The sequence below is a fragment of the Kitasatospora sp. GP82 genome, assembly GCF_029892105.1.
Taxonomy (GTDB): Bacteria; Actinomycetota; Actinomycetes; order Streptomycetales; family Streptomycetaceae; genus Kitasatospora.
This window is the reverse complement of sequence record NZ_JARZAJ010000037.1, coordinates 1-56,300: the sequence shown is the minus strand read 5'-3', so window position 1 is coordinate 56,300 and position 56,300 is coordinate 1. Positions and strand designations below refer to the sequence as shown.

54 protein-coding genes (1 of these 54 running past the window's edge) are annotated in these 56,300 nt (G+C 70.3%); 17 read left to right on the top strand and 37 right to left on the bottom strand.

From position 1 onward, the window contains the following. Positions 1-977: the 3' portion of a DegT/DnrJ/EryC1/StrS family aminotransferase gene (locus P3T39_RS28825; RefSeq protein ID WP_280702116.1), read on the top strand. The gene continues 277 nt to the left of window position 1, outside the view; only the last 977 of its 1,254 coding nucleotides appear in the window; its start codon lies off the left edge, out of view; the stop codon is at positions 975-977. Next, positions 974-1,420: an NUDIX domain-containing protein gene (locus tag P3T39_RS28820; protein WP_280702114.1), complete on the top strand. Its 447-nt coding sequence runs from the start codon at positions 974-976 to the stop codon at positions 1,418-1,420. The genes P3T39_RS28825 and P3T39_RS28820 overlap by 4 nt, the downstream gene beginning before the upstream one ends. A 170-nt stretch (positions 1,421-1,590) precedes the next feature. Here the strand turns inward: P3T39_RS28820 and P3T39_RS28815 are convergent, their stop codons facing one another. The 5 genes from P3T39_RS28815 to P3T39_RS28795 form a co-directional block, all read right to left on the bottom strand. Next, positions 1,591-2,478, bottom strand: a complete 888-nt coding sequence (locus P3T39_RS28815) for a hypothetical protein (RefSeq protein WP_280702112.1) — start codon at positions 2,476-2,478, stop codon at positions 1,591-1,593. Between the two features lie 139 nt (positions 2,479-2,617). After that, positions 2,618-3,064 (bottom strand): hypothetical protein, encoded by a 447-nt coding sequence (locus tag P3T39_RS28810; protein ID WP_280702110.1) that lies wholly within the window; start codon positions 3,062-3,064, stop codon positions 2,618-2,620. After that, positions 3,061-5,163 (bottom strand): integrase, encoded by a 2,103-nt coding sequence (locus P3T39_RS28805; RefSeq protein WP_280702108.1) that lies wholly within the window; start codon positions 5,161-5,163, stop codon positions 3,061-3,063. The genes P3T39_RS28810 and P3T39_RS28805 overlap by 4 nt, the downstream gene beginning before the upstream one ends. After that, the gene (locus tag P3T39_RS28800; RefSeq protein ID WP_280702107.1) at positions 5,160-6,026 is read right to left on the bottom strand and encodes a hypothetical protein; all 867 of its coding nucleotides are present in this window, start codon (positions 6,024-6,026) and stop codon (positions 5,160-5,162) included. Before P3T39_RS28800 ends, P3T39_RS28805 begins: the two co-directional genes overlap by 4 nt. After that, positions 6,023-6,310 (bottom strand): hypothetical protein, encoded by a 288-nt coding sequence (locus P3T39_RS28795; protein ID WP_280702105.1) that lies wholly within the window; start codon positions 6,308-6,310, stop codon positions 6,023-6,025. The genes P3T39_RS28800 and P3T39_RS28795 overlap by 4 nt, the downstream gene beginning before the upstream one ends. Positions 6,311-6,411: 101 nt before the next feature. On the opposite strand from P3T39_RS28795, the gene P3T39_RS28790 reads away from it, so the two are divergent. Continuing rightward, a complete protein-coding gene (locus P3T39_RS28790) occupies positions 6,412-6,714 on the top strand; it encodes a hypothetical protein (protein WP_280702103.1) in 303 nt (100 codons plus the stop codon). Between the two features lie 154 nt (positions 6,715-6,868). Here the strand turns inward: P3T39_RS28790 and P3T39_RS28785 are convergent, their stop codons facing one another. The 5 genes from P3T39_RS28785 to P3T39_RS28765 form a co-directional block, all read right to left on the bottom strand. Then, a complete protein-coding gene (locus tag P3T39_RS28785; protein ID WP_280702101.1) occupies positions 6,869-7,756 on the bottom strand; it encodes an aminoglycoside phosphotransferase family protein in 888 nt (295 codons plus the stop codon). 200 nt (positions 7,757-7,956) lie between these two features. Further along, entirely contained in the window at positions 7,957-8,352 is a 396-nt protein-coding gene (locus tag P3T39_RS28780) for a hypothetical protein (protein ID WP_280702100.1), read from the bottom strand. 34 nt (positions 8,353-8,386) lie between these two features. Continuing rightward, positions 8,387-8,626, bottom strand: a complete 240-nt coding sequence (locus P3T39_RS28775) for a hypothetical protein (protein ID WP_280702098.1) — start codon at positions 8,624-8,626, stop codon at positions 8,387-8,389. A 2-nt stretch (positions 8,627-8,628) separates the two neighbouring features. Then, positions 8,629-9,198: an NUDIX hydrolase gene (locus P3T39_RS28770; RefSeq protein ID WP_280702096.1), complete on the bottom strand. Its 570-nt coding sequence runs from the start codon at positions 9,196-9,198 to the stop codon at positions 8,629-8,631. Further along, positions 9,195-9,695, bottom strand: coding sequence for an NUDIX domain-containing protein (locus P3T39_RS28765; RefSeq protein WP_280702094.1), 501 nt, complete (start codon positions 9,693-9,695; stop codon positions 9,195-9,197). Before P3T39_RS28765 ends, P3T39_RS28770 begins: the two co-directional genes overlap by 4 nt. Positions 9,696-9,902: 207 nt before the next feature. On the opposite strand from P3T39_RS28765, the gene P3T39_RS28760 reads away from it, so the two are divergent. After that, positions 9,903-10,715, top strand: a complete 813-nt coding sequence (locus P3T39_RS28760; protein ID WP_280702092.1) for an alpha/beta fold hydrolase — start codon at positions 9,903-9,905, stop codon at positions 10,713-10,715. Between the two features lie 27 nt (positions 10,716-10,742). Here P3T39_RS28760 and P3T39_RS28755 read toward each other — a convergent pair whose 3' ends face one another. Continuing rightward, entirely contained in the window at positions 10,743-12,062 is a 1,320-nt protein-coding gene (locus P3T39_RS28755; RefSeq protein WP_280702091.1) for an XRE family transcriptional regulator, read from the bottom strand. Between the two features lie 262 nt (positions 12,063-12,324). On the opposite strand from P3T39_RS28755, the gene P3T39_RS28750 reads away from it, so the two are divergent. The 5 genes from P3T39_RS28750 (at position 12,325) to P3T39_RS28730 (ending at position 15,942) form a co-directional block, all read left to right on the top strand. Continuing rightward, complete coding sequence (locus P3T39_RS28750; RefSeq protein ID WP_280702089.1) at positions 12,325-12,834, top strand: ATP-binding protein; 510 nt, start codon at positions 12,325-12,327, stop codon at positions 12,832-12,834. 43 nt (positions 12,835-12,877) lie between these two features. Continuing rightward, complete coding sequence (locus tag P3T39_RS28745; RefSeq protein ID WP_280702088.1) at positions 12,878-13,984, top strand: radical SAM protein; 1,107 nt, start codon at positions 12,878-12,880, stop codon at positions 13,982-13,984. Between the two features lie 4 nt (positions 13,985-13,988). Next, on the top strand, positions 13,989-14,123 hold the full coding sequence (locus tag P3T39_RS28740) for a hypothetical protein (RefSeq protein ID WP_280702086.1): 135 nt from the start codon (positions 13,989-13,991) through the stop codon (positions 14,121-14,123). A 68-nt stretch (positions 14,124-14,191) separates the two neighbouring features. Then, a complete protein-coding gene (locus P3T39_RS28735) occupies positions 14,192-14,986 on the top strand; it encodes an aminoglycoside phosphotransferase (RefSeq protein WP_280702133.1) in 795 nt (264 codons plus the stop codon). Positions 14,987-15,021: 35 nt separating this feature from the next. Further along, complete coding sequence (locus P3T39_RS28730) at positions 15,022-15,942, top strand: aminoglycoside phosphotransferase family protein (RefSeq protein WP_280702084.1); 921 nt, start codon at positions 15,022-15,024, stop codon at positions 15,940-15,942. Here P3T39_RS28730 and P3T39_RS28725 read toward each other — a convergent pair. Beyond that, on the bottom strand, positions 15,932-16,606 hold the full coding sequence (locus tag P3T39_RS28725) for a hypothetical protein (RefSeq protein ID WP_280702082.1): 675 nt from the start codon (positions 16,604-16,606) through the stop codon (positions 15,932-15,934). The two genes, P3T39_RS28730 and P3T39_RS28725, sit on opposite strands and share 11 nt — an antisense overlap. A 146-nt stretch (positions 16,607-16,752) precedes the next feature. Here P3T39_RS28725 and P3T39_RS28720 point away from each other — a divergent pair, with 146 nt between their 5' ends. After that, positions 16,753-17,355, top strand: coding sequence for an NUDIX domain-containing protein (locus P3T39_RS28720; RefSeq protein WP_280702080.1), 603 nt, complete (start codon positions 16,753-16,755; stop codon positions 17,353-17,355). A gap of 71 nt (positions 17,356-17,426) precedes the next feature. On the opposite strand, the gene P3T39_RS28715 is transcribed toward P3T39_RS28720, so the two are convergent. The 8 genes from P3T39_RS28715 to P3T39_RS28680 form a co-directional block, all read right to left on the bottom strand. Further along, positions 17,427-17,840, bottom strand: coding sequence for a hypothetical protein (locus P3T39_RS28715; RefSeq protein WP_280702079.1), 414 nt, complete (start codon positions 17,838-17,840; stop codon positions 17,427-17,429). Further along, positions 17,840-20,158, bottom strand: coding sequence for a hypothetical protein (locus P3T39_RS28710; RefSeq protein WP_280702076.1), 2,319 nt, complete (start codon positions 20,156-20,158; stop codon positions 17,840-17,842). The genes P3T39_RS28715 and P3T39_RS28710 overlap by 1 nt, the downstream gene beginning before the upstream one ends. Continuing rightward, entirely contained in the window at positions 20,155-22,035 is a 1,881-nt protein-coding gene (locus P3T39_RS28705) for a hypothetical protein (protein WP_280702075.1), read from the bottom strand. The genes P3T39_RS28710 and P3T39_RS28705 overlap by 4 nt, the downstream gene beginning before the upstream one ends. A 62-nt stretch (positions 22,036-22,097) precedes the next feature. Beyond that, a complete protein-coding gene (locus P3T39_RS28700; RefSeq protein WP_280702074.1) occupies positions 22,098-23,555 on the bottom strand; it encodes a recombinase XerD in 1,458 nt (485 codons plus the stop codon). 99 nt (positions 23,556-23,654) lie between these two features. Beyond that, positions 23,655-23,918 (bottom strand): hypothetical protein, encoded by a 264-nt coding sequence (locus tag P3T39_RS28695; protein ID WP_280702073.1) that lies wholly within the window; start codon positions 23,916-23,918, stop codon positions 23,655-23,657. 111 nt (positions 23,919-24,029) lie between these two features. Continuing rightward, positions 24,030-24,257 carry a hypothetical protein gene (locus P3T39_RS28690; RefSeq protein WP_280702071.1) on the bottom strand — a complete coding sequence of 76 codons (228 nt, stop codon included), beginning with the start codon at positions 24,255-24,257 and terminating at the stop codon, positions 24,030-24,032. A gap of 1,148 nt (positions 24,258-25,405) precedes the next feature. Beyond that, positions 25,406-26,506, bottom strand: coding sequence for an aminoglycoside phosphotransferase family protein (locus P3T39_RS28685; protein ID WP_280702069.1), 1,101 nt, complete (start codon positions 26,504-26,506; stop codon positions 25,406-25,408). A gap of 67 nt (positions 26,507-26,573) precedes the next feature. Further along, on the bottom strand, positions 26,574-26,810 hold the full coding sequence (locus tag P3T39_RS28680; protein ID WP_280702068.1) for a hypothetical protein: 237 nt from the start codon (positions 26,808-26,810) through the stop codon (positions 26,574-26,576). A gap of 349 nt (positions 26,811-27,159) precedes the next feature. Here P3T39_RS28680 and P3T39_RS28675 point away from each other — a divergent pair, with 349 nt between their 5' ends. Next, a complete protein-coding gene (locus P3T39_RS28675; protein WP_280702066.1) occupies positions 27,160-27,549 on the top strand; it encodes a hypothetical protein in 390 nt (129 codons plus the stop codon). 74 nt (positions 27,550-27,623) lie between these two features. On the opposite strand, the gene P3T39_RS28670 is transcribed toward P3T39_RS28675, so the two are convergent. The 7 genes from P3T39_RS28670 to P3T39_RS28640 form a co-directional block, all read right to left on the bottom strand. After that, positions 27,624-28,625 (bottom strand): thioesterase domain-containing protein, encoded by a 1,002-nt coding sequence (locus P3T39_RS28670; protein WP_280702064.1) that lies wholly within the window; start codon positions 28,623-28,625, stop codon positions 27,624-27,626. Continuing rightward, positions 28,622-29,623: a beta-ketoacyl synthase N-terminal-like domain-containing protein gene (locus P3T39_RS28665; protein ID WP_280702062.1), complete on the bottom strand. Its 1,002-nt coding sequence runs from the start codon at positions 29,621-29,623 to the stop codon at positions 28,622-28,624. The genes P3T39_RS28670 and P3T39_RS28665 overlap by 4 nt, the downstream gene beginning before the upstream one ends. Next, positions 29,620-30,756, bottom strand: a complete 1,137-nt coding sequence (locus P3T39_RS28660) for a beta-ketoacyl synthase N-terminal-like domain-containing protein (protein WP_280702060.1) — start codon at positions 30,754-30,756, stop codon at positions 29,620-29,622. Before P3T39_RS28660 ends, P3T39_RS28665 begins: the two co-directional genes overlap by 4 nt. Next, positions 30,753-32,540 carry an AMP-binding protein gene (locus tag P3T39_RS28655; protein WP_280702058.1) on the bottom strand — a complete coding sequence of 596 codons (1,788 nt, stop codon included), beginning with the start codon at positions 32,538-32,540 and terminating at the stop codon, positions 30,753-30,755. Before P3T39_RS28655 ends, P3T39_RS28660 begins: the two co-directional genes overlap by 4 nt. A 171-nt stretch (positions 32,541-32,711) precedes the next feature. Further along, positions 32,712-33,416 (bottom strand): nucleoside 2-deoxyribosyltransferase, encoded by a 705-nt coding sequence (locus tag P3T39_RS28650; protein WP_280702056.1) that lies wholly within the window; start codon positions 33,414-33,416, stop codon positions 32,712-32,714. A 162-nt stretch (positions 33,417-33,578) separates the two neighbouring features. Continuing rightward, positions 33,579-34,295 carry a uracil-DNA glycosylase family protein gene (locus P3T39_RS28645; RefSeq protein ID WP_280702054.1) on the bottom strand — a complete coding sequence of 239 codons (717 nt, stop codon included), beginning with the start codon at positions 34,293-34,295 and terminating at the stop codon, positions 33,579-33,581. 128 nt (positions 34,296-34,423) lie between these two features. Then, positions 34,424-35,647, bottom strand: a complete 1,224-nt coding sequence (locus P3T39_RS28640) for a methyltransferase domain-containing protein (protein WP_280702053.1) — start codon at positions 35,645-35,647, stop codon at positions 34,424-34,426. A gap of 749 nt (positions 35,648-36,396) precedes the next feature. On the opposite strand from P3T39_RS28640, the gene P3T39_RS28635 reads away from it, so the two are divergent. The 4 genes from P3T39_RS28635 (at position 36,397) to P3T39_RS28620 (ending at position 40,705) form a co-directional block, all read left to right on the top strand. After that, the gene (locus tag P3T39_RS28635) at positions 36,397-36,999 is read left to right on the top strand and encodes an HD domain-containing protein (protein WP_280702051.1); all 603 of its coding nucleotides are present in this window, start codon (positions 36,397-36,399) and stop codon (positions 36,997-36,999) included. Between the two features lie 154 nt (positions 37,000-37,153). After that, positions 37,154-38,050 carry a glycosyltransferase family 2 protein gene (locus tag P3T39_RS28630; RefSeq protein WP_280702050.1) on the top strand — a complete coding sequence of 299 codons (897 nt, stop codon included), beginning with the start codon at positions 37,154-37,156 and terminating at the stop codon, positions 38,048-38,050. Between the two features lie 157 nt (positions 38,051-38,207). Continuing rightward, positions 38,208-39,575, top strand: coding sequence for a tetratricopeptide repeat protein (locus P3T39_RS28625; protein WP_280702049.1), 1,368 nt, complete (start codon positions 38,208-38,210; stop codon positions 39,573-39,575). Between the two features lie 236 nt (positions 39,576-39,811). Further along, positions 39,812-40,705, top strand: coding sequence for a CPBP family glutamic-type intramembrane protease (locus P3T39_RS28620; RefSeq protein ID WP_280702047.1), 894 nt, complete (start codon positions 39,812-39,814; stop codon positions 40,703-40,705). 160 nt (positions 40,706-40,865) lie between these two features. Here P3T39_RS28620 and P3T39_RS28615 read toward each other — a convergent pair whose 3' ends face one another. Continuing rightward, complete coding sequence (locus P3T39_RS28615) at positions 40,866-41,405, bottom strand: hypothetical protein (RefSeq protein WP_280702045.1); 540 nt, start codon at positions 41,403-41,405, stop codon at positions 40,866-40,868. A 32-nt stretch (positions 41,406-41,437) separates the two neighbouring features. Further along, complete coding sequence (locus P3T39_RS28610) at positions 41,438-42,037, bottom strand: hypothetical protein (RefSeq protein ID WP_280702043.1); 600 nt, start codon at positions 42,035-42,037, stop codon at positions 41,438-41,440. On the opposite strand from P3T39_RS28610, the gene P3T39_RS28605 reads away from it, so the two are divergent. Further along, a complete protein-coding gene (locus P3T39_RS28605; protein ID WP_280702042.1) occupies positions 42,036-42,752 on the top strand; it encodes a hypothetical protein in 717 nt (238 codons plus the stop codon). The genes P3T39_RS28610 and P3T39_RS28605 overlap by 2 nt on opposite strands. On the opposite strand, the gene P3T39_RS28600 is transcribed toward P3T39_RS28605, so the two are convergent. Further along, positions 42,733-43,803, bottom strand: coding sequence for a PIN domain-containing protein (locus P3T39_RS28600; protein WP_280702040.1), 1,071 nt, complete (start codon positions 43,801-43,803; stop codon positions 42,733-42,735). The two genes, P3T39_RS28605 and P3T39_RS28600, sit on opposite strands and share 20 nt — an antisense overlap. A gap of 259 nt (positions 43,804-44,062) precedes the next feature. Beyond that, positions 44,063-45,808 (bottom strand): hypothetical protein, encoded by a 1,746-nt coding sequence (locus P3T39_RS28595; protein WP_280702039.1) that lies wholly within the window; start codon positions 45,806-45,808, stop codon positions 44,063-44,065. Between the two features lie 521 nt (positions 45,809-46,329). Between P3T39_RS28595 and P3T39_RS28590 the strand changes: the two genes are divergently transcribed. After that, positions 46,330-47,217, top strand: coding sequence for a hypothetical protein (locus P3T39_RS28590; protein ID WP_280702038.1), 888 nt, complete (start codon positions 46,330-46,332; stop codon positions 47,215-47,217). Positions 47,218-47,613: 396 nt separating this feature from the next. Here P3T39_RS28590 and P3T39_RS28585 read toward each other — a convergent pair whose 3' ends face one another. The 6 genes from P3T39_RS28585 to P3T39_RS28560 form a co-directional block, all read right to left on the bottom strand. Then, positions 47,614-48,912 (bottom strand): hypothetical protein, encoded by a 1,299-nt coding sequence (locus P3T39_RS28585; protein WP_280702036.1) that lies wholly within the window; start codon positions 48,910-48,912, stop codon positions 47,614-47,616. A gap of 9 nt (positions 48,913-48,921) precedes the next feature. Further along, the gene (locus P3T39_RS28580; RefSeq protein WP_280702035.1) at positions 48,922-49,377 is read right to left on the bottom strand and encodes a hypothetical protein; all 456 of its coding nucleotides are present in this window, start codon (positions 49,375-49,377) and stop codon (positions 48,922-48,924) included. Next, entirely contained in the window at positions 49,374-51,134 is a 1,761-nt protein-coding gene (locus tag P3T39_RS28575; protein ID WP_280702034.1) for a hypothetical protein, read from the bottom strand. The genes P3T39_RS28580 and P3T39_RS28575 overlap by 4 nt, the downstream gene beginning before the upstream one ends. A 524-nt stretch (positions 51,135-51,658) precedes the next feature. After that, positions 51,659-52,033 carry a DUF6009 family protein gene (locus tag P3T39_RS28570; RefSeq protein WP_280702032.1) on the bottom strand — a complete coding sequence of 125 codons (375 nt, stop codon included), beginning with the start codon at positions 52,031-52,033 and terminating at the stop codon, positions 51,659-51,661. A gap of 156 nt (positions 52,034-52,189) precedes the next feature. After that, the gene (locus P3T39_RS28565; RefSeq protein WP_280702030.1) at positions 52,190-53,737 is read right to left on the bottom strand and encodes a phage/plasmid primase, P4 family; all 1,548 of its coding nucleotides are present in this window, start codon (positions 53,735-53,737) and stop codon (positions 52,190-52,192) included. 721 nt (positions 53,738-54,458) lie between these two features. Beyond that, entirely contained in the window at positions 54,459-54,722 is a 264-nt protein-coding gene (locus tag P3T39_RS28560; RefSeq protein WP_280702028.1) for a hypothetical protein, read from the bottom strand. Positions 54,723-56,300: the final 1,578 nt, after the last annotated feature.

Here is a 56,300-nt window from a genome sequence, read left to right as displayed (position 1 = left end):
TCGTCCCGGCCTGGACCTTCCACGCCACCGCCTCCCCGCTGTTCCACCTGCGCGCCGTGCCGGTGCTCTGCGAGACCGGCCCGGACGGCAACATCGACCCCACCCGGGTCGAGGAGCTGATCACGCCCCGCACGCGGGCCATTATGATCACCCACCTGTGGGGCCGCCCGGCCGCCATGCACGCGCTTCGGGCCATCGCCAAGACCCACAAGCTGGCCCTGCTGGAGGACGGCTCCCACGCCCACGGCGCCTCCCACGGGGGGCAGAAGGTCGGGACGTTCGGCCTCGCCGGGGCGTTCTCCCTCAACGGCCCCAAGCCGTTGTCCGGCGGCGAGGGCGGGTTCGTCCTCACCAACGACGATGACACGTACTACCGGGTGCTGACCTTCGCGCACTACAACAAGCGGGCCAAGTCGGAGATCCCGCAAGGCCATCCGCTGGCGCGGTACGCGGTCACCGGCTCCGGCCTCAAGCTCCGCATCCACCCGCTGGCCGCCGCCCTCGCCAACGACCAGCTCGGCCGCCTCGACGGCTACCTCGCCGGCCGGGCCGAGATCGCCCGCTACCTGAGCGAGCAGTTCGCCGACATGCCCGGCCTGGATGTCGTCGCGATGCCCGACGGGGTGATCCCGTCCTGGTACGCCTTGACGTTCACCTACCGCCCCGACGAACTGGGCGGGCTGAGCGTCGACCGGTTCCACCAGGCGCTCCTGGCCGAAGGTGCCACCGAGTTCGACCGGCCCGGCTCCACCCGCCCGATGAACCAGCTGCCGCTGTACCGCCAGCCCGGCCCGCTGTTCCCCGGCCACCCGCACTCCCACCGCCGGTACGTGGACGGGGACTTCCCCATCGCCGAGCACACCTACCAGCACACGATCAAGCTCCCGGTCTGGCATCGTGAGCAGGATCTTCCGCTGGCCGAGAGCTACGTCAGCGCGGCCCGCAAGGTGATCGACCACCATAAGGAGCTTCTGTGACCTCCCTCTTCGCCACCGAACCCGACTTCGTCCCCGGCCTGCTGGCCGAAGCCGAGCAGGCGGGTATCGGGCAGTTCGTCGTCGGTGCGCTGATCACCGACGAGTCCGGCCGCGTGCTGCTGCTGCGACGCAAGCCCGAGGACTTCCTCGGCGGCCTGTGGGAGCTGCCCGGCGGCGGCGTCGACCCGGGCGAGCACCTTCAGGAGGCCCTGAGCCGGGAGGTCATGGAGGAGACCGGCCTGACCGTCATCAGGGTCACCGGCTACGTCGGCACCTTCGACTACTCCTCGGACAACGGGCTGATGACCCGACAGTTCACCTTCGCCGTCACCGTCGAGAAGCACGATCCGATCGTCCTGACCGAGCACGACGACTCGACCTGGGCCGACCGGGGCGAGCTGCCGACCGTCAGCGACGAGACCCGGGCGCTCCTCGTCCCCTGACACCTGCGGTACCGGTAGGACAGCGGCGCGGGCCGTGGACAACTCTGCAACGAGTCGTCCACGGCCCGCGCTGTCGCTCAGTCGGCCGCCAGCTCGGCGCGCGGGTCCCGCAACGCCGCAGACGCGCGGTCGGCGGGCCCGAGACGGCCGCCGCCCACCTCCCTCACCGTCTACTGGGCGTTCAGCGGCCTGAAGCCCTCCAGCGCCACCAGGGCGTCGTCCATCTCGTCCCTGACGTGGGTCCAGTTGAGCTCCCGGGCGGCCTTCGCGCACCGGGTGCAGCCTGCCATCTCGAACGAGGCGCCGTGGGGCCCGGTGTGGAAGGGCCCCTGCTGGCGGCACAGTGCCTCGTCGGGGGCCGTGATGATGTGCACGGACAGGCCCTGGCGGGTGTAGCCGAACTTCAGCCCCATCCCGGTGTGCAGGATCCGCTTCCCGTCCGCTTCCGCTTCGGCGCGGGCCTGTGCGGGCACCGTCGGGGCCGTCGGCCCGTCCGGGCCGACGATCTGACCGATCAGGCCGGGATAGCGGGCGGTCCAGCGGTCGAACAGCTCGCGCAGCTGGACCTCGCGCTCCTCCCGCAGGGCGAACGCCTCGCCGTCCTCGGCCCCGTGCGCGGCGAAGGACTCGTTCTCGGCGAACCACTGCTTGCCGATGGCCGCCAGCTCGGCGTACAGCCGCAGGTGGTCCGGGTGCCGGCGCCAGTTGTCGCAGCCCTCCTCGGCGGACAGGTCCATGCCGTCGGGCATCAGGTACAGGCTGGTGAACCAGTCGGGTTCGTCCTCGACGCCGCACTGCCCGAACAGGCTCGGGCCGTCCTCCTCCTCGCCGAAGTCGATGCCGTACACCGTGTCGCCCGGCAGGTCTGAGACCTGGTCCGCGTCCTCCAGCATCCGCAACGCGGTCGGCTGCCCGGGCCCGGTGTGGCGCCACTCGACCACGTGGAAGGCGTCGCGCCTGGCCTGCTGGACGGCCTGGAACCTGGCGCAGTCGCGCGACTCGCGGGCCGACTCCTGCCGCTTGCGGCGCTTGGCGCGGGCCGACTTGCTCGGGCTCATACGGTGATACCTCCAGGTCAGGGCCGACAACGGGGCCGCCCTGCTCAACGACGCCGGCCCCGGCGGGGTGACTGGCGCTCAGGCCACCGCGCGAAGGCGGCGATGCTGATGGCACTGCGGGCACTCGACGGGGTTGGGTTCAGTGACGTTGCCGGGGGCCGCGGGGGCGGATGGGCGTGACCGTGGTTGTGATGTCTTTGTCCAGCTGCTGCCGGAGTGCTTCGTTGTCATGGAAGAGGGCGGCGATCGCGGTGTGGGCGGCCTTGAGTTTGTTCTCCAGGAGCGTGCATTCCTGAGTCTTCGCGGTCAGGCGCCTTTTGAGGTCGGCGATGGCCGCGTCTCGCTTCGCTTCGCCGGGGGTGGCCTTGCCGTGGGCGGCGAGGTGCGCGTCCCACTCGGCGAGGACTGCGTGGGCGCGGTTCATGGTCGCGCGGCTGACCTGGGCCTCTTTGTAGAGGTTCTCCTTGGTGAGGCGGCCGTCGCTCCGTTGTGGGCGGCCTTCGAAGAGCCGGGTCATCGCGGCTCGCAGGGCGGCAGCGGTCTTCGGGCTGACCTGGTCCTCACCGGCGTCGATGGGACCGGTCACCGGGGCTCACCGGCCATCTTGAGGACGTTGCGGGTGATGTCCAGTTCGCGTTCGGCGAGGTCTCGGCGGCAGGCCGGCGTGGAGACGTTGTTGATGAGTTGGAGCTGTTTGCGCTGGTGGGAGTCGTAGATCGGCAGGTGCTCGGGGCCGATCATGCTGTTGGCGCACCGGTCGGGCCGACAGCGTTCGTCGAGGGGGCCGGTGTGGCCTTTCGGAATGATCGCGTTCTCAAGGCAGACGGCGCCGACGGGGTTGGTGTGGTCCGCGGTGCAGTTGTTGAGCATGCCGAACCGGATATGGATCCTGGTCGTTCGCAGGAGAGTGTCGGCAGTGCGGGCGTCCCCGTTGCGAGCCTTGACGGTGGCGTCGATCTGGTCGAAGGCGTCCTTGACGCGATCGGCGCCAGGCCCGAATCCGATCTCCTCCCCTGCGGTGTGACGCTCGTAGAGGTCTTTGATCTTGCGGAACTTGACGCTGTCGAGGGCGTCTTCGAGGTACTTGGCCCAGTTGTCATCGGAGGCGGCGTAGCTGCGGGTGGTGGCGTTGGCCAGGGCACGTTTGGCGAGGTGCTTGAGCTGGATGCCGGTGGCGATCTCGGACCCGGGGAACTGGTCGGTGAGCATCGCCATCGTGCGGCGGAACATGTGCGGGCGGATGTAGGTCGTGGGGATCTCGTCGAGGCCGGTCCAGGCCCGGTTCTCGTTCACGAAGCGGACGAACGCCGCCAGCATCCTGGAGCCGACGATAGTGCCGTCCTGCCTGTCCGCGCCGACCGGGGAGAAGACGCGCTCAGGGTGCCGGGAGACGGCCTCGGCGACCGTGAGGGCTTCAACGAGCGGTTCGGCGATCCACCAGTGCTTTCCTGGGCGGTTGGGCGTGCCCTTGATCTTCGTGGACGAGATGGCCGGGGTGCTGTAATGCTCGACGACGGCTGCCCGCAAGATCTCGTGGATCTCCGAGTCGCGCATCATGGAAAGGCCCACGACCAGGACGAATGCCGCATTACGAAGTGCCGTCTTCAGGTCGTTCAGCGGTCGCGGGCCGATGCCGGGGTGCCAGGGCCCCGTACTGCCGTCCGGCCGAGCCGTCTGTGCGAGTTCTCCGGTCAGCGCCTGGGTCGTGGTCCGCCCCTTGACCACTTCCCCCAAGACCAGCGCACGTCGCTGCCTCCCGATCCGACTGCCCGACGCGGAAAAAGCCTCATGGTTGTCCCGTTCGTATCCCAGGAGAAGCGCCAGCAGGCTCCAATTCACCTGCGGATCCCGATCTTTCGAGGGCACGGTGTGGAGGGGGATCTTGTTCTGGGGGTCGGCGAGCCATTCCTCAAGCCGGTCGTCGATGTCGAGTGCCGACGGGTTCGCGGCAGCAAGGAGCTCATCGTGACGGCGATCGGCGCGCAGGACGTCAGGGGCGAAGTCGTGAATGTAGGCCCAGGCTGCGCGGATCAGTGGGAACCACGTCGCCGGGGGAACCGTGGGGGTAGCAAGAACTTGGCTGACACTCAGCTGGGCGACGCTGCGGGCGCTCTGACCAGGCCACGGGTCGCCGACAGGCCAGGGCAGGCTCAGGGCGGGGGCGGCTGCCGCCAGATTCTTGAGGGCGGTCACGTGCCCCCTGACCGTGTCCCCAGCGGCCCCGGTCGCGGCCATGTCGATGATGCGTTGCCGCAGGTCCTGCGCCGTCCACGCGTCCGGATGAGCCGGGAGTCCGTTCTTGTGGCCCCACTTCGCCGCCGTCCGCAGGCGCGAGGCCGTCTGGATCAAGGCGCCCGGGGCGCCGTAGCCTTCGAGGACGACACCGCTCTTGAGGACGGCGGGGTGCCGCGGGTTGAAGGTCAGCATCAGGAACTCGCGGGCCAGCAGATTCCAGTACGGATCCTCCAGCTCAAGGCTGAAGTGGACCATCCACGAAGCGGCTGTGCGGTTGGCTGGCCGCTTGAGAACTCCGTTGAAGTTCCAGAGGTTCCTGTCGCCGAACCGGGGGATCCGGGCGCCGGGCTCACGGGCCTCGGGCAGCAGTGAGCGTCCCTGGACAACGGGTTCGTCGTCGCGGAACAGAGATGGGCGTCGCTGCTCGGGCAGGGACAGGGGCAGGGTCATGCGTCGAACTCCGTGTTCGCGGCGAGCGGCAGGTCGAGGACGGCCTGGCCGGCTTCGATGTGCTTGCGGGCCTGGTCCAGTTCCTCGGGGGTGCGGCCCTCCAGGACGGCGCGGAGGTTCACCCAGCTCTGCCCCCAGAGCCGCTCGAATGCCTGCGGAGGCAGAACTGTGCGAAGTCGTTCCAAGTGCTGTTTGAATAGGATGAGTTGAGGCAGATTGGAAGGAAGGATCCAGGCGTTGCGGCATTCCAGGCAGCGCAGCGGTGCGACGGCGCAGAGCTCGCCGGGTCGGCTGTAGGGACCCTGGTAGGGGTTCTTGCAGTGGGAGACGCCCATGTCGAGCTGACCGGCCATGATGTCCGCGGCCTCCTGGGCGGACAGGCCCGAGTCCTCCAGCAGGTCTTGGTCGACTTCCCCCACGGCGCCGGAGATGACGGTGGGGCCGTCGACCCGGTCAAGAGCCTTGTCGAGCCAGTGCTGCTGGGCCGTGGCGATTGTCCGCCCGGACATGATTCGCAGCGTGGTGCCCTGTGCGTAGTGGGTGGCGAACGTTTCCTCGGTGTGGTCGTCCGCAGCAGCGCTGATGCGTCCTTCGGTCACGATGGCCTTCTCGACCTTGACCGACTTCCGCATGCGGCCGATGTGCCGGTCGCCCTTGATGTCGACGCCCATAGCGTCCAGCCAGTTCCCGAACGAGCTCGGGGGCACGGGCTTCCACTCGTCGAAGACCGCGGTGTAGTCGTTGCGGACGGTGGCGCTGACGAAGAGCGTGTGGGTGACGTGCGGGGCCTTGACCCGGACCCGGGCGGTCATGTCCAGGAACTGGCGGACCACCTCGCTGGCCTCGCGCCGTGGCCAGTTCACCGAGAGCTGCCCTTCAGCGTCTTCATCCGGGCCCTGCTCCACGGGTGCGGACTGGTCTCGAAAGGCCTGGTGGCGCCGGCGGTCTCGTCCAGCAACGCCGTCGACAGATATCTGCCGAACTCGCATAGGGGCGGGATCGGCGTCTGCGTCTCCTCGTCGAGGTACACCGGCGTTCCGTCGAGGATGCCCCGCCGCTTCAGCAAAGCGGCCACCTTCGCAGCAGAGATCACATCAGTGTCCAGGTACTTCTCCAGCAGCCCGGACTGCACAAAGGCAAGATCCACAGTCGTTCCTCCCCAGGAGCCGGAGAGGAACTCCCGTCAGCTCACCTGTCTCGCACCACCACAACGAGTCGAGACTGAACCACACATCTCATGAGACAGTTTTGAACAGCAGAAAGAAGACCTGGTGCATCACTGCCAAGCCAGCGGCCCCGGCAGTTAAGGACCAGGCCGCACAGGTCCGGGTCCTCGCGGACGCGTACGGTCTCGATGCCCGCGGGCGCGGCGCGCTTGTCGACTCCATCCTGGAAAGGCAGATCCGCAATGCCCGGTTCTGGGCAGAGCAGGGGATCGCCCCAGACGGAGGCACCGCCAGCGCGGAAGCCATCGCACAACGCATCGCATGGAGCCGCCGCGAGCACGCCTTCGCTTACGCTCACCGCCAGATCTTCGACGCTGCCCTGTGACCACCCCGCCCGGACAGATCCAGACGGGACGGGGCTGGGGTCCGCTGCTGCAGTCGGGATCGCTGGGCAGAACCGGGGGCGAGGGCCATCGGGCAACTCCTGGTCCGGATCGCAGCGGAGGGGTGATCGGGACCGGGCCCGCGCTCCGTTCGGGCTACGGCTGGTACGCAACCATCCGGTCGAGGACGAGGTGGCCGCGCGCCACGAGGTCGTCTCGATCCTTGATCAGGCCGTTGCACAGGTAGGAGACACCGAGGCGGACGGTCAGCAGGTGCAGCAGCCTGTCCTCCTCGGAGGTCAGCGGGCGGCCGTAGCCGGTGAAGCACGCCTCGCGCAGGTCGGGGCGCAGGGGCCAGACGGCGCCGAACAGCCAGACGAACTCGGACGCGGCAATGCCGTGTGCGGCTGTCGAGAAGTCGATCAGTCCGTGCTGGCCGGTGGCCTCGTCGAACAGCCAGTTGCGGGTCTCGTAGTCGCCGTGCCGGTAGACCAGCGGTAGCTGCTCGGCGAGGTCGGTGAGTTCCTTCGACGCAGCCTCGACCAGGGCGAGCCGGTCGGCGGCCAGGTGCGCCGCGACGTGCTCCAGGCAGTCGGCGGCCTCTCGGGCCTGCCCTTGCATGTCGGAGCGCACCGCGGCGCGGTCCGCGTCCGTGCCGGGCTCGGACGCGTCGTGCCAGCGACGCAGCAGCCGCCCGGCGTCTTCGTGCAGGCGCAGCTCGGTGCTGGTCTCCAGTGGCAGGTCCCGTACGACGCGGCCGGGCAGCGGCGAGCTGAGGATCGCGCGCAGGTGCGGGTCGCAGGCCAGTAGCCGCGGTGCCTCCCGGTCGGTCAGGTGCGCTCCGGCGTAGGCGTATCCGGCGACTTCGCGTTCGAAGTCGAGGTCGCTGGGGCTGATCTTCACGTAGGCGTCCCAGTCGCCCCTAACGTGCCACACGAGGGAGTTGCTGCGCGGCCAGGAGCGGTCCTCACTCGCGTCCAGGCCGGGCAGATGGCCGGCGACCCAGTCGTGCAGCTCGGGCGGGAAGTGCTTGGCAGGCGCCATGGCGGTAGGTCTCCGTATGGGCGTGGGAGCGGGTGGATTGGGTGGGCCAGGTGTGCGGGGTCGCGCGGGGCGGGCTGCGGTTCAACCGGCTTCTCCTTCCAGCGGATGGCGAGCGTGATCTTGTAGGCGTTGAGGTTCGCCAGACGTATCGTCATATCTTCCAATGTGCCTGTTCGTGCTGAGTGTTCGGACAGTTTGGGTCAGAGAGTCAGTTTGGGCGTTCCGCATTCCCCGATCGTCGGCAGCGGTGACCGGATGGTGCTGACCGGCGCTGGCCGGCCACTGGAACACGAGGCGGCAGTGATCCTTCTCCAGCGCGCGGTCCGCAGTCTGCAGATCGCCAGGGGTGTCAGCCGGGTATGGTCCAGAGCCTTGGCGGTGCGGCCGATCGCCTCCGCGAGCGCGGTGCGCAGGTCGGTGCCCGGGTCGCCGGCGAGTGTGAGGACCTCCTCACCGAGGATGCCGGCGTAGGTGCCGCCGAGCGTTTCGGCGCCGTCGACGACGACGATCAGGCCCGGCGCGGTACGCGCCCGGTCCTCCGACGCCACGTGGGGACTGCCGGCCCGGGTGGCTGCCGTGATCTTCAACCTGTGCATTCGCTCCTCCAGGAACGCTCGGTGGTGCGCGAGGTCAGGGGCGGTCGGGCGGAGGGAAGGGCAGACCGGCGGCGTCCAGACGGACCATGACCGTGCGGACCTGGCCGTCGGGCAGGAACTCGCCCCGGTAGAGGAATACGGCGTCGCCGCCGTCCGGGACGGCGACGCCCTCCTCCGTGACCGCCTGTCCGCCCGCCACGGCCCGCAGCTGCAGTTCGGCATCGGCCGGGCGCTGCGCTGACGGATCGGGCAGGCGGCTGTGGCGGCCGGCCATGCTCACACGGTGCCTGCGGTGGGCGAGCCCGGGCTGGCTGTGGTGCGCTGCGCGGTCAGCAGGACTGCCGCGAGGGTGCCGGCCTCGGTGATCCGGCCGTCGCCACACATCGCCACAGCCTGTTCCAGGGGTACCCAGTGCAGCTCCATGTCGGCCTCGCTCGGGTCCCGGTGGTGCTCGCCGACGCTCAGGGCCCTGGCGAGGTAGAGGTGTTCGCGGGTGCGCGCGCCAGCGGGCATCCGCCACATCGTCGTCAGCAGCTCGATCTCGGCGGCGCGGATGCCGGCCTCCTCGGCCAGCTCCCGGCGCGCGGCCGCCAGCGGGTCCTCGCCGGGCTCGCAGCCGCCGCCGGGGCACATCAGCAGCCGCTGGTCGCACACGTAGACGTTCTCGGCCACCAGGGCGATCCGGCCCTGGTCGTCGAGGGCCACGACGCGCACCCCGTCGACGGACTCGGTGTACTCGTACGTCCCCAGGCTCTGGTCGGCGCGCCGGACCGAGTCGCGGCGCACCACCACCCGGACACCCGTGTACTCGACGGTCGAGGAGACCGTGCTCCAGCCGTCGATCATGCCGGCCCCTCCTGCTGACTCTGCTGCGCCGGCAGGACGAGACCCAAGGCCGCCCGGTGGGCGAGGTGGGCGCTGAGCTGCTCCGGGTCGTCCTCGGCGCCGGCGGGGGCGCCGTCCAGCCAGGCCATCAGCTGCAGCGCGAGGAGTCGGCTGTCCTCGGAGATGGTCGGGTCGGTGGTGAGGCGGCTGTGGGTGAACCAGGTGAGCTGGTGGTCGGCCCGCTGCTCAGCGGCCGCGGACGCGGTGTCCACGAGGGCCAGGTAGATGTGGTCGACGTGGCTGTGCGGGGTGCTGGTGTGTCCGTCGGGACTCGCATCTCCCTCGCAGATCCACCACGGAGCGGGAACGGGACGGTGGGGGAAGCCGGCCGGGGTGGGCGCCGCGGGCCCGGGGACCAGGCGGGCCCTGTGGCCGGTCTCCTCCAGGACCTCGCGGACCGCGGCGGCGTGCACTCCCTCCCCGACCTCGCCGTGACCGCCGTTATGAACAGTTCGCATGTCTCACACCGCCTCCTGTCTCAGCGAGCGGCCTGGGACAGCAGCAGCTCGGTCCTCGCCGGTGACGCCTATCGATGTCTCAGCCGGAGGGGAAGATTTTGTCGTTCCGTGATCGGCTGCCTGAGCAACCGCGACCTCGGGTCGCGCTCCGTCAGCCGAACGAGCGATGGTGACTCCGTGATCAGCGGGGTGCCCTAGCCTTGTCACATGGCGGACATCGAGACGGCATTCAAGTCCCTTGACGGCACAGCGCTTTACGGAACCCTGGCGAGCAACGGAGACCCGGTGGCCGGGGTGGCGGTGCTGGCCCATGGCTCCGGGGTGACTCGGGAGGAGGGGGGCTTCTTCACCCGCCTCGCCTCCGGTCTTGCCGATGCTGGCGTGCCGAACCTGCGGTTCGACCTGCGGGCACACGGCGCGAGTGCGGGGACCGAGTCCGACCTGACGATCGCATCCGTCGTGAACGACGTCCGCGCGGCCTCCGATCACGTCCGGCGCGAGACCGGGTGGTCGGGGCCGGTGACCGTGGTCTCGGCCTCGTTCTCCGGCGGTGCGTGCGCCATGCTGGCCGGTCACCGGCCCCAGGACGTGGCGAAGTTGGTGCTGCTGAACCCTCGGTTGGACTACCGCGAGCGGTACACCGTCTCGCAGCCCGGCTGGTCCGGCGACTACCTGGACAAGGGGAAGGCCGAGGAGCTGGATGCCCGTGGCTATACCGAGAAGTCGCCGTTCGCGCTGGGCCGGGCTCTGTTGAACGAGGTGCTGCTGTGGGACCTGCCGGCGGTGCTGGGCGCGGTCCAGGTGCCGGTGCTGATGGTGCACGGCACCGCGGACACCTTCGTGCCGGTGGAGCTGTCGCGCCGGTTCCGGCCGCTGTTCGGCGCGGGGGCGGAGCTGGTCGAGATCGAGGGCTGCCAGCACGGCTTCGCGGTGCACGATGATCCGCGGTACCTGGATCCGCAGACGCAGGCGTGGCAGCGTGAGGTGATCGCGTTGGTCAGCGCCTTCGTGACGGGCTGACGACCCGGGTAACAGGGGGCGGTCCACTCAGGCCGCCACGGTGGCCAGGCGCTGGTGGAGTTCCTGGACGGCGGCCCGGTTGCGGTGCGGCTGGAGCTGCGCGGCGGTGCGGTGGAGCTCGGACAGGGCCTGACCGAAGCGGGCGGCAGACGCCAGGCCCAGCGCGAGCAGGGCCGCGGCGGCGGCTTCGTCCGGTTCGCCGGCGGCGGCCAGGGCTCCGGCCAGGTGGGCGGTGAAGAAGGCGCGGTCGCGGGGTGCGAAGGTGCCGGTGGCCAGGTGGTGTTGGAAGAGGTGGGCTGCGCGTTCGGGCTGGCCGGCTTCGCGGTAGCAGATGGCGGTCTGCACCATGAGCCGCTCGGTGGTGTAGCTGTCGCCCAGGGGCCCGGTGCAGGTCGGCGGCTCGGTGATGGGGGCGGCTTGGCCGAGGGCGGCCTGGGCCCGGTCCAGGACGCGGTCGATCTCGGCGAGGGTGGCGCCGGTCATCGCCAGGGCGCGGGCTTCCTGCTGGAGTGCTTCGGCGCGAGGGCGCGGTGGAAGCGTCCAGGGGCCGGTGGTGGCGGCGCGGGCGAGGTCGAGCATCAGGGCGGGGTCGCGGCGGTCGGTGGCCTGGGCCTGCCGCAGCAGGACGTAGGCGTGCATCGGGCCGTCGCCGGTCAGGGTGGCCCACTCCTTGGACTGCTGGTGCCAGTAGGCGGTGTCGCGGTCGGGGGCTCCGCCGTCCTTGTGGAGCCAGGCCGCCAGTTCCGCGCCGCGGGCGCCCAGGACCAGCAGGCTGCGGCGGATCTCGGGGCGGGCCTCGCGGGCGGTGCTGCTGATCGTTGCCAGGATGCCGAGGGTGGCGGGCAGGGCCTGGTGGGGTCCTATGCGCCCGTCCGATCGGGCGCTGTCGTCCAGGGCACCGCGCAGGTGGTCCAGGAGTTCGTGGTCGCTGTAGCGGCGGGCGTCCCGGGCGGCGGCGGTGAGGTGTTCGAGTGCGTCCAGGTCGAACAGCGGGACAGCGCTGGCCAGGGCGCCGCCCAGGAAGGTACGACGGCGCACGTCCTCCTCCAACTCCATCGGTTCGGTGGGTGCCGTCGCGCTCCGGCCGCTTGGGCGCGGCGGGCGGATGAACCCGAGGTCTTCCAGGGGTAGGTCGAACAGGGCAGTCAGGACGCGGCGGGCGTCGCGGTTGGGCCAGGTCGTGGCCCCGGACTCCCACCGCCGGATCTGCCGGACCGAGATCCGGGCCTGCTCGTTCATCTGCTGGGCCTTGACGTCGTACGCCTCGGCGAATTCTGACTGGGTGTGCCATCCGCGAGCGCTGCGGGCAGCGACGAACACCTCGTTGGCGACAGGGTGTTGAGCCACGAGAACCCCCGACTTCCGACATCCACGCTACCCATCAACGCGCACCGCAAGGAACAGGACACTACCCGTGAGCGGATGTGTCCGGTGGTGTGTCCGCTGATCTGGCCTCGACGCGCTGCGTGACCAGCGGTGAACTTGTTGTACTCGCCGCCGGGGCCGTGGCCGGATCCCATTCCTTCGGTCGCCGGCGGCGTCCAAGCTCGCCGCCTCGGGTCTGCCCGGGCCGCGCGAGGACCGACGAGGGCGACGGCAGGGACAGCTGATGACCACCACCACTTCCTCCACCCGCTGGTTCCTGGTGTGCGCGCCGGCCAGCGTCGGCACCGCCCGGCGCCACGCGGTCACGCAGCTGCGGTCGTGGGGGTACCGGTTCGACGAGGACGTAGCCATGACGTTCGCGCTGCTGGTCAGCGAGCTGGTCACCAACGCCTGCCTGCACGGCCGGGGTGACTTCCTGACGGTGGCCCTGGTCGCGCGCGGCGAGGAGGTCTTCGTCGAGGTCTTGGACGCCTCGAACGTCGCCCCGCGGCAGCTGCGCGCCGGCGCTGGGGACGAGGGCGGCCGCGGCATGTTCCTGGTCGACGCCCTGTCCCGCAGCTGGGGCACGCAATCAACGCCCCGGGGCAAGGCGGTGTGGTTCACCTACACCCTGCCCCCGCAGCCGGCCCCCTCCCGGCGGGCCCGACGAGCGGGCCTGCTCCACGCGCTCACCCGAAGGCCACGGCCGCGAATCCGCGTCGGGGCCCGCCCGGCGCTGTCCGCGCAGACCTGACCATGCTCTTTCCCCTGCTCGTCCTCTGCCCAAGGGAGTGCCCGTGCACGAGCTGATCGCCTCTCCGTTCCTCACCGAACACGTGGTCGTCCGCCCCGGCCGTCGTCAGGGCCTGAAGATCGGGGCGGCCCGGTACCGGGAACTGCTGACCGCTCCCGCCGACAGCACCCTGCCCGGCTGGCTGGCCCAGGCCGCGAGCAGTGCCTGGGGCCTGGACCTTGCCGACCGCCGAGTGGACGGCGCGCTCCTGGTGCGGGCGCCCTCCGACCTCGGGTACGGCCGCGCGTCGTGGGAGATCAACAAGGGGTGCGACTACGACTGCGAGCACTGCTACCTCGGACAGAAGAACTTCGAGGGCCTGGCCTGGGACGACAAGGTCAGAATGCTCCACGTCGTGAGGGACTCCGGGGCCCTGTGGTTCCAGATCACCGGCGGTGAGCCGCTGATCGACCGCTCCTTCCCGGCGGCGTACGCGTACGCCTGCGAGCTGGGGCTGATGGTGTCGATCGCCAGCAACGGCAGCCAGCTGTCCAAGCCGCGGATCCAGGAGCTGTTCGCCCGCCACCGCCCCTACCTGATCGCGGTCAGCGTGTACGGCGCGACGGCCGACTCCTACGACGGGATGACCCGCAACCGCGGGGCGTTCGACCGGTTCGTCAAGGGGTTGGAAGCCTCCCGGGACGCGGGCCTGCCCCTGAAGCTCAACATCGTGGTCTCCGAGCGCAACGCCGGCGAGATCCCGGCGATGCAGGCGCTGGCCGACCGGTACGGCTTCCCGCACCACGTCTTCACCACCATGAGCCCGACCATCGAGGGCGGCGCCGAGCGGATGGGCACCCAGGCCGCCGACTACGTCATGCCCCGCACCCCCTTCCGCGGCTGCAACGCCGGCCACACCTTCTTCCACGCCGACCCCTGGGGCAAGGCGTCGATCTGCAAGGTCGGCCGCGACCCCCAGTTTGACCTCATCACGCAGGGCCTGGACGGCCTGCGGCAGCTCGGCGACGTCGCCGACTCCCTCCAGCTTCGCACCGGCGGATGCTCCGGCTGCACGCTGTCCGGCACCTGCTTCACCTGCCGGCCACTGGCCAAGCTCTACCAGGAGGCGAAGGCCCCGCTCAACACCTACTGCCAGCACGGAGGGAGGTAGACCCATGCCCGGACCGGTAGCCCTTACGCTCACCGAGCGGCCCCTGGAAGACGAGGAGGTCGTGTACATCGGCGACCTCGACGAGATCCTCGAAGTCGCCATGTGCTCCTGCGCCGCGAGCGACTCGCAGCCGTACTAGCAAGCCCGGCGCCCCGGCCGCCACGGCCGGGGCGCCGCCGCACCATCGTCTGGAGTCCTCCCGTGCCGATGACCCGCCTGACCTGGCAGCAGCTGCCACCCGCCGCCCGGGCCGCTGTCCAAAAGCGCACCGGCGACTTCCTGACGGCCGCCGACGCCACCACCGGTGCCAACTCCGGGATCGCCGTGAAGGTCCTGACCGCCACCGGCGAGGTCTTCATCAAGGGCATCCCCGTCGACCACGGCCAGGTCAAGACGCAGCTGCGCGAAGCGGCCGTCAACCCCTACCTGCCCAAGTCCTCCCCCCGGCTGCTGTGGCACCTACAGGCAGGAGGCTGGGACCTGCTCGGCTTCGAGGTCATCAACGGGCCCGTCGCGGACTTCTCACCCGACAGCCCCGACCTGCCGCTGGTCGTCGACGCCCTCACCGAACTCGCCGACACCCCCTGCCCGGACATCGAACTGCTGAGCCTGGCCAAGCGCTTCACGGCCTATAGCGACACCCCGCACCTGTTCACCGGCGACCGTCTGCTGCACACCGACATGGCCCCGCACAACGTCCTGGTCGACCAGGCCGCCCACCTGATCGACTGGGCCTGGCCGACCCGCGGCCCCGGTTGGGCCGACCCTGCGGTCTGGTGCGTCCGGCTGATCGCCGCCGGCCATGCCCCGGCCCAGGCCGAGCAGTGGGCCCGCCGCCTGCCCGCCTTCGCCACCGCCGACCCCGGCGTCCTGGATGCCTTCGCCGAGGCGAACACCCGCTACTGGCACGAGGTCCACCACGGCGACCCGACCCGGAGCTGGACCCGGCAGATGGCCGCCGCCGCGAGCGCCTGGCGCGACCACCGGCACGGCGGGACATGACCGCCACCGCCTCCCATCCCGGGGAGGCCAGCCCGATGGATCCGGCAGCGGTCACCGCCCTCCTGAGGGACGTCAGCGCCTCCCTCCATCTCCAGGAGCCGGACCGGACGCCCATGCGCGTCTGGTCCATGTCCGGCGTCGAACGCCTGACCTATCCCGGGGGCGCCACCGCGGTGCTGAAGTACGCACGAGGGCCGTTCACCCACGAGGACCGAAACCTGCGCGCCGCGGACCTGGCCGGACTGCCGGTGCCCCGGCTCCTCGGATCCGCCCAGCGCGAGGGCCTGCTGGTGATGGTCATCGAGGACCTCGGCGACCCCCAAGGCGAGCCCACCGACAGCGACGCCGCGGCAGCCGCAGCCGAACTGCACGCAACCCCTCCGCCCTCGGCCCTTCCCGTGCTGGACCAGCAGGCACTGGCGGATCTGCCGAGCAGAGCGGTGTACCACCTGCGCCAGCTGCATGCGGCTGGCCGCTGGACGCTGGACACCGAGGACATTACCGACCGGCTCCGCGCACTGGAACGTGCCGCCGCCATCCGCTCGACAGGCGCCCTGATCGCCCCGTTCGGCTGGACCCACTCCGAGTTCCACCCCTCCAACGTCCATGTCGGCCCACGCGGCTGGCACCTGCTGGACCTCGCGCGCTGCTTCAACGGGCCGGGCCTGCTCGACCTCGCGTCCTGGCAGGGACTCAGCCTGCGTCACCCTCCGGACCGCGAACGCCTATGCGCACTCATCGAGCACTACATTGCCGCAGGCGGAGCAAGCAGCGCGCGGAAAGACCGCGGTGGCCTGCCTCCCGAGGCATGGGCGCTGGGATGGCACCGCGTCTGGGCCGTCGAGTGGTTCCTCGAGCAAGCCCACCGCTGGATCAACGACCCCGCCAGGGACGCCGGCTCCATCCAGGTCGTCCGTCACCACCTGGAGGCAGCGGTCGGCCTGCTCAACGTGTAACAGCAGACTCCTCGCCTGCCGACCGACGCTGCCGAGGCGAGGGGCTCCGAGGTGCCTTGGGCCGGTCGGCCAGTCCCGGGATCTCCTGGTACAGCGTCACCCGGGAGACGCCCAGCGCCTTCGCCACCCCGGAGATCGTCTGCTTCGGGTCGGCCAACATCTCGGTGGCCCGCTTCACGACCTCCTCGACCCGCTGACGCTGCTTCACGGTCCGGCCGCGGGGAGCGATGGGCCTGCCGCTGACGCCGGGAACCTCGGCGTACAGATCCGCCTTGGGGACGCCCAGGATCCTGGCCGCGCCCGTGATCGTCTGTGCGGGGTCTGCCAGCAGCTCGACCGCCTTCGCCGTCTGCTCCGCAGTCAGCCTGCGCGGCACGTCGAGCGAGACCGGATCGCCGTTGGCGTCCCGTACCACATAGGGGTGCAGCTTCCCTGAGATCTGCTCGTCCGCGACAATGTGGGCCAGCTCCAGGTCGACACGGCGCCCGGTGGACCGAAGTTCGGCGATGAAGTCGTCGCGCGCCTGCCACGCGGCCCCCAACTCCTCCACTCCGACCTCCTGCGTCCCGCAGGCGTCCAGACCGTAGCCGTCCTGCGCCAGGGCCATCCGCTTGTACACAGCGATCGCACGTTCAAGGGTCTCGTCCACGGACTGAACAACCATCAGCCCGGTGGTCCGGTTCCGGCCGATAGGCCGAACGGGAAGCCATCGCTGACGCTGCAGGCAATCGCCTAGGGCGGGCCAGCTGCAGGGCCGCCCCGACGGCCATCCGCGGCTCCGATGTCAGAGGGGGCTGCCACGATGTACTCGTGGACACCACTGTGGGCGCACTGACGCCCGACCGGGATCTTCGCGGCCTGCTGACCGATCTGCTCGACCGTCTGGAACCCTGGGATCCGCTGGAGCGCGAGCACATCGACTCCACTCGGCGCTGGATCGCCAGCGGGGCGCCCCTGGCCCGGGTGGTGAAGCCCAGCACGCCGCCACAGCACCTGGTCAGCTACTTCGTGATGCTCGACGCGGCACAGCAGAGGGTTCTCCTGGGTGAGCATCGCCTCGCCTCCCTGTGGCTCCCCACGGGAGGGCACTGCGAGGAGGGGGAGACACCCTGGTCGACGACGGTGCGCGAGTGCCGCGAAGAGTTGGACCTGGAGGCCGTGCCGAGCGAGGTGTGCGGTGAACGCCCCCTGTTCGTCACCGTCACGCCGACCCACGGCCCGCACTCGCACACCGATGTCTCGCTGTGGCACGTACTGGCCGCTGACTCCGGCCAACTGCCTGCCTTCGACCAGCGGGAGTTCCGTTCGATGAGGTGGCTGACTCTCGACGAGGTACTCGGGGAGCCGATCGAGGCCATGGACCCTCATATGCACCGCTTCACGCACAAGCTGCTGGCTGCCCTGGACGCGTAGGGGCTGGTCATCGCGCCGGACAGCATGTTCCGCCGCTCGCGAGGCATGCTGCCCGGTCCGGTGGCCGGGGCCTACTCCTTCCAGGGGCCGACGGGTAGAGCGGCGACCTTGCCCCGCTCTCTCTTGGTTGCCGCCTCCTTCAGCGTGCAGTTCTCGTGGTAGAGGTTCGCGGTCACCGTCGCGAGGGCGTCGAGTTTCCCCTGCAGTTCGCTGCAGCGCCGGGTGGCCTCGCCCAACCGCTTCTTCAGCGCGGCGATCGTCTCGTCGCGCTGCAGCTCGCCCGGTGTCCGCAGCACCGGTTTGGCGACCCGGGCGTCCCACTCGGCCAGGACAGCTTCGGCCCGGTGGACGGTGGCATGGCTGACCTGGGCCTCGCGGGCCAGGTTCTCCTTGCTGAGCGTGCCGTCGCTGTGGAGTGGCTGGCCGGCCAGAAGCCGGGCCATGGCTTCGCGCAGCTTCCTTTCGGTGGGGGCGGAGACCGGCATCAGACGCTCGCCTTCATCGTGTCGAACTGAGTGTTCGTGCTGCGGACCTCGGCGAGTCTGCCCTGGGCCTGCTCCCGCAGCGGCTTGGACAGTTTCATCTCCAGGAAGGCGAGCAGGTCGGCCTCCTCCATCCGCCAGACCCGCTCGTGAGCGAGCGTCAGCACGGAATTGCGGCAGCGGGACGGTTGGCAGGCACCCAGCAATGGGGCCTGGCCGCGCTGCTCGACGGGCAGCTGGTTCTGGCATTCAGCGGTCGGGGCGTTCCACAGGCAGTGGTTGATGGTGCCGAGGTGCAGGTTGGCGAACTCGCCCTGCAGCAGGGTGGCCTGCAGTCGCTCGTCTGCCAGTTGGGCGCGCAGTGCAGGTTCGTCGGCGAGACTGGTGTTGATCTTGTCGAGGCCGGCGTGGAAGCGGCCGGCGCCGGGGCCGACTGCCACGGTCTGACCTGAGCGCCGCGCCTGGAGCAGTGCGACCAGCTTCTTCGCGGCGGCGCGCTCCATCTGGGTGTCGAACTCCTTGGCCCATTTGGTGTCGGCCTTGCCGTAGGACAGGGTCAGGCGGTTGGACAGCGCTCGGCGGGCCGCGTGCTTGAGCTGGAGGCCGAGCGCGATCTCACCGTCAGGCTCCTGAGCGGCCAGCACGGACATCGTGCGGCGAAACATGTGCGGGCGTACCAGCCCTGCGGGGATCTCCTCCAGACCGGTGCGGTCCCGGTTCGCGTTGACCGTCGCGATGAAGTCGTCGATGTCCATGTCCGCCGCAAAGCCGCCGCCGTTCACCCCCAGCCCGGCCGTCACCGAGGTGAACACCCTGCTCTCGTGCCAGGTGACCTGTTCGGCGACGGCGATGGCCTGGGCGACGGGCGCGATGATCCACCAGTAGGTGCGCGGGCGCGAGGGGTCCCGCTTGATCTTGCGGGACTCGACGGCCGGGGCGCCGTAGTGCTGAGTGACCGACCCGCGCGTGATCTCCTGGATTTCAGAGTCTCTCATCGCGGTGAGCGCCGCTACGAACACGTAGCAGGCAGCTCTCAGCATCCGAATGCCCATCCCGTCGTCGTTCGGGCGCACCCGGGCCGGATCCTTGGCTGCCTCGACCACCCAGGCTCGGCGGTGCATGGCGGCCCTGTAGTGGCCAAGGGGGTTCGTGTTGTCGTCGGTCCCGTAGATCAGCCTGCTGGTCTCGCTCCAGTTCGGCTTGCCGGCGCGATCGGTCTGGTCGTCGTCGGGGTGCACAGGGATGAGGTTGGAGGGGTCGGCCAGCCACTTCTTCAGGATGTCGTCGGCGAACCCGGCAGGTGTCCGGCGCACGCGCTCCTGGTCCTGGGGCCAGTAGCGGGTGTGGATGGCGGGGTCGAAGTCGTAGGACCTACCTGTGGCCGCAATCCACGCTCTGATCTTCTCCTTGCGCGCGTCGCCGCTGGCGTTGGTCGGAAAGAGGAACGCGGGCTGCATGTCCAGAACCTGGCGGCCGATCTCGTTCCACATGGGCTCGCCGGCCTGAGCGCGTCCGTTGCTTCGGGCGGTCAGTGGCACTCGGCTGCTGGGGTTCGCCAGCCACAGGTCAAGTCGCCGGTCGGCATCGCCTGCGGGTCGCCGCACCTCCGCTCGCGGGGACTGTTTCTGCTTGTGGTCCCGTCGCCCCAAGATGGCCGGCGCGAAACGGCCGATGTAGGCCCAGGCCGCCCGCAGCAGCGGCCACCAGACCTCCGGCGGGATCGGGGCCGTCGACAGGTCTTCGCTCCAGGGGCAGTCGGCGACCTCGGAGTTCGAGCGGCCGGGCCACGGGTCCGCGATCGAGGACACGCCGGTCAGGCCAGGAGCGAACAGAACCAGATGCCGGATGACCGCGACGTAGCTGCGGACGGTGCCGGGCATGTTCTCGGCCGCCCTGGCGTCGATGAACGCCTGCCAGTCCTCCACCTCCCAATCGCCGAAGTCCTCCGGCAGTGCCTGCTCGCGCGCCCAGTCCAGGAGCGTGGACAGCTGATTGATCTTGCCGCTCGCGGTTCGCAGGCCCCATTGGTTGGGCTTGAGGAAGATCCCGGCTTGGCGCAGAGCGGAGTGAGTCGGATTGAGGAGGCAGAACGCGAGCTCCCGCGCCAGCAGGTTCTCCCTGGGATCGAGGGGGAAGGGGCCGACCATCCACGAGGCCGGGACCCGGTTGGCCGGCCTGCGCACGCAGGTTCCGGGCCAGATGTCGTGGCGGCCGAAGGTCGGCCCCGCCGCACCGGGGATCTGGCCGGGCAGGCTGGCGAACACCGGCTCGTGGTCCGGGAAGGTGGCCGAGGCTCGGTCGCAGTGGACGAGGGGGTTCAACGGTCGTACTCCGTTCGCATGCCCAGCGGCAGGTTGAGGGACAGGCTCTGCTCGGCGATCGCCGAGCGGGCTGCCGGGATCTCGTCGGCCAGTTCCTGGAAGACGGAGGCCAGGGCGGCGGCTTGGCGTCCCCATACGGCCGTCCAGGTGGTCGGGTTCAGGACGTCCCGCATGTGCTCGATGTGGTCCCACAGCAGCAGTTGCTGCGGGAGTTGGGAGACGAAGACCACGGCGTTGCTGCAGATCATGCACATCGCCGGGGCCACGTGGCAGAGCTTGCCGCGGGTGCTGTGGGGAGAGTCGCGCGGGTCCTTGCAGTTGCTGACGCCCATATCCAGCTCACCGTCACGCAGCTCGATGCCCTGCTCCGAGCTCACCCCGAGCGCCGAGGCGACCTCCGGTTCCCCCAGCCGGGCCTGCTCAGCGGGCAGGACCAGCGTCGCCCTCCCGCTGATCTTGTCGAACACCTTGGTCTGCGCCCGGTTCATCGCGGCGGCGGCCAGCACGTGGGCCGTGGTGCCGTGCGCGTAGTGCCGCTGGAACACCTGGACGGAGTGGTCGTCGCCGGCGAGGTCGGTCAAGGTGCCGCCGAGGGCGACCACTCGGGTCGTCTTGGACGTCTTGCGTACCCGCCGAACGTCGTGGGGCTGAGACAGCCCCTGCGGGAACGGCAGGTCCGCTCCCGTGTTCGCGGCTATCCAGTGGGTGAAGCCCCGGCCAGGGTCCTGGAACGTCGCAATCGCCGGCTCCATGCGCGTTCCGTGCCTCATCTCCACCGCTGTGAACAGCGGCTCCGCGTTCCCGAAGACCTCCCTGGTCAGTGAGGCCGCGTCGACGAGTCGTCGAAGCAGGCCCGGCACGTCCCACTCGCCGCGTCCTTCGTAGTACAGGTCCAGGCCCTCGGGCACGGGTCCGGCGGAATCTACTGGGTGAAAGTCAGCGCGCACCCGCTCCGCGCGGTTCTTGGCCTGCACCACCCGTACGCCCTCAGCGTTGAATTCCAGGTCGGATACCGAAAGCGCGTGCAGCTCCTCCGATGTGCAGTCCGTCATGCCCAGCAGCAGAAGCACCCGGAACGGGTGCAGGTCCCTCTCGCGTGGGAACAGCATCCAGTGCACCCCGCGCACCAGGCCGCCGAAGGCGCGGTACCCCTCACCGCGGTCGGCTAGGAACTCGCGCAGGTTGGCCGGCCAGTTCTTGGCGTGCCACGGCAAATGCTCGCGCAGCACTGCGACGCTCAGCACGTCGTTGCGGGCGGCCCACAGGAGGTTCGGCACCTCGCGCCACCCGTGCTCGCGAGGATCGCGCCCCACCGCGAGCATCTCGCGGCCCTCAGCCAGCCGCTTCTCCAGGGCCCGCAGGTCAGCTTGCGCAGCCCCCTTGAGCTGGAGCCGCTCGTTGTTCGTGAACTCGTCCAGAACCTGGGAGGTGACACGACTGAGACCGACAGGCGCTTCGGCCCGTCGGCGAAGCCGCTCCGGCACCGCAGGTGCCCGCTCGGCCCAGTGGTGAACCAGCGTGAGCAGACTGCGAGCCAGGCTCCAGGGGCGGCGTGAGTTCTCCGGGTACTTCGTCAGGAGGTCCTGCTCCCACCGGTAGATGATCTCCGGATAGTCGACTCCCTCGTCTTCCAGGCGCGCGGTCGCCGGATCGGCGCCCAGACTGCGCAGCTGCCCGGCGGCGAACGGCACGAAGGAGCGGATGGCGACGTCGTAGCCGTGGACCGTCTTCAGGTTGCTCTTGCGGTGGTAGTCCACCCAGGCGTCAGCCAACTGGGCGGCCAGTTCCGGGCAGTCGAAGGCGGACGGGTCGATCGTGGCCCGCGTCTCGCGGACGCCGGCGAAGTACACGACCTCGCGGATGCCGACGTGCCCCACGGAGGTAGGCGGCTGCGGTGCACGGACGCCGGTCGTCGTACGGCGTTCTCCACGACGGGGCATCAGATTCCCCAACCGGAGGAGCGCTGCAGGGCCAGGTCCGCAAACGTGCGGTCCTGGTCGTTCCATGCCTGGACTGCTTGCGCCACCAGCAGATTCGTTCGCTTCTTGTACGTCAGGTACCGCATGGTCGATTCGGGGCGCCGATGTCCGAGCAACCCCATCAGGGTCAGGAACGGGTTGCGGGCCTGGTGGTCGGCGGCGTAGGTGGGCACCCGCCCGCTGCGGGCGAACTCCTCCGCGTCCTGAGCGCGGAGGATCTCGGTCATCATCTCCAGCATGTAGACGGCGAAAGTATGGCGAAGATCATGTATTCGCACAGACCGGGGCATTTCCACTGTGGTCTCGCACTCCGCGCTCAGCCGCTGGGCCCGCGAGTGCGCACTGGCGAAGACCTGCTCCCACCGCTGGTTGCTCACCATCAGGCCGGGCCGCCCGACGAACAGCGCCATCGCTTCGAGCCCGTGGTCCGCCTCGAACACGGTGATCTTTCGCAGTGCGGCGTCCATGGCCGAGATCGCGAACGTCCTGCGGCGGCCGTGCAGCACCCCGCTGACCTTCATCTGGCGATGGTTGACGTCGCTGACGACGAACAGTTCCTCACGCCGCCGCCACAGATTCTTCGCGGCCTTGCGAACGACGCCGGCCCGCTCGGCCTTCCGGTACCAGTCAATCTCCCGCAGCACGCGGTCCTGGACCTCCACCGTGCGGGGCAGACCGAACTTGGCTATCGCCTGGAGATCCACCTCCGCGGCCGTGCCGTCGCGTCGGGGGGCGCCGACCTCGACGTCGAGCAGGGCACGGAACTCACGCAGACGCAGACCCGTCGTGATGGAGAGGTTGCCGCCGCAACTGTTGCGCAGTGGGTGCGCTGAGCGGAAGGTCGGATCGACGGAGCCGTCCGGACGCAGCCCCCGCAGCCCGACGCGGTCGAGCAGCCACCACTGGTCGTACGTCAAGCAGCGGACGGCAAGCTCTGCAACTGCGTCGCCGGACAGTACATCTCGGCCGTTCGCCTTGCGGAGGTAAGGTCGCCGCTCCAGCAACCCGGTCTCGACAGCCCAGTTGTAGAAGTTGTTGAGAGTGGTCCGGTGGCGTCGCCAGCTCGCCGGCCTCATCGGCTCGTCTCGGTACTTCGTGCAGTGCTCGCGGTAGGCCAGGAGGTCATCCTCCGTAGCCGACAGCACATCGCTTGGCGGGTCCAGCGATGAGAGGAAGTCGTCCAAGCCGAGGAAGTCGTACGCGTAGTCCTGTAGCGACTTGGCCTTGTTGGTCTTGGCCATCTCGCGGAAGAACGAGCAGTGCGGTTCCAGGGGACGCATATCCGTGCCGAGGAAGAACGGGGTTCCGTCCGTGACCGCCCGGTCGCGGGTGACGTAGCGGACGGCATCCAGCTCGACACCGTCCACCACATCCGGGTAGCGCCGGACCTTATCTCGGGACGTGAAGAAGTAGTCCATGCAGCTCCTTGAGACAGGTGAGGAGCCGTGAACCTAACCGATCTTCGGCGTTCTGACGACCGAGTCGATCAACCGCTGAGACATGTACAGATGCTTGTCCTAACCGCCGGCCGGCAGGCGCAGGCCGCTCTTGATGTGGTGGCCCAGCAGGAGCTCTTCACGGTCAGGGTCAGCGACGATGAAGTAGGCGACCAGGTGCGGGTCGGGCACATCGAACGCGATCCGGTCCAGCGGTGCCCCGCTGGAGATCCACGCCGCGGTCTCCCTCAGGTGCTGGGCCTCCATCGAGTCCCAGGCGCTGATGGCGGCGAGGTCCTGGAGCAGCCGTTGGCGGCGGTCGTGGTCGGGTTGAGCGGGGATCACTGCGGGCTGCTCCTCGGGATCGGCTGGTCGAACGGGCGGCGGTGTGGTGCTGCGATCGGTGCGCGCGGGGCCTGACGGTGCCAGGGCCTGCGTGCGGCGGGGCCGTCCTGGTCAGGCCGGGCGGTTGGTGATGCGGAGCAGCGCCGGGGGGTGGCGGCGGCCGTTGACCTGGAGCGCGAGGTGGTAGCTGCCCGGTGCGAGGGCGGCGGTGCCGGTGGACTTCAGGAGGTGGGTTTTGTTCAGGTGCAGTGGTGCGCCGGCCTTGACGGTGGCCCGGGTGAGGTGGGCGACCTTCTCCCGGGCCGCGGTGTCGGTGTCGGTGCGGGTCAGGACGTACATGACGTGCACCAGGGTGTCGGTGGGGGCGGTGAGGTCGGCCTCGAAGGCGAGGTTGTCGCCCAGCCGGTACTCGGTGTGGGGCAGGCGGAGGGGGCTGACGCTGACGGCCGCTTGCGGGTCGTATCCGGTCAGGGTGTAGGCGGGCGCCCAGCCGTCCTTGAGGCGGGCCTTGAGCGCCTCGCGGGTGATGAAGGCGAGTTCGGTGGGTGTGGCGCGCCCTTCGGTGCGCCACCTGGTCAGGGTGGCGAGGACGAGGTCGGGTTGGGTGCGGGCGATCGCGCAGATGGTTGGCGACCGACGTGGTTACGAAGCGGCTGCTGTCGGCGTACAGCGCGTCGAGCAGCGGCAGGGCGGTGTCGACGGGCAGGCCGGTGCCGGTTGACCAGGGCAGGTGGGGGCGCAGGGCCTCGCTGGCCAGGCGCCGCACCCGGTGGTCGGCGGCGGTGGCCCACGTGGCGGCAGCCGCCAGCGTCCGCTCGGGGTAGGTGGTGAGGAAGGTGCGGACGGCGTCCTCGGCGGAGAAGTACGGGGTGATCGTGGCGAGCGCGTCGAATGCCTGGTCGAGCCGCTCGGGGTGGAGGTGGTGGGCGGCGACGTAGGCGGAGTGGGGGGCGTAGATGTAGAGGCCGAATTCGGTTTCCGCGCCAGCGGCCTCCGGGGTGGCCGGCAGGGAGCGCAGCACGGTGTCGAGGGCGGTGGGCCCGGTGACGGGAAGGTGCTGGTGCAGGCCCTCGGCGGTGCGGGCGATGCGGGCCTTGAGCTCCAGGCTGGGCAGGTCGGCGGTGACCCGGGCGGTGAACGAGGCGGCGTCGAAGCCGGGGCAGGCGGCCTGCATCTCGCGCCCGATCCGGGCGATCCGATCCGGGTTCAAGGCCCGCTCTTTCATGGGCACTTGGGAGCTCATTCGGCCACCCTATTGCCGGTTCGGCGTGGTGGTGGGCGGCTCGGTGGGGATTCCTCCGTCGGGGGGACTCGGGCGGCGTGTCGGCTGGCGTACGGCGACCCGCACCAGCAACCGCCCGGCTCCACCCCGAGCTCGGCGCCCAGGCCTCCGCGCCCGCGGCCGGCTCTGCGTGCCCAGCTGCTCTAACAAGCCCGGACAGTCGAGTTCGCTCTCCGGGCCTGCGGGACCCATGAACGCCATGAACTCAGCGAAGAGCGTCACTCAGGGCCTCCTCCAAGACAGGTAGCCGGTTCAGCAGCATCAGAGCTACCTCGTGCCGTGCCCGCGCGTAGGACTCGAGGGCGGCGTCGACGAGGTGCGGTCGTTCCACTGGTGCCGACAGCGGAAAGGTCGAGCAGAGCTTGGCTGCACAGCCGACACGAAGCGAGGACACGAGGTCGTCCGCAGGCGCCTTGGGGTTGGCGTCTCGATAGGCGAGGGCGAGATCGGTGTATCCCTTGAGCCAGCTCTCCACACCGTTGGACAGGACGCTCTTGGGGTCGCAGCCGAGGCGCACGATTTCCCAGGCGAGGTACCCAGGTGTGGGTGGTCCGAAGTCCACGATCGCGGCGACATCGTCGTTCGTCACCAGGACGTTGGGGCCTGCCAGGTCGCCGTGCATGACCTGGACCGTCAGCTGTGGAAGTGAAGCGAGGATGCGCTCGACGTCGCCCAGGACGGCTTGTCGCTCGCGCGCCGCCTGCAGAGCCCATGTCTCGAACTCCCCAAGCGTGGGCCTGTGCTGGTACGCGAGAATCAGTCTCTCGAAGCGGTGGCGTGCGGTGGCCACGTCGCACAACGCGGCACCCGGTTCCAGGGTGGGTGCGGCGGCGGGGTGAGTGGCGAGTCGGCGGTGGAGGCAGCCCATCGCGGCGCCGGCTGCTGCCCACCGCGCACCCCTCAGGGTCCCCTCGGCAGTCTCGGTGTGCGGCACGTACGACCACAGCGACATGGGCAGGCGGCCGTGTGTCTCGATGAGTTCGTGCCCGCGCGTCCGGATTGCCCGCGCGGTGGCGACACCTCCGTCGGCGGCGTACTCGGACAGTTCGACCGACGCCCGCTCAAGGGCCAGGCGATCTTGACCGCGATAGACCTTGGCGAAGTACCAACGGCCTGTCCGGTCCACGACGGCGTAGTTGTCCGTCGCGGTGCCCTCCGGGATTCGCGTGATTTCTGCCGGGTGCAGTCCGTACGCGAGCACCAGCGTGTCGGCGACCGCCGTGATCTGCTCCTCCTCCGCGGTGCGGCCGGGTGTGGAGGGCGCGGCGGCCGGCGCGGTGGCGGGCTGGCGAGATGCGGTGGACATGGTCTCCTCGTCGAAGCGCACAGCGATAGTGGTCGGATGATGAGCGGGCGGCAGGTGGTCGGGGCGGTCAGGACGCGGGCACGGGGGTCCCGGTGAGGGGTTCGGCCCGGTGGGCGATGTGTCGGGCGATGTGCGGAGTGAGCGTGGGGTGGACACCTCTGCCGCAGGCCTGCAGCAGCTGGCCGAGCACGACCAGTTCCCCGGCCCGGCCGGCCGCCAGGCGCTCAGCGAGCTGCGTCGGGCCGCGCCAGGTGCGGCGGGTCCGCATGGTCACCGACGGACAGCGCTCCGTCAATGCGGTCATCTGATTGCGCCTCCCTCGTTCGGGTTGGGCCAGTACCCGGCACCGCCGCCAGCTGCCGGCAGGAAGCCGGCCGGCCAAGCCGACACCGCGGCGCCCTGCGGCGTGAACCCGGCTGATCGAGGCGGTGAACGCGGTGACCGACACCGGCTCTTCGTGACGAGGGCAACCGGTTCGGCATCGCACAGGCGGAACGTAGGGCGGACCGGCGGGCGCCGCGGCACCGGGAGGGATGCTCGTCGCATAAAGTGCGGGCGCGCGGGTGTCCACGTCGTTTACCAAAAGATGATCTTGGATGCCTTCGCTCTCGTCTACGCCGGCACCCCACGGGCCGCACCGCCAGGAGGAACCAGTGTTGTCCCCGCAAGTGATCACCCCCGAGGAGAAGCTCGCCGAGGCGAAGAAGCAGCTGAGTTTCCCGCGTATCGTCGCGATCTGCGGCTCCACTCGCTTCATGGCAGAGATGGCCGAGGCCGATCTGCTGGAGACCAAGGCCGGGAGGATTGTCGTCAAGCCGGGTTGCGACCTGAAGTCGCCGCACGCGCTGTGGTCCGACCCTGCCGAGGCTGAGGCGCTGAAGGTTCGACTCGACGAACTGCACCGGGCGAAGATCCTGCTCGCCGATGAGGTGCTCGTGGTCGGCGACTACATCGGAGACAGCACCCGGGCCGAGATCGCCTACGCCCGGTCGCTGGGCAGGCCCGTGCGGTTCACGCACCCCGAAGTCGATCCCGACGCCTGAGGGCCCGTCCCCGCGCCCGCTGCGGGCACCCTGGTGGGATTGATCAGCCAGCAGGTGGGGTGGTGGGAGCGAGCTCATGCAGCGGCGGAACGCATCGCGTCCGTGATGGCGGCAGCGAGGGGTCGCTGGTGGTCCATCACGTAGAAGTGGTCGCCCTCGTACATCTCGAGTCCGCGGAAGTTCGTGGTGAACGCTTGCCAGGAGAGCAGACCGGCCTCGTCGATCAGCATGTCGTGGCGGCCCCCGAACACCGAGAGTGGAACGGGCAGCGGCTCGGGGTCGCGGGGAGGCGCCCAGGTGTCCAGGAGTTTGAAGTCGCTGCGGAACACCGGGGCGAACGTGCGCCAGACGGCGTCGTCGTCGAGGAGCTGCGGGGTACTGCCGCCCACGTTCCGCAGCCAGCCGCGCAGTTCGTCGTCGGACATCAGGTGAGGGCGGGCGTCGGTGCCGGCCTCGCCTCGTGGGGCGCCGTAGGCGGACACACCCAGCCAGGTGGGGAGCGGGTCCCCCTCGTGCTGAAGCCGACGGGTGAGCTGGTAGGCGATGAGGGCGCCCAGGCTGTGGCCGAAGAACCCGAAGGGCCGGTCGAGCAGGGGAGCGACAGCGGTGTGGAAGTAGTCGACCAGCCGGTCGCAGTCGTCGATCAGCGGGAGTGTCTGCAGCTGGCCTCGGCCGGGGGCCTCCAGGAGGCAGAGTTCCCAGTCCTGGGGGAAGTGCTCCGCCCAGCCCCGGTAGAGCAGGTGCGAGCCGCCGGCGTGGTGGAACAGGAACAGGCGCACCGCCGGGTCGCTCAGCGGCCTGGGGCGGATGACCGGGCCGGCCGACGTCTCGCCGACGCGCTTCGAGACGACGAAGGCGTGCAGCTCGGCGAGGGTCCTGGCAGCGCTGATGGCCACGGTGTTCTCCGGGACGCCGAACGCGTTCTCCATGCGGGTGGAGATCTCGAGCATCAGCAGCGAGTCGATGTCGAGCTCGTCGGCGAAGTGCGCCTCGTCGGTGACCTCCCCGGGGTCGATCTCCAGTACGCCGGCTATCAGGGCGCGGAGATCCTCGATGTTGACGGTCGCACTGGTCATGGGTGTTCCCCCGGCTCCTGCGTAAATGGACTAGTGGTCAGCAGCACAGTGGCCGCCGCGTCGTAGCGAGGGCCTCCGGCCGTGGCGAGCACGTTCCCGGCGGCGCCGCTCTCCAGGTGGGCAGCCGCGGCGGCGCACTGCAGGACGCCGAGCGCCCCGGACAGCGGGCCCAGCCGGGCTTCCAGGTCGATCCGGCGAGTGGCTGCGAGCAGCCGGCCAGCCCCGGCACCCGTCTCGTCCCCGAGCCACAGTCCGAGGGATTCCCACTGCGTCACACCGGCGGCGGCCAGCGCCGCGGCGAGGTCCCGGGCCCGCGCGTACCCGGCGATCGTGGCGCGAGGCCGTGCGCCACGGGAAGCGGCTGCGTCCGCCGGTTCGAGGACGACGGCGACCGCCGCGTCGGTGGACTGCTCGCCGAGCAGCTTCGTCGCCACGTCGTTGGCTGGTTCGACGCCGACGACGACGGCTGCTTCGGCGCGCCCGGCCACGATGAGGTTCCGGGCCCAGGCGAGGGCGTCCAGACCGCTCGTGACGCCGTTGCAGACGGTGAGGTTGGGGCCGCGCAGCCCGTAGCGGATGGCCACCCAGCCGGCGATGACGTTGCTTGAGGTCTGGGGCAGGCCCAAGGGACTGAGGCCCCTGACGCCTGCTCTGGCGATCGTGTCGACGGCTTCGCAGACACTGTCCGCGTTGCCCAGGTTGGTGCTGACCACGACGGCGGTCGCATCAGCCGCGCCCGTGAACGTCGCGTCGGCGTCGGTCAGACCCGCGTCGAGGAGTGCGGACTCGACCGCGCGCAGGGCGAGCCGGGACGCGCGGTCCTTGTGGCGCAGCTCGCGTCCGCTGAGTCCGGTGGCCGGGTCGAAGCCGCCCACCCCCGGCAGAGGTCCGAGGAGGTCGCCGTACGTCGCGACACCGGGGAGCGCCAGTCCGACGCCCGTGACGACGACCTCCCGGACGTTCGGGCTCCGCGTGTCCGCGGTGCTCGTCGTGCTCATCGGGCTGCCTCCACGATCGCGACGGCGTTGATCCCTCCGAAGCCGAACGCGTCGATCTGAGCGATGGCCAAGGCGCCGGCTGCGGGGGAGCCCTGCACCAGGCCCAGTCCTGCGGCCTCCGGGATCGGATCGGCGAGTCCCAGGACCGGAGGCACCGTCCCCTCCTTCATGGCGAGCACCGCCATCACGAGGCTGAGCAGTCCCGAGCCGCCCAGGGTGTGGCCGGTCATCGCCTTGACGGCGGTCATCCGCGGACCGGTTCCGGCGCCGTCGAAGATGCGGCGCAGGACGCTCGCCTCCGTCGCGTCGTTGCGGGGGGTGCCGCTGCCGTGCAGCATCACCAGGTCGATGTCCTGCGCCCGCACCCCTGCTCTGCGGTAGGCGTCGAGCACCGCACGGGTGATGCCGTCGGGGTCGGGCGCGGTGGCGTGGTGGGCGTCGCAGTTCATGGACACACCACGCACCCGGGCGTGCACCCGCCCGCCCCCGGTGCCGGCGCGCTGGACGACGACGGCCACCGCGCCCTCACCCATCAGCATGCCCTTGTGCGTGGCGTCGAAAGGGCGCAGCGCGTCGGGGACATCGTTCTGCACCCGGTCGAGCGTGCCGAAGCCGCTCTCGGTCGCGGCGTCGGTGCCCGCGACAACGACCGTGTCGGCCATGCCGGCCTCGATCATGTCGGTGGCCAGGCCGAGCGCGTACAGCGTGGCTGAGCAGGCGTTGGCGAAGGTGTACGTGGTGGACGCCCCGAAGGCCGCCTTCAGGGCGGTGCCGAAGTGCAGCTCTTCGAGAGCGACGTCCGCGCCGTCACGCCACCACAGCTCGACGCTGCGCTGCTCGCGCATGGTCGTCCCGACCAGCACGGGTACCTGCGACAGGTCCTCGCCCAGGCCCGCGTCGGCAACCGCCTGGCGGACGACGGTGATGAGCCAGCGGGTGGCGCGCCGCGGGATGTCGCCGCCGCCCTCGGGCCGGTCGTCGATCTCGTAGGCGTAGGCCGCCCGGTACTTGTCCGGGTCGAACGCGCGCAGGGGTGTGCGGCTCTCCTGGCCCGCGCACAACGCGGCGAAGATCTCGCGGGGGCTGGCGCCGATGTTGGCGACGGCGGCCATGCCCGTGATGTCCCAGGTCACGGTTGCGCCGCCGCCTTCCTCAGCTCGAAGGCGGCCAGCTTGCCGGTCGACGTGGTCGGGAGCTCGTCGAGGAACTTCAGGCGGGCGGGCCGCTTGTGGGCGGCAAGACCGCCACGGATCGCGGCGGTCACCGCGCGCCGCACCGCGGCCTCCTCGGATCCCGGCCGGGCCACCAGGTACGCCACGGCCTGCTCCAGCCCGTCGGCGTCGCGGCCGCCGACCACCACGCAGTCCTGGACCCCTTCCGCGCCGCGGATGACGTTCTCGATCTCACCGGGCACGACCTTGTAGCCGCCCAGGTTGAGCAGGTCGTCGGCGCGGCACAGATGGGTGAACGTGCCGTCCGGGTCACGGCGCACCACGTCGCCGGTGTAGGCACCTCCGTCAGCGAAGGTGACCGCGGCGGCCTCCGGCCGGCCGATGTAGCCGAGGGCGACGGTCGGCCCGGCGATGTGCAGCCGGCCCTCCTGACCGTCGGCGACGGGCCTGCCGTCCGCGTCCCGGACGGTCGCGGTGATCCCGGGCACCGGGACCCCGAAGGTGCCCGGACGCCCGTTCCCCGGCGGCGTGCCGACGACGATGTGGAGCACCTCGGTGGCGCCGAGCCCGTTGAGCAGACCGGCCTGGAACGCGGTGCGGATCCGCTCGCTGAGCGGACCCGGCAGATTCTCGCCCGCCGCCACGCACAGCCGCACGGAGCCGGAGACGAGCTCGGTCGCCTGGGAGGCGTTCAGCAGCGCCGCGTACAGCCGTGGGACGGAGAACAGCACGGTGGGCCGGTGGCGCTGCATCGCGGCGGCGAGCGCGTGGACGTCGACCGGGCCGCGGATGAGCGCGACGCGGGAGCCGGCCGCCAGAGGGCACAGGACGGAACCGCCGAGCCCGTAGCCGAAACTCATCCGGGCGCTGGACAGCACCGTGTCCTCAGGAGTCAGCGCAAGCACCGTGCCGACACCGTCGGCCATGGCCGCGATCGCTCCCGCCGAGTGCCGCACCCCCTTGGGCATGCCGGTACTTCCGGAGGTGTACTGCACGAGCGCCTCACCCCCCGCACTCCACGCGGCCGGCGCCCCGGCATCCTCCGGGCGCCGTGCGGGGCCGGGCTCGGCCGTCGCCAGAGCGGCGCGAACGTCGGCGCCGGCGAACCGGATTGCAGTGGCGAACAGCTCCTCCAAGGCGCGTTGCCGCGCGGGGGCTGCGTCCAGGTGCACCATCGCGGCGGCGCAGTCCGCGGCGATGTAGCGGACCTCGTCGTCCGTAAGCACCGGGCTGATCACCACCGGCACGCAGCCGTGCCACCACAAGCCGAGGACGGCGACGACAGTCGCCACGGAGTCGTCGGCGACCAGGAGGCCGCGGGCGCCCTTCGGCACGCCAGCTGCCCTGAGGGCGCCCGCGTACCCGCGTGCTGCCTCCAGGAGGCCCGCGTAGGTGATCTCCCCGGCCTGGGGGTCGAGGTAGCTGGCCCGCCCGCCCCGGCCGGAGAAGACATGCCCCGCCACCAGGCGGTCGATCAGGTCGATGCCCTGGGGGCTTGCCGCCCGCTCGCCGAGCACGGACACCGCGGCGTCCAGGCTGGTGAGGGCCGCGGCTTCCTCGGCGGACAGGGTGCCGAACTCGCGCTCGACCGCGACCGCGACCGCGACCTTTTCCAGGGAGCTCATGCCGAGGTCCTCGTAGAACAGGGCGCCGGGCTCGACGTCTTCCTTTTCCACTTCCAGGACGGACGCAACGATCTCTCGCAACTTGTCGCGCGTTGTGTCGGTGGGTTCTGCGTCGCGCATCGGCGGGGTCCTTTCCGTATCTTCGTGGCCGAGAGGTGGGATCTGGTGGGACGGAGAGCGCGGAGGAGGCGGAGACCTGCTCCCGGGGCTGCGCCGTTCGTCGAAATACAGCTTGGTTCCGGTCGGGGTTGAAAGAACGGGGCGGGATGCCGCAGCGCTCAGCGGGAGCGCTCAGGCTCCCAGGCCGACCTCGCAGGGGAACAGGACAGAGACGCCCTGGGGCTCCTCCGTGAAGATGACCCTCTTGGAAAGCGCGGCCATGAAACCGAGCTCGAAGATCGTGCCTTTCCCGACGAGCCCGCCGGGGTTGCAGACGACAACGGCGTCGGCTTGCCGGAACGCGTCCATGTGCACGCACTTGTGCCGCCACGTGTCGCGTTCGTTCTTCAGGAGGTCCTGGTAGTCGAAGAGGATGAAGTCGGTACCCGCGGTCTCCGGCTTGATCCTGGTGCTCCGCGGGCTGAGCACTTCGGTGCCGCGCTCGCGCAGACGGGCGACGGTGTCCTCGATGTACCCGAGGGATTGCTGGAAGCTGCCGCAGACAACAGCCTTCCGGAACTCCCGCCGGATCAGGCCTTCCATCATGTCGTTCGAACCGCACGCGGACATGCCCGTTTCCAGGTAGAACCGCTGTAGCTCAGGCCCGACTATGTTGAAGTAGAGGCCGGTGTCGACGAAGACGCTGTTGACCAGCGCGGCCGCGTTCGGCTGCGGGAGCTGCTGGAACGCCCCGGTGGCGTACAGCCGTGTTCCCGTGTGGTCAACGACCTCGTGGAACTCCTTGAGGCTGGCGCAGAACTCGCCGACTCGTTCTGCCAGCGCCTCGTGGGCGAGGCTGCCGTCGAACGCGAGCTGCTCCCTTTTGAGCAGTTCCAACTCACCGCTCCGGGAGCGGAAAACGCTCACGCGTTCCGAGTCGAAGTGGACCAGGACCCTGCCTTCTGCCGCCAATGTACTGCTCTCCTTCTTCTCGTTCCAACGCGTTGGGGTACTACGACCTCAGCTGAAAGGTGGACGAGAGTTTCGGGGGCGCGCCGACTATTCGTCTTGTCCACGGAAGGCGCTGAGGTACTTTTGGGCGTACTCCTCCTCTCTGCCCCGGTTGTACTGGGTGATGAAACGTGGGTGCTCCAAGGGCACGATGCTCTGGAAGAAGCGCTGGCCCTCGTTCACCTTCGTGAGGAACCTGAAGTTCTCGCCGCTGCCGATGCAGTAGCACACCGAGGTGTCGGTTCCGAATGCCAGCTGCCGCTCCAGGGTGTCCACGAGGAAGGAGTGCAGGAGCTCCAGCAGCTTCTTGTTCTCGTAGTAGTTGCAGTTGACCTCTTTCCCCTCGGGCTTCGTTCTCACCAGGCCGAGGGGGCACACAAAACTCATGACGAAGTCGGCGTAGAACTTGTCGCGGCCCCCGTAGCGCCTGATGACGTCGTGCAGAAACCCGGCGGAGGGCCGGCTGACCGCGTAGCCGTCGACGTCGACTCCCGTTTCGCTTTCGAGGAGCTTGGCGTCTTCGAACGGGACCCCGGTCACGGCCGTGCCGCGTCGGGCGGGCGAGCTCCCCAGCACCAGACGACGCGGCCTGTCGTCGCCGTAGTACTTGCCGTAGAACGCCGTCGTCACCTCCCGGACCCGCTCCTTCTGGGGGCCGCCGAACGGATTGATGACCGCGAACCCGGGAGGCACTTCAAGCGTCGTCCCCGCAAGATCCTCATTAAACTCCAGAATCCGATGGGCAACAGTCGTTCGCGCGGCCATTGCAGAACCCCTTCCTTCACGCCGGCCACTCGGACCGGTCCGGTCGCACCCGGCTGTCCGCGATTCAGCCTTCCCCCGAAACCAGTGGGCCATCGCGGACGCGGCCTACTAGAGGAGCGGCGGAAACGTCAGGCGGCGACAGCCGTCAGGTAGATCTCGGTAATTTTCGGGGACATTCGAACATCTTTGAACCCGGCGCGGTCGAGCTCCGCGCCGATCAGATTGGCCGTGTCCATCCCGCGGTAGAGATCGACGAATTCAGTACCAGGGATAATCAGCCCTGGTATGACGCAGCCGCGCTGAGTATACAGAAACCCGTTGGCCACGGAGACGATAATCGCCGCACCGGACTTCAGCACCCTGTGCGCCTCCGAGGCAGCCGCGGACGTGTCGAAGAACGACGAGTTGTACGTCCTCAATGAGACATAGAGATCGAAACTGTCCTCCGGCAGGGCGGACAGGTTTTCGGCACTCGAGACGACGGTCCTCGACGAGGGAATGCGTCCGCCGATATTCGCAAGGCCACGCTCCGCGATGTCGACGAAGGTGATCTGCGGACAGTCCGAAAACAAGGCTGCCGCCTCGACGCCGGCGCCGACACCGACGTTGAGGATGTTGACGGCAGACAGGGACCTTGCGGATGAACTCCTGTAAATGGACATGAAGTCGTCGGCCCACCCCGGGTTGGCGGCACGGGCGTCGAACGCGTAGTCGTAGGAGCCGTACTTCGCGTCGAACGCTTCGGACAGCGCGCCGTTTACGGCGCGATCAGCCTCTTCGCTCTCGATCCCGTACCTCTGGCAGAGGAGAGACGCGAGTGCACCTCTCCCCCTGTTCGCGTTGACGTCACTCCGGGAAAGCGCGAAGCCCCTCGATCCCAGCTGGGTGGAGACGGCTTCGCTGATGCGATGCGCGGAGTAGTGGGGGTTGCACTCGATGTTCTGCTCGCTCGCCGCGTAGAAGTCTCGGTTCTGCTCGAGGATTTCCCGCTGCAGATCGTCGGGGAAGCGGTGTACATGACCCCGTGCAGTGACGGGGTCATCGTCGAGGTAGCTCGTCAGCGCGGGGTCGGGCAGACCGATGTAGACCCTGTCGACGTGCACTTCCTTCAAGAGCTCGGCAAGCTCGAACGACCGGTCCGCCGACAGGGTGTTGACCGTCAGATAGACGCTCTGGGCGCTGGATGTACCCAGCTCTTGCATCCTGCCCCGCAGGGTGCGGTACCAGGATGCGCCGGGTGCTTCGCCCTCGAAGGCGGAGCAGATCAGCTCGTTGCTTTCGGAAACGAGCGCAACGCCGACCCGCAGACCTGACTGCGGCGCCCGTTGTGCGACCCCGATGACGTGTTTCATCCAACGGGTACTGTTCGGGCTCATCTGGACCTCCGTTTCTCACCTTGCGCGGTACGCACGGGGGCGTCATTGCTCCTCGGGGACGTGGGCAGGCCGGCTCGGTCCGGGGATACATGGCACGGACGCCCTAGGCCCCGCGCCGGTCGGCCAGCACCCGGGGCGCTCAGGGGAACAAGCACACAGCAGATCGGCCTCTGGTGGGAGGCACGTTCGGGGGGCACTTTTCGGTGAGGGCGATCTCCGGCCGGGCCGGCCCGGCCGTGCGTGGGCGCCCACCCTTGTTCCCTCCTTCTTCGGGCAGCAGCGATAGCCGGTTCGAGCGGCCGGAACCATCGGACGCCCCCCGAGCGGGGTGACGAGGCGGGCCGTCCGGACCTGCGAACTTGTACACAACTGCGTTACGCAGCAGCGGGCATGACGCGAACCGGCCCGCGGTTCGGGTCTGTGCCGCTTTGCGCTGCGGTCGCCCCAGTGAACCCGGCACGCTGCCCGTCCGGGCAGGGGGCGGAGGGCACGGACACGTTCATCGTGTTCATGATCGAAAAAGTGGCGCGATGGTGGCCGGCGGACGTACGTACGGAGAGCGGCGTAACCTCCAGCCTCGGCCGGCCTTCGCCCCCGCCTCCCGACAACTGCCCTCCTGGACCACTGGCCTTCTCGCACCGCGCGCCCGGTATCGGCACGCGCGCTGGAGCCGGTCCACTACCGTCTGCAGCAGACGATCTGACGCACCGGCAGGAGCATGTGACGTGACCGAACAAACCAGCGAGCCCCGGATCATGGGAACCGCCGCTCTCCTGTTCGAGGCCCGGGAAGCGGGGGAGATGCCGCGCACCGGCTGGCGCTACGACGGCGTCCCGATGGCCGCGACCGAGACCGTCGCCGACCACAGCCACAGCACCGCCGTCATCGGCCTCGTCCTGGCCGCGATGGAAGGCGCGAACCCCGAGCGCACCACCATGCTGTGCGTCCTGCACGACCTGCCCGAGACCCGCACGGGCGACCAGACCCCCGTCACCCGTCGCTACGTCACCGCCACCGACCCCCGCACCGTGGCCGCCGACCAGGTCGCCGCCGCGCACCCGGACGTCCGGGACGTCGTGCTCGGCGCGATCGCCGAGTTCGAGGACGCCGACACCCCCGAGGCCAGGTGCGCCCACGACGCGGACAAACTCGACTGCTACCTGCAGGGCCTGCGCCTGCTGCGCCAAGGGCACCGGGTGGAAGGCAAGGTCCGGCGCTGCCGCGAGGCGCTGAGGACCGCTTCCGCGCAGCGCCTGGCGGCCGCCGCCGAGACCATGGACCCGGCGCAGTGGCAGCACGACCTACTCCGCGTCCCGGCCTCCCGCTGAGCCCCTCTCCGGCACCGCCTGCGGCGATCATGAACGCGATGAACACGCGCGCGGCCCGGACCCCCTACCCCCGGCCCGGCATGCGGCGCTTGACTGGTGCACACCGGACCGCCCCGCCTCTTTCGCCACTTGGCACCCAGCCCCCGGAGCGCGCATGAGCCCCACCGAGACCGAGACCGCCGCGGTCGATGCCGTCGTCCTGACCATGAACGACCGCCCCGAGCAGTCGGCGGCGCTGCAGTCCCTCCTCGCCCAGGAGGGCGTCGACCTGCGCGTGATCGTGGTCGGCAACGGCGTCCGACCCGAGCACGTCCCCGCCGGCGTGACGACCCTGGCGCTGCCCCAGAACGTGGGCATTCCCGAGGGCCGCAACATCGGCGCCCGGGAACTGGCGGACGCCGGCGGCGGTGGCGAGTTCGTGTTCTTCTTCGACAACGACGCCCACCTGCCCGCCCCCGACACCCTGGCCCGCCTCGTGGCAGAGGCCCGCCGACGCCCCGAGGCCGCCTGGGTCCAGCCCCGGATCGCCGACCCCGACACCGGGGAGACCGTCCGCCGCTGGGTGCCCCGGCTGCGCACCGCCGACCCCGACCGGCCCGGCACCGTCGCGGCGATGGCCGAAGGCGTCGTCCTCGTCCGCCGTCAGGCGTTCGATCAGGTCGGAGGGTGGCCCGGGCACTTCTTCCTCTACCACGAGGGGTTCGACCTGGCACTGCGGTGCTGGAACGCGGGCCTGACGGGCTACTACGCGCCGCAGGTGATCGTCCACCACCCCGCCATCGACGCCGCCCGCCACGCCCTCTACCAGCGCCTGGTCGCCCGCAACCGGGTCTGGGTCGCCTACCGGCGGCTGCCCGCGCCCCTGGTCCCCGTCTACATCGCCACCTGGGTCGCCATCACCGTCCTGCGGGCCCGGCGCGCCCCGCGTACGCTGCTCCCGTGGTTCTCCGGCCTGTGGGAGGGACTGCGCGGCGGCCACGGCGAGCGGAGCCCGATCTCCTGGGCCACCGCCTGGCGCCTCACCAAGGCCGGACGCCCCCCGGTGATCTGACCCCGCCCACCCTCCGCCGGGCCCGACGCCCCGTCAACCCGTCTGTTCAGTAAGTGATGTGCTGCTTTCGCAGAGTCGCGGACCGCGAGTGCGCCACAGCGCTAGCGTGGTCACCACCGGCCGGGTCCGTCGGTGGCGCGACCACCGGGGGCGGACAGTGGCAACACCCAGAACACCTAACCAGCAGCTGGCCGACGCGATGGAAGCGGCCAGCCTCACCCTCGAAGGACTGGCCCGCGCCACCAAGGCGGTCGCGGCCGAGTCCGGAGTCCGGCTGGGCACGTCCCGCTCGGCCGTCCACGCCTGGGTGAGCTCCGGTGCCATCCCCGCAGGCAACACTCCCGCCTACGTCGCCGAGGCGCTGTCCAGAAGACTCCGGCGGCCCGTCACGGTCGCCGAGATCGGCCTGGGCGAGGACACGAGCACCGACTTCATGCTCCTGGGCCTCGCGGCCGCCGCAACCGAAACCGGAAGGCTCCTCGTGCACGACCGCCGCGACTTCCTCGCCCTCGGCTTCTCCGCCGCGGCCCTCTTGGCCCCGCTGGCCCCGGGCCCCCGCACCGCCGCGGCACTGCCCGCCGCCGGCCCCGGCCGCCGGATCGGCAGCGGCGAGACCACGGCGGTGCGCCAGTTCACCGCCACCTTCCGGGCCTCCGACGAGCTCCTGGGGGGCGGGCACGGCCTCAGCGTCGCCGGGACCTTCCTGAGCGACGTCGTCGCCCCCATGCTGCACGGCACCTACGCCGACGACTGCGCCCGCGCCGACGCCTTCGCCACCGCCGCCGACCTCGCCACCCTCATCGGCTTCAAGTGCCACGACGCCGGACGCGAAGGCGCCGCCCAACACCACTACCGGCTCGCCGTCCGCCTCGCCCGCGAAGCCGACCCCGACGACCGCACCGGCCAGGCCGCCTGGGGCATGCGGGCCCTCGTCCACCAGGCCCTCGACCTCGGCCACCCCACAGGCACCGTCGGCCTCGCCGAAGCCGCCCTCGCCCGCACCCGCGGCCGCGTCGACAAGCGCACCGAGGCCCTGCTGCTCATCACCGCCGCCCGCGCCCACGGCGCCAGCGGCAACCCGAGTGCCGCCTCGGCCCTGATCGACACCGCCCGGGAGGCCGCCCTCACCGGAACCGACGCACTGTCCTCCTACGCGGCGGCCGCCGGCCCCACCGACGCCGTCGTCGCCTCCCACACCGGCCGCACGCTGACCGAGATGGGCCACTACGCCGCCGCCGAGCGCCACTACCGCGCCGCCCTTACTGACCGCACCGACCACGCATACCGCCGCACCCGCGCGCTGACCCTCGCCAACATCGCCCGCGCGGTCGCCGCCCAGGACCGCCACGAAGAGGCCGTCGATCTCCTCACCCGCAGCCTCGACCTGGTGGACGGCGTGGCCTCCCACCGCGCCCGCCGCGAACTCGCTGGCATGCAACCGCAGCTGGCGATGTACGCGCGTCGCGGTATCCGCGGCGCCGCCGACGCCGCACACCGCGTCACCCGCCTGGCGGCAGCCTCGTAGAGCGGGCCGACCGCTGCGAGAACGGTCTCCTTGCAGGAGTGAACGGCCGGCCGGTGCGCGCAGGCCGCGGAGGCAGGTGGGACGCGAGCTGATTCGGGGTCGAGGCGCCGCACGAGAGCCGCTGGTACGCTGCGCGGCATCGCCGCCCGCTGTCTGATCTCGTGACCGCGCAACCGCCGTCGGCAGCAGCGGCCCGGGGCGGTCCGGCCTCGGTGTGGGGTGTCGGAGGGGTGGGCGTGACGTTCGTTCAGAAGCTGCTGAGGGTACTGCCCGACCGGGTGCCGCTGCCCCGACCTCGCGCGGGGGAGAAGGGGCGTGCGATCGCCTGGTCCACCGCCGCGACCCTCGCCATCGTCTACATGGCGTACACGGTCGGGTCTGCCTGGCCGGGAGCGCGAGCGGCCGCTTCCGGCGCTGCCCCCAGCGAGGGCCACGCGGCCGCAGACAACGTGCTGTGGGCGTCCGCGGTGTGGCTTGGGCTGGCCGTACCGGCGTGGCTGCTCGTGTGGGTCGCGGAGCGGGCGCCGGCGGTTGGCCTTCGCCGCATGTCGGCCAGAGAAGTGCTGGCGGCCTCCTGCGCGGTGTTCTGCCTGGCGGAGGCGCCGATGTTCTTCGTGGGTGCGCTGTTCGAGCTCGCCCGCGCTCACTCCCGTGCCTTGGCCTCGTACTCCGGCAGCAGCGGGGGCAGTACGGTCCTGGGCGACGTGGTCTCCTCCGTGGCGGCCGGCGTCAGCGAGGAGATCGTCGTGCTGGTCCTGCCCGTCCTAGTCGCGTGGCGGATCGGCGAGGTGGTCGCCAGCGCCCGGCTGCGCCGCGTCGGCTTGGTCGTGCTCGTGGTCCTCCTGACCGCAGCGCGGCTGTCGTATCACCTGGAGTACGGGCTGGCCGCTGTGCCGCTCGTTCCGTGGGCGGTCATCTGCGTGCTCCTGTACCTGCGCTCGCGCGCGGTGCTGCCCCTCATGCTCGCGCACGCGGCCTTCGACGTGGTGCTGGCTGTGGTCAACCGGGTCGGTGTCCGGCACGGTCTCGCTGCGGCGGTGACGGTGTTCGCCGTCGTGACTGCGGTGGCTTTCGTCGCCGCGCTGGGGCTGGCCGGACGAGTCGGCCGGCGGTTCGTCCCGGCCGCATGACCCCCGGCCCCGGGCGGTACCCAGCGGCTGGGGTACTCCTACGGCGTGTGCTGCTCGTCTGCGAGATCCAGCAGCATCTGGTCGAAGACCTGACCCGGTGGCTGGGGGCCTGACCGGTCAGGCCCCCACCCTTGGGAACTACGATCCCCGCCTGCCCAGCTCAGCGGAACGGGTTGCCGTGCCCGCCGGACAGGATGTCGCGAACGATCCCGGCGATCTCCACTGCACCGTTCTCGGTGACCGGCGCCCGCACCGAGACGACCGAGCTACCAGCACTGTTGATCGTCAGCTCCCATCCCCGGTGCAGAGCGATCGTCAGCTCCGACGAGGACACCGACGTGGGCCTGCCGGGCGGGACGGCCACGGTGACACCACTGCGTGTACCCGGCACAGCATCCAGGCCGGCATCCCTCAGCGCTGCGCGCAGCCGGTCCAGCAGGGGAGCGGTCTCACTCGCCGGCCGGATCGGCTGCTCCCGGCTGCGCAGGCGCTGGAGGGTGGCCTCGGCAGCGGCGTTGACCAGCCAGTTCATGCCCGGGGAGTTGACGGTGTGGCCGTGTACGAGGGCCGCGCCGCTGAGGTCGTCGAGCAGCAAGGCGGCCGTCGTGAGGGCGGTCGGCCCGATCAGGTCGGGGCAGTCCGTGAAGAACCGGGAGAGCGCAGCCAGGGACTCGGTGGACGGGGCGCCGGTGGACGGCATGGAGTGCTCCTCGTGGCGAGGTAGTGAGCGGTTCAGCGGCCCTGCGGGCGGGCGTCGGCCTCCCGCTGGTGGTACCAGCCCTCGAAGAAGTCCTCGAGGTGTTGGACATCGGCGGGCAGCTCCCGCACGATCGCTGCGATGTCCTCTCCGGGGTGCGGCGTTCGAGGGTCGTGGCGGAGCAGGTCGGCGATGTCGGCGGCCTGAAGCGCCGCCAGTGCGGCGCGGTGACGATCGCGGAGCGGGACCAGGCCGGGGAGGGCGTCGGCGGCGGCGAGGTAGACCTCGGCCAGAGGGTCGATGGCGATCGCGTGGCCGGCGAGGTGGCGGCGGTACGCGGGGGAGTCAACCGACGCGGTGTTGGCATCCTCGCCGGGCCGGGTGGCGGCCAAGACGTGGTCCTCGCCGAGCATCGCGCTCACCGTGCCGGGTTCGGGGTACTCCTCGCCCTGGCGCCAGTGCCCGCCCGCAGGAGGGTTGTAGAGGTACGGCTCGCTCTGCCGGTCGAGGTCGGCCAGCGCCCGCAGCCCGGCGACGACCTCGTACAGGTCCAGGACCATCTCACCGGGTGCGGCGGACGCGATGAGCTCGGCCGGCTGCGGGTCGCAGTCCGCGGGGACGGGGACCCCCGCCATGCCACCACTGCTGCGCTTCCTGCGCGCACGCCGCGCCAACCTCAACCCCACGCTGCGCCTGCCCGCCACCACGCCCAAACTCGCCCTCACCCTGCTGGTGCTCGCCGGGCACGCACTGGTGCAGGCCGTGGACGGGGCGCCGGGCGATCCGCGGGCGAAGCCGGTCTTGACCGAGTGCCTGACCCGGCTGGCGACGAGCCCGATCGGGGACCGCGTCCAGCCCGGGGACCTGGCCTTCGCCCTGACCGACGAGCAGCGGCAGTCCGCCGACGCCACCGTGTTCGCGCGCGACGAGATCCGCAGGTTCCTCACCGAGGCCGTGCCCCTGCGCAGGGCCGTCGCGGCTCCGGACCAGCCCGCGCTCCTCGTCCTGGACCTCACCGCGCGACCCGAGGCCGAGGACCTCATGCGCGTCATGGCCACCGACAATCCCGCCGACGGCGCAGACACGGTCACCCGCTGGCGGGCGCTGGGCGGCCTGATCCGGCTCGAAGTCACCTGGCTGGAGCCGGTACACACCGAACTCGCCGTGGTCCTGGAACTCGACAAGCACCACGAGGAGCCGACCGCTATCGCCGCTGGCGGGTGCGTCGCGCTGACCTCGACCGACCCGGCCGACAGCCTCGACACCCTGTTCTCGCTCGTCCGGGTCGCCACCGACGGCACAAGCCTGTCCGACGTCATGGCGGCTGCTGCTACGGCTCGCAGGCGTTGATCGCGGGCCGGCCGATGGTCCACTGGTCGCGTGGGAGCCGCATGAAAGCGCGGTGCGCACGCATCTCCCGCCGCAGCCGAGCCGCCGAGACCGAGACGTTGTCGCGGTCGGCCAGCGCGTCCCGCAGTTCCACCGCGGTGAGCGGCCGACTGTGCCGGGCCAGGCAGCGCGCGGCCGACTGCTCCACGGACGGGAACGCGGTCGCCTCCACCACCGTCAGCGTCCCGCTCAGGTCGGCGTGCTCCTGCTTCGCATCGGCCACCACCTGTAGCACCGATTCCGTGATGTCCCAGAGCCCGGACAGCAACGGCCGCCATCCCGCGGTCAGTCGGCCGGTCCGCCACAGATACCAGAGTGCTCCGGCCACCGCAGCCGCCGTCAGCTCGGGCCGACGGGCCGCGACGTCCACGAGCTTGCCGATGCCTGCGGCGCTCGCCTCGAGGACGTACCCGGCGAGAAGCACCGCGTTGGCCCCGTTCGCCTCCAGGCCCGCCGTCCGCAGCAGCGTCTGCGCCACCGTCAGCGAATCCATGACCGCGAGGCCGAAGCGCTCGAACACCTTGTCGCGGGTGAACAGCACACTCGGGCCCAGGAGCTCCGCCAGCGCCATGGTCGGAGCGTCGTCGGGGTCCCCCTGCTGCGCCTTGGGCAGGCCCGGGATCCGGCGCAGGATGTGCCGGGTTCCCGGTGCGAGGTGGTCGCGGATCTCCAGGTCGACCACCCGCACCAGCGGCAGGGTGTGCTCCCGCAGCGCGGCGTCCGCCGCCCCGGTCGGCACCCCGAAGGTCCGGGCCATCTTGGGCAGGTGCTCGTCGATCTCCTCCAGGACGTGCGGCGCCACGTAGAGAGTCGCGCGCCGAGTGCCGGCGAGCGCGGCCAGCGGGTGGTGGGGCCTATTGTGCTTGGCCTGGCTGCACGCCTCGATCAGAAGGGCGTTCGTGTCCAGCACCGCCAGAAGCATCCGCCCGTGCAGCACCATCGGGTTGATGGCTATCGGGTTCTGCGGCAGCGTCCTGGACGGCGCGGCCGGGCGGGGAAGTTCGAGGACCATGGTCCCCAGTGTGGCGTCAACCCGCAGTACAAGACAGGACTTTTCGATCAACTCGGAGGCAGGCTCCGGTCATCGACGAGGAGGGCTCCGGTGAACGGCCCGGTGCAGCCCAGCCTCACCCCCATAGACGGCAGCAGATTGACCGGCTCGTCGAGCCAGCCAGGTGTTCGGCCCCGGCCACTGTCAGCCCGAACCGCTCGAACCCCGGCCGGCCAGCCTTCACCCATCGCCTGATCGTAGGCGGCCGGGCGCCTCGGGATCACGCGATCGGCAGCGCCTGCGGGGCAAGGACCTGACGGTCGTATTCGGCGCGGAGCGCCTCGAGTTCCGCCCACCGCGCGGTCCACCCTGCCGGGGGCTCGGGCTCCGTGACTGCGGTGCCGTCCCACACCGGGCCGGGGACGTACAGGGCGAGCAGCTCGCGCCGCAGAGCGCGCTCGTCGTCCTGGACGATCCTGACACCGCCGGTCCACAGATCGCCGTCCGCCACGGTGGCGACCAGGCCGTGCTGCAGCAAGTGTCCGATGCGGACCGCCCACCACTTGCTGTCCTGGTGATTGCGGAAGTCGTTGCGGCGGGCGAGGTCGACGGCCGAGAGCGCCCCGGCGCCGCGGATGTCGTCCAGGAGCTGGCGATGGACCTCGGTGAGCCGGGGCAGCTTCCGAGGCTTGGCCTGGCTCTCGTTGCGGGGGAGAGGAACACGGGCGGCGTCCCGGAGGCGGGCGTAGAACCCCGTGAGGCAGGCGGCCTCGTGGCGACTACGCCACCAAGCCTCCCGGTCTGGCCGGTCCACCAGCTCCAGCAGGCCCGGGCAGACGTCGCACAGCCGCAGCGTCACCGGTGCCTGCTCCTCCCGCCCACGCTTCGGCCACCATTCCCGCTGCGCCGCCCCGCGGTCGTAGCCGCACAGCGCGCAGCCAGCGGGGTGGTAGGGCTCGGCGGTCAGGGCGTCGAGGCTCTGGCGTACCGCCCCGTACAGGGAGAGGTAGCCGACGAACCCGGACGTTTCGCTGCGGCCCAGGGACAGGCAGGTATCACACAGGGCGATCGGGGAGCGTTCGAACGACTCACCCCGCGCGGCTACCCGGGTGCTGGGGAGCTGGCGTCGACACCAGGAGCAGCCGGTGGCCGGCGCGGGATCGGCGGGCGCCTCGTAGGCCGGGGTGGGTGCGACTTTGACGGTCAGGTCGCGGGTCTCCAGGAACAACACCCGGCCCTCGACGCCGTCGGGGTGTGTGAAGAGGCGGACGGCCTTGCTGCGGCCGGCCAGGGCGAGGCGGGTTCGCCAGTGCCCGTAGCCGTGCATGTCCAGGACGCGGTCGGTGAAGCCGCGGTCGAGTGCATCGTCGTGCAACCGCTTCTCCGCCTTCGCCTGCTCGCGCGGGTCGGCCAGCCGGGGCTGGAGAAGCACGGCCAGGTCGACATGCAGGAGCTGCTCGCGGGAGGGGTCGACGTAGTGACCTACGGCGCGGATCGACTTCACCCACCACAGGTGCTCGTCCGGGTTCTCGTTGATCGCGGCGGCGGCCTTGAGCACCTTGGCCACCAGTGCGTCGGCGGCCCGGCGGGTGGACGGCCTGCGCCCAGAGGCGTAGGCAAGTACGCGGCCGCGAGGGGTGAGCTTCCAGGTCCGGTAGTCGTGTTCGTACTCGGACTGCGGCTCGTCCTCGGAGTCCGGTCCGCTCAGCAGTCCGGCCTGGCCCAGTGCCGCGAGGAAGCCCAGCGCGGCCGGCTTGTCCGTGTTGAGGGCGCGCACCGTGTCGTCAGGTTGAATGCCCCAGGGATCAGCGCGGCGCAGCAGGTCGCGGGACGTGCGGAGCGGACGGCCGAGGAAGGGAGAGCCGAGGTCGACGGCGAGGGCGCCCTCGTAGGTGGAGAGCCCGCCGAGCGGCATCAGCCCCGGACGGTCCTCGTGGGCGGTCCGGCCACGCAGTTCGTCGAGGAGCTCGCGCTCGCCGGGGCTCCGTCCGAGCCCGCCGGACTTGGTGGGGCGCTCTGCTCGCACGGTCAACCTCTCGGTGGCGCGGGTGTGCTGTGGATCAGGCTAGCGAGTCGTAACCGTGCTCGTCGCACGCTTGGAGCTACGCCCCACGTCTCGGTTGGAGCGGGCTGTGGAACCGGCGGTGCTCCTGGAAGTCCTGCCGGTAGCGCGCCCCGGTGGTCAAGCCCCCCGGTCCTCTGTCCCATGTCGCAAGGTCTTGACACCAATGTCAAAGCCTCCCGACATTTCGCGAACCGAACGTCCCTTACGCGGGACACGACACCGGAGCATTGGTCGCCCGTTCCCGTTGCTGACGAGTGGTGGCGGGACGCGCCGAGCCCGCCCGGACTCGGTAGTTCCTGGTCTTCGGGTGCACGACCTGCTTGAATCCTGTCGGGCTATCCCGGCGGCCCTGCTGGCGAGCACCGGCCCTTGCGCTCGCATCCCCCAGCCAGTGGTGATCGACATCCCGGTAAAGACGCAGTCACACCCACACAGGCACACCCTCATCGCGCCAAGGCCGGGGCACCGCGAAGGGACATGCCATGGCTTCTAACCTCGCCAAACTCCTGCGCCAGCGCAGCGCCTACACCGGCGAACGCCTGAACGCGGCCCAGCGAGACCTGGCTCCTCAGCATCGCCGGGCTCAGCCCATCCCGGCTGCGGACAACCCCGACCAGGCCCGCTTCGAGCACTGGATCCTCGACGCCTGCGCCTGCCCGCACGTCATCACCATGAACCCGTGCGGCTTCTCGGCCGTCCGGCCGGCACCGGATCACCTGACGCTCACAGTGGAGAGCGACCCGCGGTTCGTCCAAGATCTCGCCGGACGGATCCTTCCCGCAGGCGACACCGAGCTGTGCGGGATCCCCGGGCTCAGGTACCGCCGGACCGCCGTCGGCGCCGTGGCGCTCTACCTCGCCGGGACCGCAGCGAGTGTGACTCTCCGCGGAGTCTCCTGGGCCGACTGGGTAGAAGCCGCCGACGCCCGGCTCGCTCGACTCACCCAAGACGGCGACCCCACACTGTGGACAGGTCCGCAGGGGGCCCTCACCAGCCAGGAGCGCGAGTATCTCCGCGGGTTCCGCTTCCTACAGGATGCTGAGCACCCCACCTGGCTGCCCAGCGGCATCCTGCGCCGTATCGCGGTGTTCCAGGCCGGTGGCGGACCCAGGTCGTGCCTCGGCTGGAAGGGCGGGCGCTACGACGAGCAGCACTGGGTCTTCCAACTGCTGTACCGACCGGGGCAGTCACTCCCGCACGATCGGATCACCGCGCTGCTCACCGACCCCGTGTTCGGCCTGCCGTTGGCCGCCGCCCGAACGGAGTGCCGCTGCCCGCACGGCGACGAGCGAAAGCAGTGTTGGGTGGATCTGCGGTCAACGCGGGACACAATCAGCAGTGTCCAGCTGCGGTTCAGTTATCGGCCCTGAGCCTCCCCATGCGAGAGGCCCGGCAGCGAATCTGCTCCTGCCTCGGACCAGCACAACGGCGCCGAGCCACCATCCGAGCCGGGGCGATTCGGGCGACAGCGTGCGGCCTGGGCGCCCGCAGACCGGAGCGGGCCCGCCTTGGAGTGGGCCGACCTGCCAGCCGTGCGCGAGCCCCGCCTTGGCCACGAAAGCAACCTTGGGCAGCCCGGCCACCCCTGCTCTCAGCGGAGTAGCTAATGACGGTGTTGGCCAGCGCCAGTACCGGGGCCGCTGGCACAAACCATCGGTAGACCGGCGATACTCAGTCTGGTGTGACGCTTCCATTCGAGACATATCAATGGGCATATGTTCCGGCATGGATCTCCGTCGCTGCACCGCCCTGCGCGGCCGTGGTCATCAGATCCGGTGGGGCTGCGGACTCTGGTACTCCTCCCATAGCACGGTCCGGCCCGCTCCCCGCCGGTGGCGTACCCCGCTCAGGCCGATGATCCGGTGCTGCGCCACGGTGACGGCACGATGGCCGTCCACGGGCCTAAACCGCAGGAGGCCGCGGCGGGGGTCCCAGTCCTCGGGGGGGCCGAACAGCGTGTGCACCGCGGTGGCGCCGGCCGGGCCTGTTTCGACGTGCAGTCGCATCGCCACCCAGTCGTAGCAGTGGGGGAGCAGGGTGATCAGCTGCTGGCGGGCGGGGCCGTCGTCGGTGTCGTCGGGCACCCAGGTCCAGCGGCCCTCGGTGAAGGCATCGGTCCACTTCCACATGGATTCGTCCCGGCGCTTGTCCGACCAGTGCAGCTGGTCCTGGTCGCCCCGGGCGGCGCGCTCGGCGGCGCGGGCCGCCTGGACGTCGGCTGAGGCCTCGGGGACGGGACCGTACGTGGATGCGTCCCCGGCCAGGTACGGGTAGGCCGTTCGCAGGAGGGCTGAGGCCGCCGCCTCGGTCGCGGTCTCGTCCCCGTTGGCTCGGGTGTCACCGGCGGTGATCCGGCCGCGCTGGTGGCGGGCGTGGTCGACGGCCTGGTCGGCGGCGTACCGGGGGACGGAGAGCACCACCGCGTACCGGGGTTCGCGCTGGTAGGGGTCGTACGGGTCGGCGCCCAGGTGGTCGGGGACGGTGGGGCCGGCCTGCGGGAAATGGGCGAGGTAGGCGAGGTCTTCATCTTCGGGCCGGGTCAGCGGCCAGTCCCGGACGAGCAGCAGCACGCGCTCGTCCGAGTCGTCCGCGCCGGGGGCGAGCGCGTCTTCCAGTCGGGTGCACCACGTGGTGACGGTCTCCTTCCACCACGCCTGGAGCACGGCGTCCGCCCAGGCGGACGGCGAGGGGAAGTCCCCGGCCGGAACCGCCGGCGGGTCCGGTAGGACCGTGACGTCCCAGACGCGCGCGCCCGCCCAGCGCTTTCCGGCCTGGTCCAGGGTGAAGGCGAGCGCCTCGCCGGCGGTCCGTCGCTGGCGGCGGGCCGCGCTCCACGCGCTGCGCACCAGCGGCCACAGGGAGGCGTGCTCCCAGTCGTAACGGCTGCCCCGCCCGGTGGCCGTGTCGAGTGCGCGGGAGGTGGCGTGGACGTCCCGCTCCTCGGCCACGGTGTCGCAGGCCCGGCTGATCGCGGCGGTGGTGTCGGCCGCGGGAGCCGCGGCCTGGTAGGCGGCCAGGGCGAGGTGGGAGCGCTCGACGCAGGCGGTCCAGGCCCGCAGTGCCATCCAGGCCTGCTAGCCGACGGTGGGGTCGTCCAACCAGGGCTTCAGCAGGGCGCGGACGGTCTCGTCGTCGTGGTGGGCACCGGCCGCGAGGGCACGGGCGTACCCGGGCCAGGTGCAGGGCCCGCCGTGGCCGGCGAGCGCCCGGGCCCGGCCGTCGGCCTCGACGATCGCCAGGCAGGCCTGCCACAGGCCGCGCACGGCGTCGTCCAGCGCGTCAACGGGCGAGCACTTCGCGCAGATGCCGGCCAGCTGGTCCAGAAAGGGGTGATCGAAGGCAACGGTGAAGTCCCGGGCGTGCTGGCAGCCGCCGCCCCACCGCTTCGCCGCCTCCGGGAGGACGACGTGCCACTTGCCGTTGCCGCGCCGGGCCAGCGGGACGGTGGCCGACAGGATCGCGGGCAGGGCCACCCCCGCCTGCTCCAGAGTCTGCCGGTCGGGCGTCTTGCTGCCGTACCGCGCGCTCATGACCGGCCCGCCGTCGCGCCAGCGGCGGTCATGGCCAGGTGGTCGCGCTCGGCCCGCAGGCCTTCGAGCGCCGCCCACCGCGAGCTCCAGTCTGCCGGCGGCTCGGGCTCGGTAACCACGGTCCCGTCCCACACCGGCCCGGGGGAGTACAAGGTGAGGAGCTCACGCCTAAGCTCCCGTTCGTCGGCCTCCACGAGGCGCACCGGATCGGTCCACTCGTCACCGTTCGTGCCGACGGTGACGACCAGGCCGTGCTGCATGAGGTGCCCGAGGCGCACGACCCACCGCTTGATGCCCTGCTGGCGGGACCGGCCCTCCCGGCGGGAGAGGTCCCGTGCGGAGAGCACTCCGGCGCCGCGGACGTCTTCGAGTAGCTGGCGGTGGACATCCGTGAGCCGGGGCAGCGGACGGCGCTTCGCGCGACCCTCACTGCGGGGGAGGGGCACGGCGGCCGCCTGCTGCAGGCGAGCGCTGAACCCGGCCAGGCAGGCCAGCTCGTGGCGGGCCCGCCACCACTGCGGCCGGTCCGACCGGTCGGCCAGTTCCAGCAGGCCCGGGCACACGTCGCACAGCCGCAGGGTGACCGGCTCCTCCTGGTCCCGGCGGTCACGCTCGGGCCACCAACTGCCCTCCACTGCGCCGGAGTTGCCGCACAGCGCGCAGCCGTAACCGTGGTAGGGCTCGGCGGAGAGTGCGGCCAGCGTGTCGTGCACCGCCCCGAACACCGACAGGGAGCCCAGGAACCCGCCCCCTTCGCTGCGCCCCAGGGCCAGGCAGGCGTCGCACAGCGCGATCGGGGAGCGGCCGACGGACATGCCCTTGACCGCGACCCGGGTTGCCGGGACCTGGCGCTGGCACCACGAGCACCGGTCGGCCGGCTCGGGCTCGGCGAGCGGCTCGTAGGCCGGGGGCGAAGCGGCGGCGATGGTCAGGTCACGTAGTTCCTGGAACAGCAGCAGGCCATCCTCGCCGCCGGGGGAGAGGATGAACAGCCGCACCGCCTTGCTCCGGCCGGCCAGGGCCAGCCGGGTCTTCCAGTGCCCGTAGCCGTTCATGTCCAGGACCCGCTCGGTGAAGCCGCGGTCCTGCGCGTCGTCGTGCAGCCGTTGCTCCGCCTTCGCCTGCTCCACGCGGTCGGCCAGCCGGGGCCGCAGCCGGACGGCCAGGTCGACGTGGAGGAGCTCCGCCCGGCCGGGGTCTGCGTAGTGCCCGACCGCGCGGATCTCCTGGACCCACCAGAGGCGCTCGTCCGGGTTCTCGTTGACCGAGGCCGCGCTCGTGAGCACCTTGGCCACCAAGGCCTCGGCCGCGCGGCGGGTGGACGGCCGGCGGCCCGAGGCGTAGGCGAGCACCTTCCCGGTCGGGGTGAGCTTCCAGGTGCGGTAGTCGTGCCCGTACTCGTCCTGCGCCTCGCCGTCGGGGCTAGGACCGCTGAGGAGGCCACGCCGGACGAGCCCGGCGAGGAAGTTCACCGCGGTCAGCTTGTCACTGCCAAGAGCGCGCATCGCGTCGTCAGGCCGGACACCCCAGGGGTCGGCACGCCGCAGCAGGTCGCGAGACGTACGAAGCGGTCGGCCGAGGAACGATGCGCCAAGGTCGACGGCAAGGGTGCCCTCGTAGGCACCGAGCCCGCCGAGGGGCATCAGCCCGGCGCGGTCCTCGTGGGCGCTGCGGCCGCGCAAGTCCTCGATGAGCTCGCTCTCCCCGGGGCTCTGCCCAAGGTCGCCAGCGGACGTGGTGGGACGGTCTGCACGCACGGACAAGCCTCTCGGTGGCGCGGGGTGCTCTGGACCAGGCTAGCTAGCGACTTGGACCCCGGCCGTTGGCGCGGCCGCCGCGATGGTCTCGGACTTCGCGCTGGCGCTCCTCCGGGCCCTGCTACGCCCTTGCCGGGCTCGGGTGCGACGGATCGCTCACGGCACCGTGGAGGCTGGCGATGTCAAGACCTCTCGACATTGATGTCGCAACCCTTCGACATTTTGTCCCCTGAACGTCCCCTACCTGGGACACCATCCGCTGGCGTCTGACGACCCTTGATGAGGCAGACACCCGTGCGTATCACTGTTACTGAGAATCACAGTGATACGCACTGCAGGCCGGTTCACCTTCTCTGGTCGCAGCCCGGCCGAAAGCGGCAGCAGCTCAACTTGACGGTCCCTGCTTGCCTTCGAGCCCGGCCTCGGATCCAATTGGTTTCGCACCTGCCCCGGTTCGTCCTCGGAAGCTGTCGTCTCGGACCGGGACGCTGTCCCCGACCGCAGTGGGCCGGCCGCGTCCCCGGTTAGGTGCGGGTGCTGTTCCGGCCGCGTTGCGAGCGTGGGGTCTTCTCCCCGACGGTACGGGGCTCAACGGTGCGGGGGTCGACGGCCTCGCCGGGCGCGCCAGCGGCATAGAGGCCTGCGGGGTCGAGGTCTCGGTCGTGCGGCAGGAGGAAGAAGACGCGGCGGCGGTGCAGGCCGCTGTCGGGGTCGGCTTCTGCGGCTTCGTCGAGTTCGGCGTAGCCGACCATGCGGCCGGCCCGGAGCCAGCGGGGCTTGCCACGGCGGCGCGGGGTTTTGTCGATGGTTTGGCGTACGTAGTCGAAGGCCGACGGGTCCTCCAGCCAGACCACGGTCGCTTCGTGGCTGAGAACGCTCTGGTCCAGTAGCGAGCTCATGACCGAGGGCCTTCCTTCGTGGTTGTGGGCCGGAACTGGAGACGGGTGGCGGGCAGGAACGGGTAGGTGGTGCCTGCATCGTAGAGCGGGCGGGCCTGCCGGGTGTAGACGGCGCGGACGGGTGTCCACACGCCGCCTGCCCACGGGGCCGGGCGTTCAGTCGACAAGGAGGCCGATCCCCGGGTAGAACTTGCGCCCGTTGGACTTGACCATGTCGTTGGGCGAGGCCAGGCCGAGGTCCGTGCGAACGCGGGTGGCGAAGGCGCGCTTGCTGGTGGGGCGGGTGCCCTCTCCGAAGTTGCACCAGGCAGCGTACGCGGCGTAGAGCTGCCCCTGCTCGACACGCAGCTCGGCTTCCTCGCTGTTGCGGGTGCAGCATTCGGTCAGGAAGCGACCGATGGTGTCCTCGGTGGTGGCGTATGCGTCGGTGGCCAGGCGGACCCGAGTGGGGCCTTCCAGCGGGTCGGACAGGCTGCCGCCGGCCTGCCGCTGCTCACGGAGGGCGTGGTAGCGAACGGCGCCCTGGACGACCCAGTGGAGGATGCCGGGCCCTTCGTCGCGGACCAGTTCCAGCGCCAGGTTGTCGATCTTGTTCTCGTCGGAGACGGTCTTTTCGAAGGGGACCAAGCGGATGCGGCGCCAGAATGCGAAGCCGCCGGTGCCGACCTCCGGCTTGTGGTTGCCCAGCAGCCACAGGTGGTGCGTCGGTGGGAAGGAGAAGTAGTCCTGCCGCATCCGGCGGGCCTTGATCTTGTCGCCGCCGGTGAGCAGCTTGACGCGGGCTTCGTCGAAGCGGTCGGTCGCCTTGAGCTCGGAGCACACCAGGAGACGCCGACCGTGGAGTTCGGTCAGCTCCGTGGAGTGCTCCGTGAAGGCCCCGCGGTCCATCAGGAAGCCGGGCGGGGCAGCGTCGGCGTAGTCGCCGAGGAGCTGCAGCATGACGTCCAGGAGGACGCTCTTGCCGTTCTTGCCCTCGCCGTAGAGGAATGGCAGGACCTGGCCGCCGACGTCGCCTGTGGTGGAGTAGCCGAGCAGGACGTGCAGAAAGTCGATCATCTCCCGGCCGGCCTGGTCGTCGCCGAACGTCTCGACGAGGAACCGGTTCCAGCGGGGGGTGGGCATGTCCTCCGGCGCCACACTGGTGGCTCGGGAGTGGCATCCATCGAAGGGCGAGGGCTTCTGCAGCTCGCCGGTTCGCAATTCGATCACCCCACCAGGAGTGCACAGCGCCCAGGGGTCGCTGTCCAGGTCCCAGGCCGCCATGGACAGGTCGGGGGATGCCTTGGCCTGCTCAAGGAAGCTCTTGATCCCAGCCGTGCTGCTGGAGCGCCGACGGTGCAGGGCAATCTCACGGTCGGTGAAGATGCTCGCCGGGTCGCTGTCGGGCATCTGCTCAGCGAGCTCACCGGCGGCCCACAGCGCGGCCTTCTCCGCCCCGCGCCTCCACCGGTAGTCCGCCCACTCGTACCACCCCAGGCCCTCGACGTGGCGGAAGACGTCCTTGTGCAGGCGGATAAAGAGCTTGGCATTGCCCCGGTCTGTCAGTTGGTGTGGCAGCAGGCCGTCGTCCTCTGCCCGGACCGCTGCGCCGGCACCCTTCTGGTGGGGCAGCGGTGAGGCCGGGGTGAGCTGCTCCTCGAACTCCAGCATCTGCTGGGCCGAGGCAGCGGCGTCGAGCCCTCGCGGGGTGTCGGCGACGCTCATGGACGACGTCCTTTGAGGTGGAGCGGGCGCAGAGCGCTCGCCGGGAGGGAGACGGTGATCAGATCTTCGATTCCGTGTGCTTGTTGGGCGGGGGCAGCTGACGCTGCAGCCCGACGCTTGGCCACGGCGTGCTCGCGGCTGAGCTCCCTGAGCCCTCGCACGGCCATCACTGAGGGTGGGCCGCTCGACTCAGGTGCGGGCACGTTCAGTCCTTCGTAGGGTCGGGTCTCGGCACCAGCAGCTTCCGCCGGTTGGCGGACAGAGACCAAAGGGACCGAAGGGACCGAGTTCTGCAATGGGATCCAGAGCCTAGCGTGCGGCGGCGTGATCCCCACGTTCGCGCCCCCGGACGGTCCAGCCCCACCAGGCCACCGGCGGAGCCTGCCTGATCTGCCATTTTGTGCAGAAGTGAGACGTTATGCCTGATTTGGAGAGACCGAAGGGACTGAACTCCCGAACCCTATCCGGCTGCTCCCGGGGGGGTCCGAGACACGCCGAAAGGCATGCCCAATGTTCAAACTCAGTCCCTCTAGACCCTTCGGTCTCTGCTACTGGAACCACGTTCCGGGACCGAGGTGGTCCAGGCCAACGCAGTCGACGCAAAACCCCGACGACCACGGCGCCCCCACCCTTCCCGATCCCACCGGCCGGCCCTCCCCAACCTGGGCACGGCGTCGCACACCTCCACCCCGACCACACGCGGGGGAAGGGGCGCACCCCTCTACTCGCGGGGCACCGTTCCCAGATAGCGCAGCCACGGCACGTCCCTGACAATGCCCAGCTGGACATCGGCGCGGCCGTGCTCCCGGATCGCCTGCTGCGCCTGGTCGTGGTTGAGGATCTCCCTCACGGTGAGGACCTCCACGCAGGAGCCGAGGGCGACTGCATGCTCGCCGAACTGCAGCGTCAGCTGCGTGATCACCTCGATGCGGTCGGGCAGGTTCTCGTGGAGGAGCCACAGACCTTCCTCGCCGGCCACCTCCATGGACACCGTCCCTGCGGTGCGCTGGAGCGTTTCCCCCCGCAGGAGGGCCAGGGCCTCCCGTACATCGGCGGCGTCCCCGCGGGTGAAGTGCTCGGGTACGGGGAAGTACCGGCCCGGGCGTTCTGAAGCGCAGTCAGATCGCTGTACGCATCGGCTCCGGCGGCGGCGTCTGGGTCCAGGCCGGTGGGGGGTGCAAATCGTTGGGGCTCGTGGTGGCGATCCGGGTGGGCTCGGCGCCAGTGAACGCCACCTCGAACACGCGGCCTGATGGTCCAGTCCGTCATCGACCTCCACACCCGGCTACGCCCGTGCGGGGCCCTCAGCGGCCCTGCACGGCCCGAGGGGGCCCACACCTACGGTCCCTGCCCGCGCAGTGGGCACCGAGCTCCTGACCGCAGTAGAGAGCGTCCCGCAGTCCTGCAGCAGGGGCTCAACACGCTTTCGAACCCTGGCTCGCTCATATTCAGTCCCTAGGGATAACTGCACGTCAAGTGGGGTACACGGCCCGCCTCAGGGACTGAAGTGACTCAACTCCCTAATTATGAGCAGAATCTTGTACCTGTCCGATATGTATGCGCGCGCACATATAAACGAGCATCCACATGTAGAAATCCGCTCATAACTGCAGCGTTCAGTCCCTTCAGTCCCTCCTTCCAGACCAAAATGCACTCTGACCTGCGGAAACGTCACAGGGACTGAAGAGCAGGGCAGCAGGGTCCGAAGCCGATTCGACGGACACGCACAGGACGTCGGTACCTGCCGCATGTGCCGCTTCCGCCGCCCGGGCTGGGGTCGCCTGTTCGACTGACTCAGTGCCCGCCTGGCACGTCAAGGCGCCGATCACGATCTTCCGGCTGCCGCCGGAACCGGGCCCTTGAGGGCCCTGATCGCGCTCTTGAATCTCGGGTGCTCTCCACCGCTGCACGCCCCTGGTGGCCGGGCCGCCCGGAGCCGGCCCCGCGTTGTTGCCAGCTGTCTTTGAGGTCAGTGGGGCTCAGCCCGGAGGGCCTTTGGGTGTCTGGCGCCGGTGTGATGCGGTGTCGGTTTGTTGGTCGGTTCGGGCGTTGACGGGTGGTGTGGATTTGGTGGTGGCTTCTTCGGTGGCGGCTTGGGGTGGGTTGTTGGTGGGTGTGGTTTCCGGTGTTGTTGACTTCTTGTCAGCGTCTTTGTAGTGGGCTGTTGTTCTCTGGTGGTGGTGTTTTCCGGTGGGTTCTCGGGGTTGGCCCGGAGGGCTGTCTCGGTCTTTTCTCGTGTGGTTTTTCGGGGTGCGGCCCGGAGGGCCGTTGTGCTGCTTAGTGGTCTGTTCCATTTGGTCTACGCCACTCGTGAATGTCTATGGTCTAGTCCTTATAGGTCTAAACCACTTGAAAACTGACGGACTCTCAGCAACAACTGACATACCGCCACGGAATCCATCCCCGCGCACCCCCGCCCCCGACCCGCTACACTGGACCCATGACGACCAGCACCCACCACCCCAGCGCGGAGCGCGCCACCACACACACTCTGACCAGGCAAAACACCCCTCACACTCCCCGAAAAGGCCGGCCTCCGGCCACCCCCACCCACCGCGCTCCG

Coding starts and splice junctions, on each gene's coding strand:
- P3T39_RS28685 (WP_280702069.1), bottom strand. CDS start 26,506: ATGTCCACCGCATCTCGCCAGCCCGCCACCGCGCCGGCCGCCGCGCCC.
- P3T39_RS28690 (WP_280702071.1), bottom strand. CDS start 24,257: ATGTACGTCCTGACCCGCACCGACACCGACACCGCGGCCCGGGAGAAG.
- P3T39_RS28600 (WP_280702040.1), bottom strand. CDS start 43,803: ATGGTCCTCGAACTTCCCCGCCCGGCCGCGCCGTCCAGGACGCTGCCG.
- P3T39_RS28700 (WP_280702074.1), bottom strand. CDS start 23,555: ATGGACTACTTCTTCACGTCCCGAGATAAGGTCCGGCGCTACCCGGAT.
- P3T39_RS28630 (WP_280702050.1), top strand. CDS start 37,154: ATGAGCCCCACCGAGACCGAGACCGCCGCGGTCGATGCCGTCGTCCTG.
- P3T39_RS28770 (WP_280702096.1), bottom strand. CDS start 9,198: ATGATCGACGGCTGGAGCACGGTCTCCTCGACCGTCGAGTACACGGGT.
- P3T39_RS28775 (WP_280702098.1), bottom strand. CDS start 8,626: ATGGCCGGCCGCCACAGCCGCCTGCCCGATCCGTCAGCGCAGCGCCCG.
- P3T39_RS28580 (WP_280702035.1), bottom strand. CDS start 49,377: ATGAGCGCGCGGTACGGCAGCAAGACGCCCGACCGGCAGACTCTGGAG.
- P3T39_RS28655 (WP_280702058.1), bottom strand. CDS start 32,540: ATGCGCGACGCAGAACCCACCGACACAACGCGCGACAAGTTGCGAGAG.
- P3T39_RS28730 (WP_280702084.1), top strand. CDS start 15,022: ATGGATCCGGCAGCGGTCACCGCCCTCCTGAGGGACGTCAGCGCCTCC.
- P3T39_RS28785 (WP_280702101.1), bottom strand. CDS start 7,756: ATGGCGCCTGCCAAGCACTTCCCGCCCGAGCTGCACGACTGGGTCGCC.
- P3T39_RS28780 (WP_280702100.1), bottom strand. CDS start 8,352: ATGCACAGGTTGAAGATCACGGCAGCCACCCGGGCCGGCAGTCCCCAC.
- P3T39_RS28610 (WP_280702043.1), bottom strand. CDS start 42,037: ATGGCGGGGGTCCCCGTCCCCGCGGACTGCGACCCGCAGCCGGCCGAG.
- P3T39_RS28560 (WP_280702028.1), bottom strand. CDS start 54,722: ATGGAGGTGGCCGGCGAGGAAGGTCTGTGGCTCCTCCACGAGAACCTG.
- P3T39_RS28670 (WP_280702064.1), bottom strand. CDS start 28,625: ATGACCAGTGCGACCGTCAACATCGAGGATCTCCGCGCCCTGATAGCC.
- P3T39_RS28750 (WP_280702089.1), top strand. CDS start 12,325: ATGACCACCACCACTTCCTCCACCCGCTGGTTCCTGGTGTGCGCGCCG.
- P3T39_RS28765 (WP_280702094.1), bottom strand. CDS start 9,695: ATGCGAACTGTTCATAACGGCGGTCACGGCGAGGTCGGGGAGGGAGTG.
- P3T39_RS28725 (WP_280702082.1), bottom strand. CDS start 16,606: ATGGTTGTTCAGTCCGTGGACGAGACCCTTGAACGTGCGATCGCTGTG.
- P3T39_RS28815 (WP_280702112.1), bottom strand. CDS start 2,478: ATGAGCCCGAGCAAGTCGGCCCGCGCCAAGCGCCGCAAGCGGCAGGAG.
- P3T39_RS28605 (WP_280702042.1), top strand. CDS start 42,036: ATGCCACCACTGCTGCGCTTCCTGCGCGCACGCCGCGCCAACCTCAAC.
- P3T39_RS28760 (WP_280702092.1), top strand. CDS start 9,903: ATGGCGGACATCGAGACGGCATTCAAGTCCCTTGACGGCACAGCGCTT.
- P3T39_RS28665 (WP_280702062.1), bottom strand. CDS start 29,623: ATGAGCACGACGAGCACCGCGGACACGCGGAGCCCGAACGTCCGGGAG.
- P3T39_RS28585 (WP_280702036.1), bottom strand. CDS start 48,912: ATGGCACTGCGGGCCTGGACCGCCTGCGTCGAGCGCTCCCACCTCGCC.
- P3T39_RS28570 (WP_280702032.1), bottom strand. CDS start 52,033: ATGAGCTCGCTACTGGACCAGAGCGTTCTCAGCCACGAAGCGACCGTG.
- P3T39_RS28735 (WP_280702133.1), top strand. CDS start 14,192: ATGACCCGCCTGACCTGGCAGCAGCTGCCACCCGCCGCCCGGGCCGCT.
- P3T39_RS28645 (WP_280702054.1), bottom strand. CDS start 34,295: ATGGCCGCGCGAACGACTGTTGCCCATCGGATTCTGGAGTTTAATGAG.
- P3T39_RS28680 (WP_280702068.1), bottom strand. CDS start 26,810: ATGACCGCATTGACGGAGCGCTGTCCGTCGGTGACCATGCGGACCCGC.
- P3T39_RS28590 (WP_280702038.1), top strand. CDS start 46,330: ATGGCTTCTAACCTCGCCAAACTCCTGCGCCAGCGCAGCGCCTACACC.
- P3T39_RS28615 (WP_280702045.1), bottom strand. CDS start 41,405: ATGCCGTCCACCGGCGCCCCGTCCACCGAGTCCCTGGCTGCGCTCTCC.
- P3T39_RS28565 (WP_280702030.1), bottom strand. CDS start 53,737: ATGAGCGTCGCCGACACCCCGCGAGGGCTCGACGCCGCTGCCTCGGCC.
- P3T39_RS28740 (WP_280702086.1), top strand. CDS start 13,989: ATGCCCGGACCGGTAGCCCTTACGCTCACCGAGCGGCCCCTGGAAGAC.
- P3T39_RS28640 (WP_280702053.1), bottom strand. CDS start 35,647: ATGAAACACGTCATCGGGGTCGCACAACGGGCGCCGCAGTCAGGTCTG.
- P3T39_RS28715 (WP_280702079.1), bottom strand. CDS start 17,840: ATGCCGGTCTCCGCCCCCACCGAAAGGAAGCTGCGCGAAGCCATGGCC.
- P3T39_RS28805 (WP_280702108.1), bottom strand. CDS start 5,163: ATGACCCTGCCCCTGTCCCTGCCCGAGCAGCGACGCCCATCTCTGTTC.